This window comes from Flavobacterium sp. UGB4466, assembly GCF_903469665.1.
GTDB classification, from domain to species: Bacteria; Bacteroidota; Bacteroidia; order Flavobacteriales; family Flavobacteriaceae; genus Flavobacterium; species Flavobacterium lipolyticum.
This window is the reverse complement of the sequence record NZ_CAGKLC010000031.1, coordinates 1-44,104: the sequence shown is the minus strand read 5'-3', so window position 1 is coordinate 44,104 and position 44,104 is coordinate 1. Positions and strand designations below refer to the sequence as shown.

The 44,104-nt window shown below is 37.0% G+C and carries 32 protein-coding genes; 13 read left to right on the top strand and 19 right to left on the bottom strand.

Annotation, left to right across the window (positions count from 1 at the left end):
* Positions 1-201: 201 nt before the first annotated feature.
* Positions 202-2,577, top strand: a complete 2,376-nt coding sequence (gene pbpC, locus JO950_RS10190) for a penicillin-binding protein 1C (RefSeq protein ID WP_202702540.1) — start codon at positions 202-204, stop codon at positions 2,575-2,577.
* 134 nt (positions 2,578-2,711) lie between these two features.
* Here the strand turns inward: pbpC and JO950_RS10185 are convergent, their stop codons facing one another.
* The 4 genes from JO950_RS10185 to JO950_RS10170 form a co-directional block, all read right to left on the bottom strand.
* Entirely contained in the window at positions 2,712-3,932 is a 1,221-nt protein-coding gene (locus JO950_RS10185) for a type II toxin-antitoxin system HipA family toxin (protein ID WP_202702539.1), read from the bottom strand.
* A gap of 2 nt (positions 3,933-3,934) precedes the next feature.
* Positions 3,935-4,213, bottom strand: coding sequence for a helix-turn-helix domain-containing protein (locus tag JO950_RS10180; protein WP_202702538.1), 279 nt, complete (start codon positions 4,211-4,213; stop codon positions 3,935-3,937).
* Positions 4,214-4,389: 176 nt separating this feature from the next.
* The gene (locus tag JO950_RS10175; protein ID WP_202702537.1) at positions 4,390-5,934 is read right to left on the bottom strand and encodes a ribonuclease E/G; all 1,545 of its coding nucleotides are present in this window, start codon (positions 5,932-5,934) and stop codon (positions 4,390-4,392) included.
* Positions 5,935-6,326: 392 nt separating this feature from the next.
* Positions 6,327-6,617, bottom strand: coding sequence for an HU family DNA-binding protein (locus tag JO950_RS10170; protein ID WP_007805026.1), 291 nt, complete (start codon positions 6,615-6,617; stop codon positions 6,327-6,329).
* A gap of 140 nt (positions 6,618-6,757) precedes the next feature.
* Between JO950_RS10170 and mutY the strand changes: the two genes are divergently transcribed.
* From mutY to gldD, 4 genes are read left to right on the top strand one after another with little or no spacing between them, the layout of a single operon-like run.
* Positions 6,758-7,804, top strand: a complete 1,047-nt coding sequence (mutY, locus tag JO950_RS10165) for an A/G-specific adenine glycosylase (protein WP_202702536.1) — start codon at positions 6,758-6,760, stop codon at positions 7,802-7,804.
* 37 nt (positions 7,805-7,841) lie between these two features.
* A complete protein-coding gene (locus JO950_RS10160) occupies positions 7,842-8,282 on the top strand; it encodes a single-stranded DNA-binding protein (RefSeq protein ID WP_017497251.1) in 441 nt (146 codons plus the stop codon).
* Positions 8,283-8,305: 23 nt separating this feature from the next.
* Entirely contained in the window at positions 8,306-9,601 is a 1,296-nt protein-coding gene (locus JO950_RS10155) for a gliding motility-associated protein GldE (RefSeq protein WP_202702535.1), read from the top strand.
* Positions 9,602-9,603: 2 nt separating this feature from the next.
* Positions 9,604-10,164 carry a gliding motility lipoprotein GldD gene (gene gldD, locus JO950_RS10150; RefSeq protein ID WP_202702534.1) on the top strand — a complete coding sequence of 187 codons (561 nt, stop codon included), beginning with the start codon at positions 9,604-9,606 and terminating at the stop codon, positions 10,162-10,164.
* A 289-nt stretch (positions 10,165-10,453) separates the two neighbouring features.
* Here gldD and JO950_RS10145 read toward each other — a convergent pair whose 3' ends face one another.
* Both JO950_RS10145 and JO950_RS10140 read right to left on the bottom strand, forming a co-directional pair.
* Positions 10,454-10,915 carry a VOC family protein gene (locus tag JO950_RS10145; RefSeq protein WP_202702533.1) on the bottom strand — a complete coding sequence of 154 codons (462 nt, stop codon included), beginning with the start codon at positions 10,913-10,915 and terminating at the stop codon, positions 10,454-10,456.
* Positions 10,916-11,030: 115 nt separating this feature from the next.
* Positions 11,031-11,408 carry a heavy-metal-associated domain-containing protein gene (locus JO950_RS10140; protein ID WP_017497247.1) on the bottom strand — a complete coding sequence of 126 codons (378 nt, stop codon included), beginning with the start codon at positions 11,406-11,408 and terminating at the stop codon, positions 11,031-11,033.
* 103 nt (positions 11,409-11,511) lie between these two features.
* On the opposite strand from JO950_RS10140, the gene JO950_RS10135 reads away from it, so the two are divergent.
* Positions 11,512-12,378 (top strand): DMT family transporter, encoded by an 867-nt coding sequence (locus tag JO950_RS10135; RefSeq protein ID WP_202702532.1) that lies wholly within the window; start codon positions 11,512-11,514, stop codon positions 12,376-12,378.
* Between the two features lie 560 nt (positions 12,379-12,938).
* Positions 12,939-13,172, top strand: coding sequence for a hypothetical protein (locus tag JO950_RS10130; RefSeq protein WP_202702531.1), 234 nt, complete (start codon positions 12,939-12,941; stop codon positions 13,170-13,172).
* A gap of 375 nt (positions 13,173-13,547) precedes the next feature.
* On the opposite strand, the gene JO950_RS10125 is transcribed toward JO950_RS10130, so the two are convergent.
* Positions 13,548-15,596: a pitrilysin family protein gene (locus tag JO950_RS10125; protein WP_202702530.1), complete on the bottom strand. Its 2,049-nt coding sequence runs from the start codon at positions 15,594-15,596 to the stop codon at positions 13,548-13,550.
* Positions 15,597-15,607: 11 nt separating this feature from the next.
* Complete coding sequence (locus JO950_RS10120; protein ID WP_017497243.1) at positions 15,608-16,930, bottom strand: pitrilysin family protein; 1,323 nt, start codon at positions 16,928-16,930, stop codon at positions 15,608-15,610.
* A 273-nt stretch (positions 16,931-17,203) separates the two neighbouring features.
* On the opposite strand from JO950_RS10120, the gene rplU reads away from it, so the two are divergent.
* From rplU to JO950_RS10105, 3 genes are all read left to right on the top strand, one after another.
* Entirely contained in the window at positions 17,204-17,638 is a 435-nt protein-coding gene (rplU, locus tag JO950_RS10115; RefSeq protein ID WP_070905843.1) for a 50S ribosomal protein L21, read from the top strand.
* A gap of 24 nt (positions 17,639-17,662) precedes the next feature.
* Complete coding sequence (rpmA, locus tag JO950_RS10110) at positions 17,663-17,923, top strand: 50S ribosomal protein L27 (RefSeq protein ID WP_017497241.1); 261 nt, start codon at positions 17,663-17,665, stop codon at positions 17,921-17,923.
* Between the two features lie 109 nt (positions 17,924-18,032).
* Positions 18,033-19,322 carry a hypothetical protein gene (locus JO950_RS10105; protein WP_237732331.1) on the top strand — a complete coding sequence of 430 codons (1,290 nt, stop codon included), beginning with the start codon at positions 18,033-18,035 and terminating at the stop codon, positions 19,320-19,322.
* A 162-nt stretch (positions 19,323-19,484) separates the two neighbouring features.
* Here JO950_RS10105 and JO950_RS10100 read toward each other — a convergent pair whose 3' ends face one another.
* The 4 genes from JO950_RS10100 to JO950_RS10085 form a co-directional block, all read right to left on the bottom strand.
* The gene (locus JO950_RS10100; protein ID WP_202702529.1) at positions 19,485-21,149 is read right to left on the bottom strand and encodes a serine hydrolase; all 1,665 of its coding nucleotides are present in this window, start codon (positions 21,147-21,149) and stop codon (positions 19,485-19,487) included.
* A gap of 75 nt (positions 21,150-21,224) precedes the next feature.
* Positions 21,225-22,037: an AraC family transcriptional regulator gene (locus tag JO950_RS10095; RefSeq protein ID WP_202702528.1), complete on the bottom strand. Its 813-nt coding sequence runs from the start codon at positions 22,035-22,037 to the stop codon at positions 21,225-21,227.
* 250 nt (positions 22,038-22,287) lie between these two features.
* A complete protein-coding gene (locus JO950_RS10090) occupies positions 22,288-25,044 on the bottom strand; it encodes an AsmA-like C-terminal region-containing protein (protein ID WP_202702527.1) in 2,757 nt (918 codons plus the stop codon).
* Positions 25,045-25,095: 51 nt separating this feature from the next.
* The gene (locus JO950_RS10085) at positions 25,096-25,677 is read right to left on the bottom strand and encodes a tRNA-(ms[2]io[6]A)-hydroxylase (RefSeq protein ID WP_017497237.1); all 582 of its coding nucleotides are present in this window, start codon (positions 25,675-25,677) and stop codon (positions 25,096-25,098) included.
* A gap of 115 nt (positions 25,678-25,792) precedes the next feature.
* Here JO950_RS10085 and JO950_RS10080 point away from each other — a divergent pair, with 115 nt between their 5' ends.
* Positions 25,793-27,034 carry a glycosyltransferase gene (locus JO950_RS10080; RefSeq protein WP_202702526.1) on the top strand — a complete coding sequence of 414 codons (1,242 nt, stop codon included), beginning with the start codon at positions 25,793-25,795 and terminating at the stop codon, positions 27,032-27,034.
* 134 nt (positions 27,035-27,168) lie between these two features.
* Here the strand turns inward: JO950_RS10080 and JO950_RS10075 are convergent, their stop codons facing one another.
* The 6 genes from JO950_RS10075 to porU form a co-directional block, all read right to left on the bottom strand.
* Complete coding sequence (locus JO950_RS10075) at positions 27,169-29,016, bottom strand: hydrolase/aminopeptidase (RefSeq protein ID WP_202702525.1); 1,848 nt, start codon at positions 29,014-29,016, stop codon at positions 27,169-27,171.
* A gap of 249 nt (positions 29,017-29,265) precedes the next feature.
* Positions 29,266-30,915 (bottom strand): pyruvate dehydrogenase complex dihydrolipoamide acetyltransferase, encoded by a 1,650-nt coding sequence (locus JO950_RS10070; protein ID WP_202702524.1) that lies wholly within the window; start codon positions 30,913-30,915, stop codon positions 29,266-29,268.
* Between the two features lie 4 nt (positions 30,916-30,919).
* The gene (pdhA, locus tag JO950_RS10065; protein WP_056190513.1) at positions 30,920-31,918 is read right to left on the bottom strand and encodes a pyruvate dehydrogenase (acetyl-transferring) E1 component subunit alpha; all 999 of its coding nucleotides are present in this window, start codon (positions 31,916-31,918) and stop codon (positions 30,920-30,922) included.
* A gap of 158 nt (positions 31,919-32,076) precedes the next feature.
* The gene (gene cdd, locus JO950_RS10060) at positions 32,077-32,559 is read right to left on the bottom strand and encodes a cytidine deaminase (protein WP_202702523.1); all 483 of its coding nucleotides are present in this window, start codon (positions 32,557-32,559) and stop codon (positions 32,077-32,079) included.
* 78 nt (positions 32,560-32,637) lie between these two features.
* Positions 32,638-33,846: a type IX secretion system outer membrane channel protein PorV gene (gene porV / locus JO950_RS10055; protein ID WP_202702522.1), complete on the bottom strand. Its 1,209-nt coding sequence runs from the start codon at positions 33,844-33,846 to the stop codon at positions 32,638-32,640.
* Positions 33,847-33,887: 41 nt separating this feature from the next.
* A complete protein-coding gene (gene porU, locus JO950_RS10050; RefSeq protein WP_202702521.1) occupies positions 33,888-37,727 on the bottom strand; it encodes a type IX secretion system sortase PorU in 3,840 nt (1,279 codons plus the stop codon).
* A 213-nt stretch (positions 37,728-37,940) separates the two neighbouring features.
* On the opposite strand from porU, the gene gldJ reads away from it, so the two are divergent.
* Positions 37,941-39,629 (top strand): gliding motility lipoprotein GldJ, encoded by a 1,689-nt coding sequence (gldJ, locus tag JO950_RS10045; protein ID WP_202702520.1) that lies wholly within the window; start codon positions 37,941-37,943, stop codon positions 39,627-39,629.
* Between the two features lie 107 nt (positions 39,630-39,736).
* Positions 39,737-41,023 (top strand): UDP-N-acetylmuramoyl-tripeptide--D-alanyl-D-alanine ligase, encoded by a 1,287-nt coding sequence (murF, locus tag JO950_RS10040; protein WP_202702519.1) that lies wholly within the window; start codon positions 39,737-39,739, stop codon positions 41,021-41,023.
* A gap of 35 nt (positions 41,024-41,058) precedes the next feature.
* Here murF and JO950_RS10035 read toward each other — a convergent pair whose 3' ends face one another.
* The gene (locus tag JO950_RS10035; RefSeq protein ID WP_202702518.1) at positions 41,059-43,941 is read right to left on the bottom strand and encodes a triple tyrosine motif-containing protein; all 2,883 of its coding nucleotides are present in this window, start codon (positions 43,939-43,941) and stop codon (positions 41,059-41,061) included.
* Between the last annotated feature and the right edge of the window lie 163 nt (positions 43,942-44,104).

Below are 44,104 nucleotides of genomic sequence, written 5' to 3'. Positions count from 1 at the left end.
GTTCGCTATCGTTTGAGTCGTAGCGAAAGAAAATAATCGTGGTAATCTGTATAATCTGTGGCTAAAAAACTTTGTGAACTTTGTAGTAAAATATAGTTTCACGCAGATTTTGCAGATTTAAAAGAGAAAAGAAAATCTGCCAAATCTGCGAGCAAAAAAACTTTGCGGACTTTGCGCCTTCGCGGTTAAATAAATATTACGTTGAAAAATAAACTCATAGCGTTTTCACAACGCATTATAAATTGGATTAAAAAGAATAAAATAAAATCAGCAATTGCATTTGTGCTCTTGCTGATTTATTATTTCTCCATTCCCCGAACCTTGTTTAAAGAGCCGTACTCAACGGTTATCGAAAGTAAAGAAGGAGAACTGCTGGGGGCTAAAATCGCTCCTGACGGGCAATGGCGTTTTCCGGCGCAGGATAGTGTACCGGATAAATTCAAAAAATGTATTGTTTATTTTGAAGATGAATATTTCTATAAACACCCCGGTTTTAATCCGGTTGCGATGGTAAATGCCATCAAACAAAACCAAAAAGCAGGAAAAGTAGTTCGCGGAGGAAGCACACTGACGCAACAAGTCATCCGATTGTCCCGAAAAGGAAAAGGAAGAACCTATTTTGAAAAATTGATTGAAATGATTCTCGCCACGCGATTGGAGTTAGGCTATTCTAAAGATGAAATTCTCGAGTTGTATGCGGCCCATGCTCCGTTTGGAGGCAATGTTGTCGGGCTCGAAATGGCCTCGTGGCGTTATTTTGGCGTTCAGTCCAATCAATTATCATGGGCAGAGAACGCTACTTTGGCAGTTTTACCTAATGCACCGAGTCTAATCTATCCGGGAAAAAATCAGATCAAATTATTGAACAAGCGAAACCGACTTCTTCTTAAACTGCATAAAGAAGGTGTAATCGATCAGCAAACGTATGAACTTGCTATTGAAGAACCTTTGCCTCAAAAACCGTATGATTTGCCTCAGATAGCGCCTCATTTATTGCAAAGAGCCGCTAAAGATCAGGAAGGAACAAGGGTAAAGACTACGATTGATTATGCGCTGCAAAACAGAGTCAATCAAATTGCGAGATATTATTACAATCAATACAAACAGAATGAAGTACACAATCTGGCGATTTTGGTCATTGATGTTTCCAATCGAAATGTAATCAGTTACGTGGGGAATGCGCCAACCGATAAAGACCATCAAAAAGATGTTGATATTATTGACGCACCCAGAAGTACAGGGAGTATCTTGAAACCTCTTTTATATGCGGGAATGCTGGACGATGGTGAATTACTGCCGAACACATTAGTTGCGGATATTCCAACACAGATTGCAGGGTATACTCCGCAAAATTTCAATCTGACCTTTGACGGAGCAGTGCCGGCACATCGGGCTTTGTCGCGCTCTCTCAATATCCCGTCGGTTTTGATGCTGCAGGAGTTTGGCGTGAATAAATTTTATGAGGAATTGCAGAAATTTAAATTGAAGGATATCAATAAAACACCCGATCATTATGGATTATCCCTTATTTTAGGAGGGGCCGAAAGCAATTTGTGGGATTTATGCCGAACGTATGCAAATCTGTCTTCTACACTAAATTATTATGTTAAGAATCAGGCTCAATACCGAACGAATGAATTTACGGAATTAAATTATAAGAGCAATTTTGAGCCCGATTTTGGCTCCGAAAGTGATCAGAAGAATATCTTGGGTGCCGGATCAATTTGGGCGGCTTACAACGCCATGGAAGAGGTCAACAGGCCGGAAGGAGATGAAGCCTGGAAGTTTTACGACAGCTCGCTTAAAATTGCCTGGAAAACCGGAACCAGTTTTGGTAATCGCGATGCCTGGGCAATTGGTACAAATTCAAGATATGTGGTGGGAATCTGGGTTGGGAATGCAACAGGTGAGGGGAGGCCTACTTTAACAGGAGTTACAAGTGCCGCACCGATTTTATTTGATGTTTTTAATTTACTGCCAAGACAAAGATGGTTTCAAACGCCTTATAAAGATTTAGCAGAAGTTGAGGTTTGTCGTTTAAGCGGTTATTTGGCCAAAGACGGCTGTCCGAAAATAAAGCAATGGGTTCCCAAAAAAGGGAAATCGACCAGCGTTTGTCCGTATCACAAAACGGTTCATCTCGATATAACCGGACAATTTCAGGTAAACAGCAGTTGTGAGAGTATTGATAATATGGTGACAAAAAACTGGTTTGTTCTGCCTCCGGTTATGGCATGGTATTACAAAAGCCAGCATATTGAGTACTTGCCTTTGCCTCCGTTTAAAGAAGGCTGCCAGGGTACACAAACCACAACAATGGATTTTATTTATCCCAAAACCAATGGTAAAATTTATTTAACCAAAGATTTTAATAGCAAAGTTCAGCCCGTGATTTTAAAAGTAGCCTATTCCGAAAGAGAAAAAGAGCTTTTTTGGTACGTGGATGACGTTTATAAAGCCACCACAAAAACTTTTCACGAATTGCCGGTTACGCCTACTTCAGGAACGCATTATATCACAGTAGTAGATGCTTCTGGCAATGAAATCAGACGAAAAATTGAAATTGTGAGGGAGTAAAAGGAGGGGCAAAGTTTAAATTCTAAAAACCAATTAGAGATCAGGATGTTTTCTGTCTGAGCGGGATAGAAGTTTTTCCTGGCGTATCTTTGACTTTGCGCAGACGGACATTTGATTTTTTTTGAAAAATGGGATTAAACTAATAAATTGCTTTTTATTAGTTTGACAGAGCTTTTGCTGATATCTAAGGAAGATGCTATTTTTTCGAACAGACTCAAGGATTGACTTACTTCTTCAAAAATTTGATTCGCATTTTTAACACCAAAATGTCTCGCTAATTCATGTAGTTGCTTTAGTCCGGGGTTTTTGCTTTCTCCGGCTACAGTTGTACTATGAAGCCCGTATGAGGAATTAGAAAAAGTCAGATCATAAGCAGGTGAAAATTTCCAATCTCCATTTTTATTCATCAGAAAAGAGAAATTTTTACTATGGTCGTCTCTGTTATGTGCCAAAACATTAAAAGTAGCCAATCGTAATACTTTGGCATAGGCATTAAAGTCTTTTTCTAATATAAATGCACAATCCATTAAATGTCCGTAATCTAAAGTGCTCATTCTGTAGTTGTCATGTAATAATCCTGACACAGAGTGAAGGTGGATTTTTTCATTCTTTATTCTGTCAAAACGTTTACAACCAAAAAAATAATTGCCTTTTTTACTTTTGAATAAGCGAAATTCGTTGACTTCAATTCCTGCATTTTGCGCCATTTTATTGTAAGCGTATTCAATTAATGCGATGTCTGGCAAATCATTAGAAGAAGGGAATTTAATGATCCAATGTTCGAAATCATCCGGTAAATCAGATTTTCCATAAAATAGTTGTTCTGTTTTGGAATTAAAGCCTACTAAGATTTTGGGTCTTGCTCCACCGGATGAGCCTCCAAGTTGAAACAGTTCTTCTATTATTTCTTCAGAAGTTCCGTTTAGAATAGTTGTTATTTCATCTGAAATATGATCTAAATCAATGTTACTTGAAAGGTTGTTTGTGTTTTCATGTTCTGGCTCATATGAAATGGCTCCAATGCTATTATTATCAATAAAAGTTAATCGGTCTAATGCTGTTATACTATTTAAGCTGATTCCTTCAGAGAGTAATTTTCTGTCAAGCAGTAATTTCCCCCATCCATCAGGAATAGAATCAGAGAAAACACCAAAAAGTCCGTCAAAATGAAGTTCGTTCGGAGTGAGGATTTCTCTGGATAATTTCATTTTAAAGGGTGAAATTTCTAAGCTGCCTTCTATAAAATCGGGATGGTATTTGAAATAGATTTTGTTTTTATTTTGCACTAAATCACCTATTTCTGTCTTATGGCTTCCAAGATTTAAAAAGGTTTTTACTTTTGAAGTATTTTGCATAATTAAGGTTTAAATAATTTTTCAATTTCTTTTAAATTGGTGTCAATTTTAAATATAGAATTGAAATCCTCTAATCGATCAAAGAGGTGGGCGAGTTTTAATAGAGATTCTAGTGAGATTTGCCCAGTTTGCTCAAAACGCTTGATACTTCCCAGGGAAACGCCAGATTTATTGGCTAATTCAGATTGTGCTATTTTTTTGCTTTTTCTGAACTTTCTGAATTGCTCGGCTAATTCACTTTGAACCTGACTAGGTGTTTTGTTGATGGAGTAGTTTTTCATTTTGGCTAAAATATTAGCTAAATATACAAAATTTATACTATATTGGATAATATATTATCTATTATTTTTCAGGGATCTATTTAGGATGTTATACTTGTTTAATAAGGTTTACAGTTTAGGTTCGCGAAAAGGCATAAAAAAACCGTCTCGTTAAAAAAAACGAGACGGTTTTGTTTTTATTCTGAAATAACATTTCCTTTTTTATCATAGAAATGGTATTCTAAGTACGTGTAAGCGTCACGAGGTATGATTTTCACCCATTTCTTATGTTCAAAAAACCATTTTGAACGTAATGATGGAAAACCTTTACTGAGGTATGCAGCCACAAACGGATGTACGTTAAGCACAACACTTTTGTGGGTTTTTAGAATTCTATCTAAATCAGATGAGATTTTATCAATGATTAAAATTGGCGCTTCAATTTCGCCATGTTCATTGTTTGGATCTTCTTCTCTGGTTTTAATATTAACTTCTGGTCTTACGCGTTGTCTGGTAATTTGAACTAAACCAAATTTACTAGGCGGTAAGATTTTATGCTTTGCTTTATCGTCGCTCATTTCTTCTCGCAAGAAGTCGAACAAAACCTTCCTGTTTTCTGGATTAGACATATCGATAAAATCAACTACGATTATTCCGCCCATATCACGCAAACGAAGTTGTCTGGCAATTTCGGCGGCGGCAATCATATTCACTTCCATGGCAGTGTCTTCCTGGTTGGTTGCTTTATTCGAACGATTTCCGCTATTTACGTCTATAACGTGAAGAGCTTCAGTATGTTCGATAATAAGATAAGCACCTTTACTCATGGAGACGGTTCTTCCAAAAGAAGTTTTGATTTGTCTCTCTATATTGTATTTCTCAAAAATTGGAGTGTCATTTGATTGATAAAACTTAACAATCGATTGTTTTGAAGGTGCAATTTCTTGCAGATATTCCTTCGTTTGATGGTACAACTCTTCATCATCTATTTGAATACCACTAAAGGTATCGTTGAAAACGTCTCTTAATATGGAAGAAGCTCTGTTGAGTTCTCCTAATACTTTTGAGGGATGATGAGCAGTTGGTAATTTTTTACACATTGCAGTCCATCTGCCAAGCAGGTTCTGCAAATCTTTTTCTAATTCGGCTACGTTTTTGCCTTCGGCTACTGTGCGAACAATAACACCAAATCCTTTAGGTTTGATCGATAGAACAAGTTTTTTTAGACGATCCTTTTCTTTTTTGTCTTCTATTTTTTGAGAAATAGAAACACGGTCAGAAAACGGAACGAGAACAATAAATCTTCCTGCCAGTGAAAGCTCAGCGCTTATCCTTGGCCCTTTGGTCGAGATAGGTTCTTTTACAACTTGAACTAAAACAGATTGATTGGCACTTAAAATATCAGTAATGATGCCATCTTTGTCAATCTCTTTTTCAAACTGAAAGGTTTTTAGGGAGAAATCTTTTATTTTACCTGCGCTTACAAGTTTTATGAATTTCAGTTGAGAAGCTAAGTTTGGACCTAAGTCGTGATAATGTAAAAAAGCGTCTTTTTCGAAGCCTACATTTACAAAAGCAGCATTAAGTCCGGCAACTGGTTTTCGGATTTTAGCAATAAAAATATCACCAACCTGAAAGTTGCTTTTCTCTTCTTCTTTGTGTAATTCAATTAGTTTTCCATCTTTTAATAAGGCAAAATCTACGGCTTCAGAACTAGATCTAATGATTAATTCTTTATTCACACTGTAAATTTTTATCCGAACTTTCTAGCAATAGGCAGTAGGCAGTAGGCAATAGGCAAAATAAATTTGCTTAAAGCTTAAAGCTTATAGCTTAAGGCCTAATTGTAAGGATGGATTAAACAATATTTTTAACAGGTATTGAACCCGGGGGAATTTTTGTAAGCAGTTAGCAGTAGCAGTTAACAGTTTTAGGCTGCAAACTGTGACTGTTTACTGAGACTCAATTCCAATTTCAATGAACGTTTAAAAAGAAAAAAGTAGTTTAAAACTACTTTTTCTTCTTGTGACGGTTAGCTCTCGCTCTTTTTTTACGTTTGTGAGTAGCTACCTTATGTCTCTTTCTTTTTTTACCACTTGGCATATCGTGTCGATTTTATAATTAATTAATAGTATTACTTTGCTTCGTTATTTGTTTTTACTCCTTCTACAAAAACTTTTGCAGGTTTAAACGCAGGAATATTGTGTGCTGGAATTTTGATAGTAGTGTTTTTAGAAATGTTTCTACCAGTTTTTTCAGCTCTTGTTTTTACAATAAAACTTCCAAAACCTCTTAGGTAAACATTGTCTCCAGTTTCTAGTGAAGTTTTAACTTCTTCCATAAAAGTTTCAACTGTTGCTTGAACATCTCCTTTTTCAAGACCTAGTTTCTCCGAAATTTTCGCTACGATATCTGCTTTCGTCATTTTCTTTCCTATTTTATTTTATAAATGGTGTACTATTTTTTTGAGTTTGCAAATATAAGAATTAAAAAAATAATTAATCAAGCTAAATCGTTAAATTTTAATTACATAAACATTTACTTTTGTATTCTAAGTATTTTGCAATGAATTTTTCTAACGTGTTGATAAAATGGTATTTACAAAACAAACGTGATTTGCCATGGCGTAAAACGACCAATCCATACCATATTTGGCTCTCAGAAATTATGTTGCAACAGACTCGAGTTGCGCAAGGAACACCCTATTTTTTTGCTTTTACGAAGGAATTTCCTACCGTATATGATTTAGCAAATGCTTCAGAAGAGCAGGTTTTGAAACTTTGGCAGGGATTAGGGTATTATTCCCGTGCCCGAAATTTGCATAAAACGGCTCAATATGTCGCCAATGAGCTCAACGGTGTTTTTCCTCCTAGCTATAAAGAACTTTTAAAATTAAAAGGTGTTGGAGAATACACGGCTGCAGCAATTGCCTCCTTTTCTTATAATGAGACTGTTCCTGTAGTGGATGGAAATGTATTCAGAGTGCTTTCTCGTTATTTTGATATTGAATCTGATATCGCTTCGCCTGCAACGAAAAAAGAGTTTACCGAACTGGCTTATGAATTAATGCCAAAGGATAACCCTGCTATTTTTAATCAGGCGATAATGGAGTTTGGAGCTTTACAATGCGTGCCTAAAAGTCCTGATTGTACGGTTTGTGACTTTAATGATAGCTGTGCAGCATTACAAAAGAAAAAGGTAGCCGTTTTGCCTGTTAAATCTAAGAAAGTAAAAGTAACCAATCGTTTCTTTAATTATCTCATTGTAGAAGATGCTTTAGGAAATACTATACTTCAAAAAAGAACGGCAAAAGGAATCTGGCACAATCTGTATGAGTTTCCGCTTTTGGAAACGGATAAAATCGTAGACTTTGATGTAGTTTCGAAAGCAGTTACAGACACTGTTTTTTCGTCGTATACAATTATAGGTATAGAAGATTATGCCGAAAGTACTGTTATTCATAAACTTTCGCACCAACATCTGCACATACAGTTCTGGAGGGTTAGAATTGAGGGTTTAATAGAAAATGGCTTGAAAGCTAGTGAGTTAAATGTTTTTCCTTTTCCAATTGTGATTCACAATTTTCTGGAAAAGCAGGAAATAATTTGCTAAAAAAATGTATCTTTGGTATAAATACCACTAAAAAACTATGAACGGAACATTAAATAAAGTGATGTTAATCGGCCATTTAGGCGATGATGTAAAAATGCATTATTTTGAGGGAGGAAACTGCATCGGACGTTTTCAATTGGCTACAAACGAAGTGTATATCAATAAAACGACCAATGAAAAAATAACTTCAACCGAATGGCACAATTTAGTTGTACGTAATAAAGCGGCCGAAATTTGCGAGAAATATTTGTCGAAAGGAGACAAGATATTTATTGAAGGACGTATAAAATCACGTCAATGGCAAGCTGAAGACGGTACTACAAAATATACCACAGAAATTCAGGTGACTGAGTTTACTTTCTTGAATACCAAAAAAGAAACCGGAAATCATAAGCCTAACCAGGACAGTGAGTCACCAAAAAACACTAACTTTGACGCAGCAAATGAAGGCTTACCTATAAATGATCTGCCTTTTTGAATGTATAACTAATTCTTTTTAATTTGGACCCGGAGCCCAGTTTGTTTCTTAATACGACAGTAGACATCAATTTGATAATTGGCTTTGTCGGAATATTTATTTTGCTGTTTTTATCAGCGATAGTTTCAGGTGCCGAAGTGGCACTTTTCTCTTTGTCTCAAAAAGATATCGACGACACCTTGCAGGAGAATCATTCAAAAGGAAAAATTATTTCCGACCTTTTGGACAGGCCTAAGAAACTTCTCGCGACCTTATTAGTGGCTAATAATCTTTTTAATATCGCAACCGTTATTCTGTTTTCCTTTACAGGCCGGAATATTTTTGGAGACATAGAGTCGCCGGCCCTTAAGTTTATTCTTGAGATTGTTCTGGTTACTTCGCTAATTTTGTTGTTCGGGGAAGTACTTCCTAAAGTTTATGCCAGCCGTAACAATGTAAAATTTGCAAAACGAACTGCCTATCCATTGGCTGTATTAGATAAATTACTCACTCCAATCAGTTTGCCGATGCGAAGTGTTACGCTATATTTGCATCATAAATTGGGGAAACAGAAGAATAATTTCTCTGTAAATCAACTTTCACAAGCCTTAGAATTGACAGATTCACAAGGTACGTCAACAGAAGAGCAAAAAATACTGGAAGGGATCGTATCTTTTGGTAATACTGATACAAAGCAGGTCATGAGCCCAAGAATTGATATTTTTGCTTTAGAAATGTCAGAACCTTTTTCCGGGATTTGTCCTAAAATAATAGAAAAAGGCTTTTCGAGAATTCCGGTATATCGCGACAATATAGACCAGATAGAAGGCGTTTTGTTTGTCAAGGATTTGTTGCCGCATATTGATAAGGAAGAATTTGACTGGACCTCTTTAATCAGAAAAGCATTTTTTGTTCCGGAGAACAAGAAGCTGGATAATTTATTGAAGGATTTTCAGAGCCTTAAAAGCCATTTGGCGATAGTGGTGGATGAATATGGCGGAACGTCAGGATTAGTCTCTCTGGAAGACGTTATTGAGGAGATTGTAGGGGATATTAGTGATGAGTTTGACGACGAGAATTTGAATTTCTCTCAGATAGATGAAAAGAATTTTCTTTTTGAAGGAAAAATTAATCTCAAGGATTTTTACAGAATCGTAGCGGTTAATGAAGAAATCTTTGAATCTCATAAAGGTGAAGCCGAGACATTGGCCGGATTCATTTTAGAGATTTTGGGTAATTTCCCTAAAAAAGATCAGAAAATAGCGTTCGAAAACTGTGTTTTTACTATAGAAACAGTGGATAAGAAACGTGTAAAACAAATAAAAGTAACAATAGATTAAGAATGCTAAAAAAGACCATTTCACTAGCAACAATTTTACTGGCATTGACTGTTTTAAGTTGTAAAGATGATGTAGTGCCAAAACCTGCCGGTTTCCTTCGTTTGGACTATCCTGAAGCCAAATATGTAGGTTTTGAAAACAATTGCCCTTTTACTTTTGAAATGAATGAAGCGGCCGTAATCAAAGGAGAGAAAAATTGCGGATTTGCGATTACCTATCCAAAGATGAAAGCTACAATTTACCTCACTTATAAGCCGGTACATGGAGATATTGTGAAATTGCTCAAAGATGCTCAGAAGTTAACCTACGAGCATGTTATTAAAGCAGATGATATTTTAGAACAGCCTTATTTAAACCCTCAAAAAAAGGTTTACGGAATGTTTTACCGCGTAGACGGAAATGCCGCTACAAACTCACAATTTTACGTTACAGACAGTACAAAACACTTTATCACAGGATCGGTTTATTTTTATGCGAAGCCTAATTTCGATTCGGTTATGCCGGCTGCGAGTTATATTCGAAATGATATGCAAAGACTAATGGAAACATTAAAGTGGAAATAAACGATAGACTTGATTTTATACTGCCCTCAAAAAGTTAAATACTATTTGGGGGCATTTTATTTGAAAGCCTTTTTGGGTTTGTAAAGGCTGAATTTTGGATCAATCCGTAAACCTGTGAACTGAGAAAATTTACGATCAGGTATAAAAATTGCGGATGAAGCGGGCTGAAAGCCCAAAAGAAAAACGAGCATAGTGCAACGCACTATGAACTAAATAAATGGGGAGTATTGCCCTGAAGGGGCAAAAGCAGATTTACACGATATGGCCCCCGAGTTTTATTTTCCACAACTTAGGAAGCAGAAAAAGCTTCATTCATAAATTGTTGAAGTCCTGATTCTTCAAGGATTTCAATCGAGAATTCTCCAAAACGTTTCGGAAGCCAGATGATTCTAACACCACTTGGAGTGTTAAGACTTTCTCGTGACAGCGGATTTCCGTTCTCGTCCTCTGGCTGTACGCCTGAATTGATCAATTCATCAAAAGCCACTTCGATGTCGGGAGTGGAATAGCAGTGGCGATAAATTGTTCCTTCGCCTTTTGTTTCCAATAAATTCCTTAGATTTCCGGAAAAAGGCTGAACCAGCATAAATCGTTCCTGACCAATTTTTACAACGGCATATACAACGTGTAATTCATCTCTCTCCCAGGTGAATTTTTTTGAGATCTCTGCTCCGAGGATTTTCGCATAATAGTCGCATGCCGATTGCAGGTCGTTAACTAAAATGTCTATGTGGCTAAATTTAAGTTCCATTGTTTTTTAGGGCTGTATTGAAATGATTCATAAAAAAAACAGTAGCAAGCCTGAGTTTACTACTGTTTAAAGATTTATTTTTTGTCAGTCTTTTTAGAACTGAACCATCGTCAAATTACGATTTGATATCTAAAACTTTATACGTTTTGCCGTCTCCGGTTGCCTGAACTGTCTTGGTTAAATTTTCCTGGTTTTGAACCGTTTTGTCAAATACAACAGTTGCTGTTTTTTTCTCAAAATCAACGGTTGCTTTTTCTACACCGTCCAGATTCGATAATTCTTTCTCGATCGTTTTGGCACATCCCATTGCGCAAGTCATTCCTTCGATTTTAAAACTTGAAGTCTGTACATTTTCAGCGGCAATTGCTTTGTGTTCTTTTGGAGCTGATTCTATATTTTTGATGTTAGCCAGGTTTTTATCTTCTTCTTTTTTGCAGCTTACCAGTACTAAACCTGCAATAGCAATCGAAGCTATGATTCTTGTAAATTTCATATTTTTAAGATTTTAATTTGCGAAAAAATGTTCTTTGCAAAATTAGTAAAAAGGAAGAGGTCAATTCGTAAAATTATTACAAATTTGCACTAAAATACGTTTTATGGATGCAAAACAATTAAAGTGGGCCTATTTATTGGTGCTTTCACTAATCTGGGGAAGTTCTTTTATTCTTATCAAAAGAGGTTTGGTTGGACTCACAGCAGTTCAGGTAGGTTCGTTCCGGATTATTTTTGCAGCTTTATTTTTATTGATTGTCGGGTTCAGAAGTTTGAAGAAGATCTCCCGCCGTCAGTGGAAATTTGTCGCCATAACGTCTTTCTTCGGAACTTTTATACCGGCTTTTCTTTTTGCCATTGCCGAAACCGAAGTCGACAGTTCAATTGTAGCCATTATGAACTCGCTTACCCCTCTAAATACATTGATTTTAGGGATACTTATTTTTGGAGTCCAATTTCAAAAAAGACAGGTTTTAGGCGTTTTTATTGGTTTGGTGGGGTGTTTATTGTTGGTTTTAAGCGGAGCGTCTTCGCATCCGGGACAAAATTATTATTATGTGATTCTGGTGGTTATCGCAACGCTTAGTTATGCCATAAATGTCAATCTGATTAAAAAATACTTATCCGATTTAAATTCGCTCAGCATCACAACCGGAAATTTTGCGGTATTGCTTATTCCGGCTTTGCTTATTCTGAGTACGACCGATTTTCCGCAAAGAATAAGCCTTGAAGCGACACAGCATTCTATTTGGTTTGTCATGATTTTAGGGGTTCTTGGAACCGGAATTGCGAATGTTTTGTTTTTTAAATTAATCCAAATTTCATCGCCTGTATTTGCAACTTCGGTAACGTATTTAATTCCGATTGTGGCATTTTTCTGGGGGCTTTTGGATAACGAAATGCTTACGCCAATTCAGTTTTTTGGTGCTTTTATAATTTTGATTGGAGTATATTTATCGGCTAAGAAGTAAGTTTAGCTGTGAAATGATATTTGTAAAAGGTTAGATGTGATTTTGATTTTGTGCGAATGTTACCCTCAGCGAAGTCGAAGGGTGCCAATTGGGATGGGGGCTTCGACTTCGCTCAGCCTGACATTGATTTATCGTGAAGTTGTCATTTCGACCGAAGGGAGAAATCACACTCGTAATTCGACAAAGATTGACGACAATTGGGATGGGGGCTTCGACTTCGCTCAGCCTGACATTGATTTATCGTGAAGTTGTCATTTCGACCGAAGGGAGAAATCACACTCGTAATTCGACAAAGATTGACGATAATTGGGATGGGATTCTGGTGTGATTTCTCGTTCGTCGAAATGACATGCGATGTTTTGTGTTTAATTTTGACTGAAAAATCTTACTCATTTAAAATTTTTAGGTATCTTTATGGTCCTAATAGTTAAGATTATGAATTTAGAAAAAAAAATTGCCCGTGTAGTATGGTGGCGGGATTGGAAACGACCGTAACGCTTTCTTAACAGCGTAGGACACCTTAGCTATGCGGGTTTTATATTTCCCTAAAAGTTAAGATTATGAGTACAAACACCCTTTCGAAAGAAACAGAATTGAAGTTGATTGATTTCTTCAACAAATCGGTAGATCCTGAATTTATGGCAAAGACCATTCGAAAAGTAAATTATCTGCTTGCTTTAAGTATGATGAGAGAATGTGAAACATTTGAGACAGACAAAACAAGCCTTGAAAACGGCTTCTACTGGCTGAATGAATTAGCAGAAATTTTAAGTCCTTATTTAGAGGTTGAATGATTAAAATAAGAAAGGCTGTCGTAATTGACAGCCTTCTTTTTGTTTTGTTTTGTTTTGTTTTGTTTTGTCGCCCTGAGCGGAGTCGAAGGAAGCGGAGTCGAAGGGCGTACCAATTGGAACGGGGGGGCTTCGACTTCGCTCAGCCGGACAAAACTTCGACTTCGCTCAGTCGGACAAAACTTCGACTTCGCTCAGCCGGACAAAGCTTTGATTTCGTTTGGTCTGACAAAGCTTTGTTTTGCCTCAGTTTGACAAAGCTTCGACTTCGCTCTGTTTGGCAAAAAAAGAAAAGGCTTAGTCAAAGTTTTAAACTCTGACTAAGCCTAAAAAAAATCTTAGCGCCTCAGCACCTTAGTATCTTAGCATCTCAGTATCTTACAAGAAATCTGCTTCAGAAACTCCTTCGTTGATTTTGATATCAGACATTTTGATGTCTAACTCAAAACCTACGTTCTGAACGATATTGAAAGGAATTTTAACTCCTTTTACGTCTTTATAATCGTTGAAGTTGGTAATTTGCGTTGCTGATTTTCCGCCTTGTTCACGAACTTTTGATTCGGCAAGTTTTAATCCTGATGCAACGTCATAGAAATAAGTTGTTTTACCGTCTTTGATTGCGTAGGCATCTTTACCGTTTATTGGTTCAATACTTTCTACTTTTAAGTCGGCTCTTTTTACAAGTTGAAGTTCCTCAAACGGAGCAGCGCTGGCTTTCATTTCGGCAAGATCATTTCCTTCAAGGTTTTTGCGTTGTCCTTGTTGCTCGATATAAGCACCTTTATCATTTACAACCTGTTTCATTAAATTCATTGGTCCCATCGCAAGAGATACCATCATTTTTCCTTTTGAATCTAATTTAGAAGTAAAAGTCAAAGGAGAAGGAGCTTGAGGAATAGTAGTAGATCCTGTCATCGAAAGTGTTTTTACAGTAGCAACTACTTTTTCTCCGCCAATTGCTTTAAGGTAGTTTTCGAAAACAGTTTTAGCAGTAATTCCGGCTGGAACTTCTTTTTTAGTTACTGGTTTTTCAACAGGATTTCCGTATTTATCGAAATAGAAAATCGGAATTTGAAGTTTTTCTAAACCTGTTAGTACATCAGATCCTTTTCCGGCAATTACGATTCTCATATTGTCCAGCATGAAATATTTGTTGGCAACACGATAAACATCATCGGCAGTAACGCTATTGATGGTTTGAATGTATTTTTCGTAGAAATCGGCAGGAAGTTTTTCTGTTTCAATGTTTAAAGCATATCGTGCAACAGTTTGTGGTTTTTCAACCTGCATTACAAAACGTCCAATATATCCCGCTTTTACATTTTTCAAAATATCTTCAGAAACTTTTTCAGTTCTGATTCTTTTGATTTCTTTTACAAATTCTACCACTGCACTATCCGTAACCGTATTTCTAACGGCAGAAGAAGCTTTGAATTTAGTTACATATTTTCCTCCGTCGATACTTGATCTTGCGCCATACGTCCAACCATGTTTTTCACGTAAATTCATGTTCAGGTAACTGTTGAAATCACCCCCTAAAATTTGATTTGCAATCACAGCAGGGAAGAAATCAGGATCGCTCATTCTCAAATTCACCGTATTCACCAATGAAATTTCAGATTGAACTGCATTTGGAACGTCAACAAAATCAATTTGAAGTTTAGCAGCATTTTCAGGAGCCGGATAGGTGTTTTTTGGCGTAGCCTGTTTTTTCCATCCGCTAAAAAGTTTTTCTACAGCAGCTTTCGTTTCTTTAAATTTAACATCACCTATGATTACCAAATAAGCATTTTCAGGAACAAAATAGGTCGCGTAATTAGACTGAACATCAGCAAGAGTCACATTTTTCACTGTTGCTTCTGAAAGATATTCTCCGGATGGATGGTTTTTTCCAAACGCTAAAACGTCAACAACTCTGCTGGCAATTGCCGGAACACTTTTTTCGTCGGCTTTAAGTCCTTCGATTAATTTTGCTTTTTCTTTATCAAATTCTGATTGCGTGAAGTTTGGCTGTAAAGCTCCTTCAGCTAAAAGCTCCAGAACGCGTCCTGAATATTTGGAAAGTGAACTTCCGGAAGCTCCTGATGAAGAAAAATTAATATTTGCTCCGTAAAAGTCGATCTCTTCGTTAAAAGTTTCTTTTGTTGTTTTTTTAGTTCCGTTACCAATTAAGGCGCTTGTTAATTCGTCGACCCCTTTTTTGTTTCCTTCTGCAAAAGGAGCGTTATCAAGGGTTAGAGTAAAGCTTACTCTTGGTAATTTATGATTTTCAACCACCAAAACTTTCATCCCGTTCGCCAAAACAAAAGTTTGTGGCTTTTTGATGTTGACTACAGGAGAATTGCCTGGTTTTGGTTGTGGACGGTCTTGTGCTTGCATAATTCCAGTTAGGAATAAAAGGATTAAAAATGTATGTATTTTTTTCATGATTCGATGACTTAGTTTTGAGCTTTAGTTGAAGGGATATAGTCTAAAATTAAACGCTGGTTAGGGTTTAGGTATTTTTTTGCTACTTCTCTGATCTCTTCTCTGGTGATAGAGTGATAAAGGTCGATCTCGGTATTTATCAAATTAACATCTCCGTAAAGCAGATAGAAAGAAGCCAGATTTTCTGCTATTCCTTCTACTGTTGAATTGGCATTCACAAAATTATTATCGAATTTGTTTTGTAATTTTTGATAATCTTTTTCAGAAATTAAGTCCGTTTGAATTTTTACAATTTCTTCGTCCATTTCTTTTAAGATGTCGGCTGTTGTATTAGGAGCCATTGGCAAGCCGTATAAAATGTACATTCCGTAATCTTCCTGACTAAATCCTACTGCTCCAATCTGAAGCGCCATTTTCTTGTCGTCTACAATTTTTTTGTACAGTTTAGAGCTTTTTCCATCACTTAAGTAAGAAGAAATCAAATCCAGAACTCTCGCATCTCTGGTTTTCATCGATGGTGTTCTGTACGAAGCAACTACCATTGGAATCTGAATGTTCGGATCTTCGTAAGTGGCTTTTATGGTCTGATTGATTGGTTCTTCTACGTAAGTTTGTTTTTTTAATTCTTCTCCTTTTGGAATTGGAGCGAAATATTTCTGAATCCATTCTTTTGTTTTGGCTTTGTCAAAATCACCTGCCACCACTAAAACAGCATTGTTTGGGGTGTAGAATTTTTTATTGAATGCCTGAAATTCTTCAAGAGTTGCGGCATCCAGATCTTTCATGGAACCAATAGTGGTCCAGCGGTACGGATGTTTTTTGAACATATTTTCTTTTACAACCGGCAAGATGTTTCCGTAAGGCTGATTGTCATAACGCAGTCTTTTTTCTTCCTTAACCACTTCGTTTTGAGTGTCAACTCCAATTTTATTGATAATCGGATGCATTAATCTTTCCGATTCCATCCATAAGCCAAGTTCTAGGTTGTTCGAAGGTAAAACTTCGTAGTAATAGGTTCTGTCGTCAGTAGTGTTGGCGTTGTTTACACCTCCATTAGCAGTAACAATCTTCATCCATTCGCCGCGTTTGATATTTTTAGTTCCTTCAAATAATAAATGTTCAAAGAAATGTGCAAAACCCGTTCGGTCCGGACGTTCGTCTTTTGATCCTACATGGTACATAACCGAGGTAATCACAACCGGAGCAGAAGGATCATTGTGTAAAATGACGTGCATACCGTTGTCTAAATTGTATTCTTCAAAAGCTACCTTTTGAGCATGAGCCACTCCGCCGAGCATTAGTGCCGCACTTAACATAATGATTGAATTTTTCATAAAGATTAATAAATTTATATTTACCTAATAAATAGGTAGTCAAGAGTTGATTATCGTTACATCAAAAATAGGTTTTTTTAATTAGCATTTAGGAAAACAGGGATGAAATGATTAAATTTTAACAGTATTTTACTTCTAAATAGCTTTTTTGGAGTGCAGAAACGCCTTGAAAAACAGACATAAAGCAGAAATAAATATTTTTAGAATAAGGGATTGCACAGTAAATTATTAGTTGTATATTTGCAACCTTAAAAATCAATAAATCAATTTGGTATGTATGCAATCGTAGAGATAGCAGGGCAACAATTTAAAGTAAGCAAAGACTTAAAGGTTTATGTTCACCGTTTGGCTAACGAAGAAGGTTCAAAAGTTTCTTTTGACAAAGTTCTTTTATTAGACGATAACGGAAATGTAACTTTAGGCGCCCCAGCTATAGAAGGTGCTTCAGTAGAAGCTAAAGTGTTACAACACTTAAAAGGAGACAAAGTTATCGTTTTCAAAAAGAAAAGAAGAAAAGGATACAAAAAGAGAAATGGTCACAGACAATATCTTACTCAAATTGTAATTGAAGGTATTACTGCAGCTGGTGGAACTAAAAAAGCAGCGGCTAAAAAAGCGGTTGTAGCTGAAGAAGTATCTGCTGAAGCAGAAGCTCCAAAAGCAAAAAAAGCAGCTCCAAAAGCAAAAAAAGAAGCTACTAAAGAATAATAACAATATTTAAACTCATACGTCATGGCTCACAAGAAAGGTGTCGGTAGTTCGAAGAATGGTAGAGAATCAGAATCAAAACGTCTAGGCGTTAAGATTTTTGGTGGTCAAGCTGCTATTGCTGGGAACATCATCGTTAGACAAAGAGGTTCAAAACACAATCCAGGTGAAAATGTTTACATCAGTAAAGATCACACACTACACGCAAGAGTAGCAGGAGTTGTTAAGTTCCAAAAGAAAAAAGATAACAAATCTTATGTATCTATCCTTCCATTCGAAGCATAATCATTAGATTACTTATTACAAAACCCGTTCATCTTTGGTGAACGGGTTTTTTGCTTTATATCGAATACTTAATTATTTGTATTTTTGGAAGGATTAATCTATCCAAATTTTGAAAAAAATAGTTTTCCTCCTGTTTCTTTTCTGTACAAGCCTGTTTGCAAAAGAAATTCACTCTCCCGAGCAAGTTGCATCATTGACCGATGCTCAAAAAAAGATTTTATACGAGTTTGCTGTTTTGCAAAAAAGCGGTTCTGATGCTACTGTTTATTGGCAAAAGCACAAAAAACAATTTTCTGGACTAAAGGATACGATAAGAAATCAATTAGCGAACGAAATTTACGCCAACTCTCATATAGTCTATACTCCCGTAAAAAATTCTGCAGTTCAATTATGGATGCAAACACAATCGCTGACCAATTGGATGTTGTATCTCTCGGCATTTTTTGCAATATGTTCGATAATAGGTTTGTTGCGCAATTATTGGAATTCACTGATCGGTATCCTGATCAATCAGTTTGCTCCCTTATTCAGACTTTTATTTTCGGCAATTTTATTAACGTACGAATTGTTGTTAGTAGGGGCTGCTTGCGTTGTTTGGGGGTGTTTTATAGAAGAAATGACATTGCGGTCGATAGTAATTCATACAGGTTTGTTTTTGCTATGGAGTCAGTCCACAGCAATTTTTACCCGTAAATATTTGGTACAGAAATATATTTTTGAAATAAAGAATAATTTCTGGGGAGATGATAAGTGGGAAACTGTAAAAACAATTTGCCTGCCTGCTATTATCGTTACTGTGGCGCTGTTTTATCTTTTGTATAAAGTTCCGGCGGACACGGTGTATAATTATGAAATTGTGATTGCTGTAATGGCGGCTATTTGTGCTTTGCCTTTTTGGCGAATTTTAGAGAAATATATGTACCCAATTCTGATACCCTATAAAGAGAAAGATGCTTATATTGAAAGAAGTGTTTACTCGCTCGCAGCTTGTGTGGTTTTGGCGCTAATCATAGACGGGTTCCTTATTTGGCAGTATAATGCAATTTTTTCATATGTAATAACCGCTTTGACGAGTTTGCTAATTGTATCGTTTTTGCTGTTGTCGCTTAAGGATAATTACAAACGCAATTATAAGAATTACTATTATTTACAATTTGTGACAACGCTCTTTTTTGCCTCGGTTTTATTTTATAGTTTTTACATTCATTCTGCCGAGATGATTTGGGTTTCATTAATTGGAGTAAGCACTTTTATCGTGATTAAATATTGGGAAATCCCGACATTTTTCTTCAGTTGGAAAAGAAGCAGCAACTGGACTTGGGGACTTTTAGGCATGGCGGCCTTGTTGTGGTTGTTGGCAAAAGGTATTTTATATGTTTCCGAAACATTGTCTGTTTAGTAAAGGACTAATATAATTCTCAAAAAATCCTGTACGTTAAATCTTTAATGACAGGTAATTTTAGAAAATGCAAAGCCATTAGAGATCGCAAAAGAACAGCAATCGCCATCTCTAACGCGCTTTACAGTAAAGTGAATGCCTTTTTGAGCCTGATCCTGACTTTTATTTTAATATTGATGGAAGTATATAATCCTGTACAATGGTATCAGCTTGTGCGTGCCCATAAGGTTTGTTGTAGGCTTTTGAAGTAATGATTACTACAAGCGGAATATTTTTGAAAATCATAAACTCATTTCCGCCATTTCCGGCGCAGTAATAGGTTTCGTAAGGAGTATTTTTAAAAGTAAAAGTTTTGTTCCAAAACAGATAACCGTAGTATTGGTTTTCTCTTTCGGGAATCTGAAACTGGTGGGTTAGGGTTTTTTGAACCCAATCAGTCGTTAGAATTTGTTTACCATTCCAAAGGCCATTATTTTGGTATAATTGCGCATATTTGGCATAATCCAGTGCTGTCATTTGAAGGCTTCCTGCGGTATTCGCTACTTTTTGAGGAGTATATTGCCATTGGTAATGAGTAATGTTTAAAGGCTTAAAAAGCTTTTCATCGGCATATTTTTCTAATCCTCCAGGAACAGATTTATGGATGATATCGCCCAATAAAACCACACCGGCTGTAAAATAATCCCATTGACCGCCATTGGTTTTGGATTTGTCCATAGGTAAGTCTAAAGTGAATTTCACCCAATTGTCTGTAGGGTACATGTTTTCTTCGTTCCCGGGAGAATCGCTATTTTGGTCAGATCCTTCAAAAGCGGAGCTCATGGAGAGTAAGTCCTTTATTTTTACGCTGTCTTTTTTAGACTCATAATTGGCATAGTTCTTTAAATCGTAGAACTGGTTCAGTGTTTGATTTTCATTTTTAAGATAGCCGTCGTTTATGGCAATTCCGGCTAAGGTTGATGCAAAAGATTTTCCTGCCGATCGGGTATCGTGCAAAGTGTTTCGGTTAGTATCATTAAAATATTCTTCAAGCAGTAGTTTTTTATCGTAGACTACAACGATACTTGTAATTTCCTTCAAATTGTAGCTGGCAATAGCAGCATTAAGTTTTTCAATTTTCTTCTTATCAAAAGCAAAATTCGAAACTTCCCAGCCGCTGTTAGGTTGGATAGGCTGAACTTCGATTTGTTTGGCAGTTAGTTTCGGAGCTTTTAAGATGAGCTGAACTTCTCCTTTTGCAATTAAATCTCCTGTTTTAATCTCATTGTTTTTATCGGATTTAAGATAAGGGCGAATTTCGATTTTTAGTTTGTGCTTGCCGTTGGTTAGGGCTTTTTCTCCGCCGTTAAGTTTGAATCTTTCCCATAGATAAATAGACCACCAGTCTTCTTTTTTTGTACTGGTTAAAGGGACTCTAAAGGTTGTTGAAGTGTTTTTGCTGCCTGCTGATCCAAAGCTGCATCCGTAGTTAAGGTTTTCAGTGTAGAGCAGTTTATTGTCGATGAAAAAGGCAAACTGAAGGTTTCCGGTTGTTAAAAGTTGATCTGCAGATAATTCAGGATTCAATTGGTGCAAGTAATTGATGACAGAGTTGTTCATGAAAACTCTGATATTCAAATCAGATTTGTAGGTTAGCTCAAAAGATTTCAGAATATCAGATTCTTTATACTGGTCCAAAGGAATGTTGCCTTTCATAAAAGTAACTTTACCAATGTTGTTTTTATGCAGTTCGGTTGTAATCGCATCGGGTTTGAACAGATTATTGTTTTGTGCCGAAATGATGCCATTGCAAAATAGTAAGGCGAGTAAAAGAAAGTGTTTTGTCATTTGATTGATTATTAGATTGAAAGGCAAAGTTAGTCTGCAATAAATTCTAAAAATTGTACAGGATTAACATCTGGTTTATTTTTGGAACAGTATTTTTTTGTGTTCGGAAGGATTCAGTCCGTTTATTTCTCTAAAGGATCGGGTCAGGTGGCTCTGATCAGAGAAACCGCATTCGTACGCAATTTCGGTTAAGGATTTGCTTTGAAGAGCAATGAGTGAAAGTGCTTTTTCTACTTTTAATTTTCGCATGTACTCTCCGAGATTGCAATGAAAATACTTTGAAAAATCTCTTGACAGGTGAATAGGGTGGATGCCTAATGTTTTAGATAAATAATCAAGCGTAATGGTTTCGGTAAGCTGATCGTGAAGGATTTCATCAATCATTGTAACCCATTTAGGATTTTTATGTTTTATGGCTTCAAAGTCGCCATTTAGTTTGGATAAGATTTCAATTAACAGGGTTTGTGTAGAAAGGTCAAAATGAAAATCGTCAATTTTGGTCGCTCTGAAAATTTTATACATCAAAAGTTTGATGTCGGGGTTTAGGACAGTTGTACTTCCTTGCAGGTTGTTGCTGTTTAAGGTGAGGTCGTCAAACCATTTTTTTTCAATTTCAAGATGAAAACCTCTGGTAAAGCCTTCCGGTTTGATGTTGTAGTGTGGTTCTTGCCAGTTATGAAACAAGAGACTTCCGGGAGCGCAATTGTAAACCTCTTTTTTGTTCCCTTCAATTACATTGCCCTGCAGGATAAAAGTGAAGTAAGCATGCTCATGATAGTGCCAGTCTACTGTAGGGTGTGTATATACGGTATCAGTCAACGTTATTCCTTCAAGAGAAATCGTTTTGTTGGTCTGGCCGTAAAACTCTCCTTTTTTAGATTGTTTCATGAGTACACTGCATTGCTATTCAAAACTATAAATATAATTTGATTTAGAGTCTGTTTAGAATTTATTTTTGAGGTTTAATTATTAAAGGATTTTCGAGCGAAACAAGGCAAATTTTTATAGAATAGCAGCGCTATTGTATGAAAAATTTAACGAAGTTTTAGCTGAAAATCATCATAAGAAAACCAACAAATAAAATTTAAAGAGGCTCTTGAATAAAAAAACCTGCTCATTATGAACAGGTTTTCTGATTTTATTCTTCAGTATCTTTTGTTTCTTCTAGATTTTGGGATTTTCTTCCCACTTTTATTTTTGGATTATCCTGAGTTCCGGTAATGGTTAATGGGATTCCAAAAATTCCTAACGGAGGAAGACCCAGACGCATTTTCAGGTTTAGTTTTCCGTCCAGACTTGTGGTACCTTCGATTCTTGGTCGGAAGCCTGCAAACTTAAACTTAAAACGTTCTACCGTCATAATGTTGTTTTTGATGGTGGTTTTAATGTCCACCTTCGAAAGATCCGGATTTTTGATCGACTCTGTATTGGTTTGTTTGCTAACTGCACTAAACATTTTCAGTCCGCGAACTTTTACATCTTTTATCGAAAGCGTTCCTCCGCCTGCAAGCGATGGATAAACCGGAGACATATTGCTGTCTAAGCGGCCTTTTAATTGGTAATCTAAAGAAACAATTCCTTGTGCTTTTTCTGCGGCACTGGCCATTTTTCTAAAGACTTCAATTTCGTTGTAGGCCTTTTTGATATCAAAATCAGAGGCTTTAATCGCGTAATCAAAATTGGCCTTTTTAGGAGTTATTGCCTGATAATTGGCATTCATGCTAACATCACAGCCAATTAGATTGAAACCGGTATTCTGCATGTTCAGTTTACCCTTGTTCATGCTTAGATTTCCAACAGCATTTAAAAGATTCAATTTGTCAAAATTTACTTTTTGAGCGTTGGCCGTAAACTGCAGATTCAAATTGGCAGGAATTATAATTACACCGGTTTGTACAGGTTGCTTTTGAGGCTGGGCTTCCGTTTTGGTTTCTGTAACCGAAGTATTTGTCGGGGTAGCCGACATAAATTCGTCCACATTGATATAGCGTGAAGTCGATTTAAAAGAGCCTTTTAAAACACCAGTATTGGTAGTAGCATAATTGAAAACGTTCTGCAGGTAACCATTTAGCCTGAAATCAGATTGACCGTAGGCAGCCAAAAAGTTATTGAAGGACATTTTATCCTGATTGATTTTGAAAATGCCTTCTTTGATGATGAATTTCTTCGGAAGATATTCAGAAGTTATTCCAATATTTCTAAGTTCAAGTGTTCCTTTGTTGTACAGCTTGCGGTAATTCCCTTTTTCGGCATCACTTTGCTTTCCTTTTAAAACCAAATCGGCTTTTACGGAACCGTCCAAATCAAGTCCTTGCTGAGAGAAAACTTTGTAGATTTTGTTCACGTCCAGTTCTCCTTTGGCTTTGATGTCGTAAGCCAAATCATTAAAATTACTCAAATCGGCTTCTACGAAAACAGGTTTTCCTTCAAAAGTAAACTGAGCGGGTTTTAGGTTTATTTTTAAATCGCCAAAAGTTCCTTTAGGGTTCTCAATCTTAGATTTGATGGTGATGTCTGTGATCGGATTTGGGTAATAAGGTGTTTTTAGGTAACCGTTTACCAAGTCAATAGTTCCGTTGGTAACGGGAAGAAGTTTGTTTTTTAAGTCAAATTTCCCATTAGCTTTTACGTCTCCTGCCAGATTTCCTTTTAAAACGATATTCGGAATTCCAAGTGCCTGCATTAATTTTCCAAGATCAATTTTGGCTTTAAAATCGGCGTTAATATCCGGGGTTTTTATGCCTTTTACATAAAATTTCGATTTTAAATAATCTTTGTTCATGTTCAACGAAAGATTTTTAGCATCAACAATTAGCAGGTCCGGATTTAAAGACGGAACTTTTGTTTTGATCTCTAAATTTAAATTGGAAACCGGAAAAGCGCTTTTGTTATAATTGACAAATCCGCTGTCTATTTTTACATCCAGATTAAGATCCGGTGCAATGTTCTGTGCGGCAATATAGTCTCCTTTTAAAGTTAAAAGCAGGTTGGTATTTCCTTTTAATTCTGTTTTCGACAGCCAGGTAATGTATTTTGGAGGGAAGGCGGTAAAAACATCGTGTAAATCACTGTTGTCTGATTTGATCACAAAATCCATATTATAACCGTCTTTCAGGAAGTCGAATTTCCCTATAAAGTCGACCACAAGATCATTTATTTTAAGGTTATTCTGTTGGAAATAAAAGGACAGGGAGTTGACGTTGACTTTTGTAATCAAATCAGCGTTCACTTTTTTATTCATTAAATAAGGTTCATTTTCATAAACAATATTCAATTTTTCAATTTTTGCTTTCGAATACAAATCAAAAACGGCTTTGTTTAAATCTCCTTTTCCTAAATAATCAAACCCGAACGCATCAAAATGGATTTTGGTTGATTTGTCATCGTAAACAATTTTACTGTTTAAAATTTCAATTCGTTCCAGTTTTAAAGCGGTTTCGGTACTGTCTTTAGGGGCTTCGGCCTGAGAATTTGATTTGTAGATATTGTAATTGGCTTCTCCTTCTTCGTTTACTTTTACATTGATAAAGGAATCTGATAGATAAATCTGATCGATTTTTACTTCTTTGCTGAAAACCAGACTGGCTACATTGATACCAAACGAAACTTCTTTCGCAGTGATGAATTTTTCTTTTGTATAAGGAGCCGATCCGTTTAGGTGTAAATCGCTTAAGGTTAAAGTAAGCGAAGGGAAATGTTGAAAAAACGAAACCGAAACATCAGAGTAATTCAATTCTGCACTTAGCTTTTCGTTAGCGGTTTTTTTAATTTGTTCCTTGATTTGATCTTCAAAAATAATGGGAGTAAGGAATAGTAGTCCTATAATGACAACAAAGGTAATCCCAAGGTATTTGGCCGTTTTTAGTAAAATGGTCTTTATTTTATTTGTAGACATAACAAGTTGTGGTATTTATAGGTAAAAAATGAAAATCGAGTTAAAAGAATATTATCCATGTACGGTTTCGCTTTTTCCGTAGTTGGTAATAATTGAACCTTCAAATTCAATCCATTCTTTCCAGCGTTTATCAATATCTATATTGTCTGTGTATTTTCGTGCAAAACCTAAAAATGTAGTATAATGTCCGGCTTCAGAAATCATTAAATCGCGATAGAATTTAGCCAGTTCTTCGTCTTTTATGTTTTCAGAAAGTACTTTAAAGCGCTCACAGCTTCTGGCTTCAATCATAGCCGAAAACAACAGACGGTCGCAAAGAGCATCTCTGCGGCTTCCGTCTTTTTTCATAAATTTAAAAAGTTCATTTACATAGTGATCTTTTCGTTCACGCCCTAAGGTCAAACCTCTTTTTTTGATAATATCGTGCACCATTTGTAGGTGCTCGAGCTCTTCTCTGGCGATTACAAGCATTTCGGTAACCAATTCTTCCAGTTCAGAATTGTAAGTCACTAAGCTGATGGCATTTGAAGCTGCTTTTTGCTCGCACCACGCATGATCCGTCAAAATCTCTTCGATATTTGATTCTACTATATTTACCCAGCGCGGGTCTGTGGCTAATTTTAATCCTAACATAATTGATTCCGAAATTTGTATGCTGCAAAATTACTCATTTTTATGACCAAAAAACAGGAAATTCCATGTGAATACGCTCAAAAAAGCATTATTTTGTAGCTTGAATGCAATGTAAATGAATCCAATGAAAAAACTTTTAATTATCGGTTCTGTCTGGCCCGAGCCAAATTCGTCTGCTGCCGGAGGAAGAATGATGCAGTTAATTTCTATTTTTAAACAGAATGAATTTGACATCACATTTGTCAGTGCGGCATTAGACAGCGATTTTATGGTGGATTTGTCTGAGTTCGGAGTAGCGAAAAAAAGCATTGAGCTCAATTCGGCCAGTTTTGATGATTTTGTAAAGGAACTAAACCCGCAAGTTGTTCTTTTTGATCGTTTTATGATCGAAGAACAATTTGGATGGCGAGTGACGGAAAACTGTCCTGATGCGATTCGGATTCTCGATACTGAAGATTTGCATTGTTTACGTGCTGCCAGGCAAAAGGCTTTTAAAGAAAATCGAAAGTTTGAAGTGACAGATCTTTTTTCTGAAGAAGTAGCAAAACGAGAAATTGCCAGTATTTTAAGATGTGATTTGTCTTTGATTATTTCGACGTTTGAAATGGATGTTCTAAAAGACAAGTTCAGAATCAATGCCGATTTACTTTTGTATCTTCCTTTTTTGACAGATTCTATGTCTGAAGATGATCTTTTGAAATTACCATCATTTGAAGAAAGGAACACGTTTGTTTTTATTGGGAATTTCTTTCATGAGCCCAATTGGAATACGGTTCAGTACTTAAGAGAAGTAATTTGGCCTTTGATCAAAAAAGATTTCCCTACAGCTGTTTTGGAAATTTACGGCGCTTATCCGTCACAGAAAGTACTGCAGATCCATCAGCCTAAGAATGGATTTTATATCATGGGAAGGGCAGTAGATGCTGTCGAAATCGTGAAAAATGCAAGAGTTGTACTGGCGCCAATTCGTTTTGGAGCAGGTTTAAAAGGGAAATTGTTAGAAGCTATGCAATGCGGAACGCCAAGTGTGACCACTGCAATTGGTTCTGAAGCGATGCATGCTAATTTACCCTGGAATGGTTTTATAGAAGATGATGAGGCTGAATTTGCTAAGAAAGCAATTCGACTTTATCAGGATGAGAATCTTTGGAACGAGGCTCAAAAGAAGGGAATTGCAATTATCAACGAGTGTTATTTGAAAGATAAATACTCAGATGGATTCATGTCTGTGGTAAATTCATTGTTAATGGATGCTAAAAGCCATCGTTTGCATAATTTTATGGGGAGTTTATTGCAGCATCATGCTTATAAAAGCACCATGTACATGTCAAAGTGGATTGAAGCGAGGAATAAGTAAGTATTCAGTTGGCAGTTTTCAGTCCCAGTTACTGTAAACTGAGACTGAGACTGAGACTGAGACTGAGACTGAGACTGAGAGCTGAGACTGAGAGCTGCGACTGAGAGCTGCGACTGCAAACTGAATACTGAATACTATTTCAAAATGCCTTCAACAGCCTGAATAGTTGTAGCATGGTAACCTGATTTTGCTTTTTCGAAAATCTGTTTAGCCCATGCTTTTCCTTCAGGAGTTTTAACCATTTCTTTGTACAACATCATTACCGATCCGGTTCGGCTTATTCCAATTAGAAATTGCTCAATAGCAGGATTGGCTGCTTTGTATTGGTGTTCAATGGCTTGCGCAAACCACTGACGTTTGATGATGAAGTTACCGCCTTTTGTAAAGTTAAATTCTTTGTCAATAGCTTCCATCTCTTTTGCTGTAATGTCAGTTGGAAGATGATCGATAAAATGCTGTTTTTCGGCAGTTGTTGTAATTTTTTTACTTAGACCTGTTACGCCTGTTTCTCTCCATGTTTTTTGGATTTTATCAATCGCATCAAAATCAGGAGAACTTACCGGAAGGATGTTTGACGGAATTCCCGGTTTGTAAATCCATTCGTCCAGTTTTATTTTATCTGCCAGAGCTTTGTCGCCTTTAATAAGGTTTTCGTTAATATATTTTACGAAGTCTTCTGTTGTGATCGATTGGAAAGCATGTGAATCGAAATAATTTTTAATAAACGGATCGAATTTTTCACGGCCAACAGCATTCTCAATAACTCTTAAAAATGCATATCCTTTTACATACGGTATTTGGCTAATTCCATCGTCCGGATTTCTTCCGGTAAGGCTAACTTTTAATCTCGTGTCCGGATTTTCTTTTCCATATTCAGCTACATTATCGACTAATTCTTTGTTTGTGATAACGTTTTGCATTTCAAATTCTTTCTTTCCAAAGATGGCTTCTCCAATTCTGTGTTCTACATAAGTCGTAAATCCTTCGTTTAACCAAATATCATCCCAGGTGGCATTAGTTACTAAATTTCCGCTCCAGCTGTGTCCTAGCTCATGTGCTAAAAGGCTTGTTAGAGAGCGATCTCCTGCAATAACGCCAGGAGTAAGGAAAGTTAGGTTTGGATTTTCCATTCCGCCATAAGGAAAGCTTGGTGGTAAAACCAGTACGTCGTAACGTCCCCAACGGTAGGGTCCGTATAGTTTTTCGGCAGCGCCTACCATGTTGCCTAATTCGGCAAATTCCCATGCTGCTTTTTTCAGTAAAGAAGGTTCTGCGTAAACTCCGGTTCTTTTGTCGATAGATTGAAATTCAAGATCTCCAACAGCGATAGCCATTAGATAAGAAGGAATTGCTTTGTCTTGTTTGAAGGTGTAAACTCCGGTGTCGTTTTTCTTTTGCGGATTAACAGCGCTCATTAAGGCTATTAAATCTTTAGGAACCGTAACTTTTGCATTGTACGTAAAACGGATGCCCGGTGAGTCCTGACATGGAATCCAGGTACGGGACCAAACACTTTCGCCCTGAGAGAATAAGAATGGTTTCTTTTTGTCTGCCGTTTGTTCCGGAGTTAGCCATTGTAGTGCCACTGCGTCTTTAGTAGTGCTGTAGTAAATGTTAACTTTAGTAGTGTTGGGTTCGATAGTAATGTGAAGTGGTTTTCCGTGAAATTCTACGTCGGTGCCAAGTTTGAATTTCGTTTCTTTTTCTTCGTCTCCTAAGGTTACTTTGGTAATGTTAAGCGTGTTTTCGTCGAAGATGATTTCGTTTCCTTTGCTAACATTGTCAATTTGCCACGATGCTTTTCCGGTAATGGTTTGTGTGTCAAAATCTACTTTGATATCGAGATCAAGGTGTTTAACGACAGCGAGTTCAGGCTTAGAATAGCTGTGTTCGTCAATGACGGCTGTATTTTTTTCGGTTTGTTCTTTTTTCTGGCAGGCAAGAGCTGCTAAGAATAAAGCTACAAGAGTTATTTTCTTCATTTTTATGTGTTTTGGATTTGAGGATGAAAATTAAACAAAAAATCCCGTCCCGAAAAACTTCAGGACGGGATTTTATTATGAGGGGGGTCTTCGACTTCGCTCAGACTGACATTCGACTTCGCTCAGACTGACGTTCGACTTCGCTTAGTCATTTTGACTTCGCTCAGACTGACGTTCGGCTTCGCTCAGACTGACGTTCGACTTCGCTTAGTCATTTTGACTTTGCTCAGACGGACATGGGCATAAAAATTATGCTAACATGGTCACCGGGCTTTCGATGTATTGTTTTAATGTTTGTAAAAACTGAGCTCCGGTTGCACCGTCGATTGTTCTGTGGTCACATGCTAATGAAAGCATCATGGTGTTTCCAACTACAATCTGACCATTTTTTACTACCGGTTTTTCTACAATTGCTCCTACAGAAAGGATTGCAGAGTTTGGCTGGTTGATGATTGAATTGAATTCAGTGATACCAAACATTCCAAGGTTAGAAACGGTAAAGGTGCTTCCTTCCATTTCCTGTGGTCCCAGTTTTTTGTTTTTCGCTCTTCCGGCAAGATCTCTTACGCTTGCGCCAATTTGTGATAAACTCATAGCGTCTGTAAATTTCAATACAGGAACTACTAATCCGTCTTCAACTGCTACGGCAACACCAATGTTTACATGGTGGTTGATGATGATTGCATCTTCTTTCCACTGAGAGTTGATTTTTGGGTGTTTTTTCAAGGCTAAAGCACAAGCTTTAATTACCATATCGTTAAAAGATACTTTTGTATCCGGAACCGTATTGATTGTTGCTCTTGCTCCCATAGCTTCGTCCATGCTTACTTCGATCACTAAGTTGTAGTGAGGTGCTGTAAATAAAGATTCTGCCAAACGTTTTGCGATAATTTTACGCATTTGAGAGTTTTTGATCTCTTCTGTGAAAACTTCTCCGGCAGGAACAAATACTTTTGGTGCAGCAGGTGCGACTTCTTGTGGTTTAGCAGCAGAAGTTGTAGTTGCGGCAGCCGCAGCAGGTGTTTGTGCGGCAGGAGTAAAGTTCTCGATATCGCTTTTCACGATACGTCCGTTTTCTCCTGAACCTTTAACCTGATTTAATGAAATTCCTTTGTCAGAAGCGATTTTCTTCGCTAATGGCGAAGCTAGAATTCTTCCTCCGTTTGAAGTTTCGGCTACCGTTTCTGTTGCTTTTTCAGCAGCAGGAGCAGTTTTAGTTTCTTCAGTTGCAGGAGCGCTTACAGCACCTCCGGCAGTATAGTTTGCAGAAATTCCCGAAACATCAGTTCCGGCAGGTCCGATGATAGCTAACAAGCTGTCAACAGGAGCTGTATTTCCTTCCTGAATTCCGATATATAATAAAGTACCAGCATTGAAAGACTCAAACTCCATAGTAGCTTTGTCTGTTTCAATTTCTGCTAAGATATCTCCTTCAGCAACAGCGTCACCTACTTTTTTCAACCAGGTAGCTACTGTTCCTTCAGTCATCGTGTCGCTCAAGCGTGGCATAGTAACTACTACAACACCTTTTGGTAATTCAGTTGCTGCTTTTGCAGGAGCAGCAGTTTCTGTTTTTGTTTCTGCAGCAGGGGCAGCTTCCGCTTTTGGTGCTTCTGCAGCAGGGGCAGCACCACCGGCTAAAAGAGCAGAAATATCTTCTCCTTCGTTTCCAATGATTGCTAATAAAGAGTCAACAGGAGCAGTTTCTCCCGCTGGTATTCCGATATGTAAAAGAGTTCCTTCGTTGAAAGACTCAAATTCCATTGTTGCTTTGTCTGTTTCAATCTCAGCTAAGATATCTCCTTCGCTAATTTTGTCGCCTACTTTTTTAAGCCAAGTCGCTACCGTTCCTTCTGTCATAGTATCGCTCAAACGAGGCATTGTAATAATTGTTGCCATTGATTTATAGTTTATGAGGTGTGAATGGATAGTCTTCTTGTGCGTATACTACATCATACAATTGTTGTAATTCAGGATATGGAGATTCTTCAGCGAATTTCACACATTCTTCAACCAGGTCTTTTACTCTTTGGTCGATTACTTCAATTTCTTCTTCTGTAGCGTATTTTTGATCCATAATTACGTCTAAAACCTGAGTAATAGGGTCAATTTTTTTGTATTCTTCTACCTCTTCTTTAGAACGGTACAATTGTGCGTCAGACATAGAGTGTCCTCTGTAACGGTACGTTTTCATTTCAAGGAAAGTTGGTCCGTCACCACGACGTGCTCTGTCGATTGCTTCTGTCATTGCTTCGGCAACTTTTACCGGGTTCATTCCGTCAACAGGTCCGCAAGGCATTTCATATCCTAAACCAAGTTTCCAGATGTCGGTGTGGTTTGCAGTTCTTTCCACAGAAGTTCCCATCGCATAACCGTTGTTTTCAACGATAAATACAACCGGTAATTTCCATAACATTGCCATGTTGAAAGCTTCGTGTAAAGAACCTTGTCTCGCAGCTCCATCACCAAAATAGGTCATAGTAACTCCTCCTGTTTCAAAATATTTATCTGCAAAAGCTAAACCAGCTCCTACCGGAATTTGTCCACCTACGATTCCGTGTCCTCCGTAAAAACGGTGTTCTTTAGAGAAAATGTGCATAGATCCTCCCATACCTTTAGAGGTACCGGTTGCTTTTCCTAAAAGTTCAGCCATTACACGTCTCGGATCAACTCCCATACCGATTGGCTGTACGTGGTTTCTGTAAGCAGTAATCATTTTGTCTTTGGTCAGGTCCATAGCGTGTAAAGCTCCTGCTAATACAGCTTCCTGACCATTATATAGGTGTAGAAAACCTCTAACTTTTTGTTGAATGTATAATGCTGCAAGTTTATCTTCAAACTTCCTCCAAAGTAGCATGTCTTCGTACCACTTTAAATATACCTCTTTTGTAACTTCTTTCATCTGAATTCTTTCTTTTGCTAAAGTTTGTTTGTGTTATCAATTGTTGCCTGTAACGCAAAATAGTTTCCTCCCACAAATTTGCGCCCGAAAGGTCGGGATGCAAAAATAAGACATTCCTAGTAAGAAGTAAAATTTAAAAGCTACTTTTTGGCTTTTTTTTACAAGAACTTTTTATCAAACATAAACGGGAGTAAATTTTTTAGGGATGCCGATTTGTAAACTTCTCCGATTTCTCCCATAAAAAAGATTTCAATAGGGGTGTCCTGTCTGATCTCGTATTCTGCAATAGATTGACGACAAGATCCACAAGGCGGAATCGGTGCTGTGGTCTGATTAGTGTCTGAAGCTGCTGTAATGGCTATTTTTAGAATTTTAGCTTCCGGATATACACTTCCGGCATGATAAATGGCAACACGTTCGGCGCATAATCCCGAAGGATATGCTGCATTTTCCTGATTAGATCCTATCACTATTTTTCCATTGTCTAAAAGTAAAGCAGCTCCAACCCGAAATTGAGAGTAGGGCGCATATGCTTTTTTGCGAACTTCGACCGCCTGACTCATTAACTCCTGAATGTCTTTTGGGAGTTCTTCAAGGTTATTGTAAATGTTGAAGGATGATGTAATGCTTATTTCTTTCATTTCTGTTTAAGGGAAAAAAAATCCAAATTCCTAAAGAAACAGGAATTTGGATTGTTATTAATTTTTTATTTTCTGGTTTTAATAAACTTCGTATTTGTCGCCAAAGTTAAAGGTTAAAGAAAAACGAAGTGTATTTTCTAACGGATTTTTAACTTTTGATGTTGAAAATAAATACGAAACGTCAACTTTTACTACATTGTATTTGAATCCTGCTCCTAAAGAGAAGAATTGTCTGGCTCCTTTTACAGGACTTTCATGAAAATATCCTGCTCTTACAGCAAAGGCATCCTGATACATATATTCTGCACCTACACTATAAGTGATTTCTTTTAATTCTTCACTGAAACCACCCGGAGCATCTCCGAAAGATTTAAAAATTCCGGATACCCAGCCAATGTCTTTGTAGGTTTTGTATTTTGCTGCATCAGCTTGTGCCTGAGAAATGTCTCCCGGATCTGTAAAATCACCATCACCGTTTGCATCTACAGGAGTTCCTGCTCCCGGAGGCGTTGGAACTAAAAGTTTGGTAAATTCAACACTAAGACCTACTTTGTTATAGTCGTCTAAGATGAAATCAAAACCTCCTCCTAATCTAAGGTTTGCCGGTAAAAAATTAGAACTGATATCGTCGTTATCGTAGCTTATTTTTTGTCCAAGGTTTTGCAGGTTGAAACCACCTCTCCATCTTCCGTTAAAATCAGCATAAGCGATTTCTTCTGATTGGTAGAATCCGGCAACGTCTATCGCAAAAGTGCTTGAAGCTGACGCGTCAACTTCTTCAGAAGCAATTTTCAGATTAGAACGAATGTATCTTGCGGCTACCGCCATTGAGAATTTCTCGCTTAATTTTAAAGAGTAAGAACCGTCTAAGGCAAACTCATTTGGAGAAACGATTCTTGCGGCTTCATTTGGGTCTCCGGTTGTTCTTAGTTCAATATCCCCAAAGCCAAAATAACGAAAGCTTCCTGCAAAGGCACTTCGGTCGTTAATTTTGTTGTAATAGGTTGCCTGACCTAATGAAATATCATTGGCTAAGTCTGTCAAATAAGGGGTGTAGCTGATAGAAAATCCTTGCTTGTCTACGGAGAAAGCATATTTCGCAGGGTTCCATTGTTGCGAATAAGCGTCGGCTGATGTAGCGACACCCTGATCGGCTAAACCTGCAGCTCTTGCGTCAGCTGCGACTAATAAAAAAGGTACTCCTGTAGTAATAGGGCGTTCAATGTTTTGAGCTTTTGCGTACGGAATAATTAAAAGGCAAATTAATAGAAGCGATATTTTTTTCATTTATGTTAGGTATGGTGTTGGTGATACAAATATATAGAATATTATAAAATGACAAGCTTTTCGTATTTTTCTGCTTTTTTATTTGTTAAATTAGATTTGACAGTGAGTTTGTAAATGTATACGCCTTTCCCGATTCGATCGCCAAAATCATCTTTTCCATCCCAGGTGATTTCTCTCGATAAAAAACCTTCTGTGGTGACGATTTGGTTTTTTGTCCAAACGACTTTTCCGGTTATAGTCATTACCTGAACTTGCACATCCAGAGGTTCGTAAGGCCTGTTGTGTGAAAACCAAAATTGCGTATAGGTTGAAAATGGGTTAGGATAATTAAGAACGTGTGTTAAGGTCAGCGATTCATTTCCAACAACTATAAATTGTATTTCACTCGTTACGGGATTGTTGTAAACGTCCCATGCTGTAAATGTTATCGTGTGCATTCCGGCAGCAAGATTTCGCAATGGAAAACGTAAATTTCCATTGGTGTAATCGTCAAGTTTTGTCTGATAATAATCATTTAGAACAAAAGGATTGCTTACATCGCCGTCCAGCACTGCTGTAATGTCATGCCCGATTCCGCTTGCTGTATTGATTCCGTTTTCATCTTCAAGAAACGCCAGTAAAAAGGGCGATTCGTTTGTAATTCCTCCCGATACAAAAGTTTCATCGTTCATATATAACTTCACTTTTGGACTTATATTGTCCTGTGGAGCATTTTCATTTATTCCTCCAATTTTTATAGTGGTGTTGTAACCTGATTGATTTTCAAGTGTTTGGTTTTTCTTTGCGTAAAAACTGATTCGACCGTAATCAACAGGAACACGGATGTCTCGGGGTACAACAAAGCTGAATTCAAACTGACCGTTGGTTACCGAAGCATTTCCTCTGAAGATAGTTTCTCCCAGTATTTTGAATGACATTGCAGGGCTATATCCATCATTATTTAGGGTGCTGGTGGTGATTAATTTGTCGAAGATGGCAGTTGCCAGTTCGCCATTGTAATTGCTTAACAGCGTGTTGTTTTCGTCTGTGATTTCTCCTGTGATTTTAATTTTTGACAAGGATTTAAAGTCGGGAATAGGCTGAGAAATCGCAATGTCATTGATTTTTGTTAAACTGATTTTTGGTTTCGGAATGGCAAGCATCAAAGCAGGATCGCCAATGTAAAAAATAACATTACTGGATGAGCTTGGGTTTTCATTTTTAGAAATTCGAAGTGCTTCGGCGATGCTTGTGTATTGGTTGGATCCGTATGAGAACAGGTTTTTGTTCAGGCTGTCATTAAAATTTTCTGCATTGTATTGTCCTATGGCGCGAATGGTGGTTAACATGGAGATGGCGCCTCCTTTTGGATTCCAAAAAGTATATTCTCCTGCGGTTGGTCTTGTTGGGTCGTCAAATCTCGAAAACTCGCAGGTTATTGTAATGAATAAGGGGTATTTGTATTGATTGTTCAGGTTTTGACCGTCTGATTTTTCCCAGATTCTTTCGGCTGCGAGACCGTCTTCGCCGCCATGTCCAAGGTAATTAAAGACTAAAGCACCTTTTTCAAAAGCATTAAATATATCGGTTCTTGCCTTCGGGTACCTCGATCCTCCTGCGGAAGCTTCCTGGGCGTAGGCATCAAGGAAAATCTTTTCTACGTTTAAAAATGGTTTTTGGGTTGAGATTGCATCGGCCAGGGTGTTCTGGCGTGATTGTAAGGTTGTGTCTGAGGTTCGGTCAGAGTCGTCACTTACCATAACAACATTGTTGCGCCAGTTTCCAAATGATTTCTGGTCGTGGTATTCTAAAACTTTGTTGACCATTTCTGCTGCCTGAGTATTGTCTGAAATTAACATTCTGCCTACAGCGATATCAATTCCTCCAAAAGGGAAAACGACAACCCCTTCATTGGCATCCATAAGCCCGTAAAAATCATCTGAGGCAAATGAGGCTTCTCCGGTAGAGTTGCTGACCACGGACTGATATACCGGTACAATGTTGGTATTGTTTGTAATTCGGTCTTTGTAGTCAAATGAGGCGTCTCCGAACAGATTTACGTATTTAAGTCTTTTTTCGGAAGCAGAAGCGTTGCTGTATAAGTATCGAATGCAGTTTCTAATGGCTGCCACGTCTTGTTTTCCGGAAGAGAATTCCTGGTAGATGTTCTCCAGTAGAATTACTTTTACATTCAAATTAGAATTTATCCGGTGGAAAGTAGCTAGTTTTTCAGCTTGAGAAACAAGGATTTTTGGCGTCACGATTATATAGTCGATGTCTTGAAAACTGTTTTGCGCATTCCTGAAAAGTGTTCCTTTTAAATTTTGGTTCGCAACTTTAGATTGACTTTCTTTTAAAGGAGCGTAATAATCGGCAGGGTCAAGGGCGATGTATGTTCTGATTTCACCTAACGATGCCTTAAAGCTTAAGTTGGCTTGGTTGTTGTTTTCTACTTTTAAGGTGTTAGTAGGATCAGTAACGTCCCAAATTTGAGAAATGGCGGCGGCATTTCCGATGGTGTAATTGGCTATTCCGGGAGTTGAACCTGCTAAATTGTATTGAAATCTGAATTGTTTACCGATGCCTAGAAGTTTTCTTTTGGCAGTCAGATTTATGAAATCAAGATAGCCTTTTGATCCGGGAACACCATTGTTGTTGTAGGTGAGTTTTATTTTTACATTTTCGGCTCCGGTAAAGGCTGCGTTGGAGGGTAATTCCTGATTGTAATATTTGATATCAGCATTTAGTGCCAAGGCTTGAAAATTAAGGCTTCCGATGTTTTGTCCGTTGGCCGAAATGGTAAACGAAGTAGGAGTGTAGGCTGCAGAGGCTGCTTTGAGTTCTATTTTTACAGGGACTGAAGTGTCGATGTTGGGAAAGTTAAAGCTGAATTCCTGCTCCTGAGTAATGTCAAAAGATTCTCCGCACCACTGGCGTCCCAAATGAGCGATGTTTATTTTGTCGATCTCATGAAATTGATAATCGTCGAAAGTATTGAGCTCTAAAGTGCTGTTGCCGGTGGGTTGATTTAGAGGAGCGATTCGTTTTCCATCACTGCCTGTAGTGGTAATATAATAATAGGATTTGGTGTCGTACAAGTTCAGGTTAGTCTGGCTTTCTGTGTTCCAGTTTTCAACGCCTTCACCATAAAAAAGAATATAATCTTCGTTGTTGAATACACCGTCTGTTTCACCAACGATCTGAATCGCATTTTCTGCCAGATCTTCCGGATAATAAGCGTTGTTGGCAAGAGGAAGCATTTTTCCTCCATTTCCATAAATTTTAATTCTTCTTGGATCTGTTTTTCCGGGGTCAAATCCCAGGCTTTGAAGAAAAGATCTCGAGATTTTGTAGATGCCCGATTTTTCAATGTAAAAACGATACCAGTCTCCCGTAGCTAATACAGAATTGTAAACTGTATTTGCTTTTTGAAAAGAAGAAGAAGTATTGTTTTTTGCAGTGCTATCGGAGGTTTTTTTGTAAGAAAAAGATCGGATTCGTTTGAAGCTGTTTCCTTCTTTTATAATAGGCGATAATGATAAGAATACCTGCTTTAGGTCTCTTGAGGTAGTTGTTTTAAGAGACTCATTTGGTTTTTCAGGGATATTCTCGAGCGAAAGGTCGCCCAGGTCGGCAGTTGAAACGGATTCGTAAACGACATTGAAAATTTGAATCGAATTGTAGTTTGAATAACCGGATTCGGTCAGATTGAGCAGTAATATTATGCTTTTTTTAGTAGTATCATACCGAAAACTGTTTCCGGAAAAATACGGTATTTTTAATTTTGAGTCGCCAAAACTCATCTCTTTTTTGTTTTGCCAATCTAACGTAAAGTCGCCATTTATCTGAGAAAATGAGATAAATGGAAGGAGAAAAAGATATAAGATCAGGACTTGTTTCATTAGCGGATAAAACGGTTTTTAATTAAAAATATTTTAGTAGGTAAAAATATAGTATTTCATGTTATAGTAAATAATAAAAAGTATATTTTTGCGTTCGTAACAATAGGTTATTTTCTGGTAAAAAACAGCGAAATAAAATTATTAGAACAGATGTTGCCAATTAAATGTTAATTATTATATTGCAGCACCTAAATTTATCACCTAAGAATGAGTATGAAAGTAAACAAAATTGTAGTCTTGCAATTAATGATGTCAATGGTATTGATGTTAGGCACGGCTAGTTGTAGCAAAAAATCGAGTTCCAGTCATGCTTCCAGGGCAACTGGTTGGGACGTAGACAGTCAAAATGGAACTGCTGCCAGAAATGCAGGAAAAAAACAACAGGCAGGTCCTGGTTTAGTTTTTGTTGAGGGAGGTACATTTACGATGGGTAAAGTACAAGATGATGTTATGCACGATTGGAATAACACACCAACTCAACAACACGTTCAGTCATTCTATATGGATGAAACGGAAGTTACAAACGGTATGTACTTAGAGTACCTGGAATGGTTAAAGAAAGTTTTCCCACCAACAGAAGAAAATTACAAGAATATTTACGAAGGAGCATCTCCTGATACTTTAGTATGGAGAAATCGTTTAGGATACAACGAAACGATGACAAACAACTACTTAAGACATCCATCTTACGCAAACTACCCGGTAGTAGGTGTAAATTGGATTCAGGCTGTTGAATTTGCTAAATGGAGAACTGATCGTGTGAACGAAGCAGTTTTAGAGAAAAACGGTTACCTTAAAAGAGGAGCAAAAACTCAGGATGTTAGCGCTGAAAGTTTATTTAATACAGAAGGTTATGTTGCTTCTCCAAGTACAACTTACGGAGGTAACGAAGAGCTTGTGTTAAAGAAAAACCCTAGCGGAAGAAAAAAACCTAAAGCAGGTAAAGACGGTGTTGTTCAGGAAGAGAAAAATGTATATGCACAACGTTCTTCAGGACTTATTTTGCCGGAATACAGACTTCCTACCGAAGCGGAGTGGGAATATGCTGCTGCTGCTGATGTTGGACAAAGAGAATACAATATCTATAAAGGACAAAAGAAATATCCTTGGTCTGGAGATTATACACGTTCTGCAAAACGTAAAAACAAAGGAGATCAATTGGCTAACTTCAAACAAGGAAACGGTGATTACGGTGGAATTGCAGGTTGGTCTGATGATGGTGCAGATATTACAAACTCTGTAAAAAGTTACGCTCCTAACGATTTTGGATTGTATGATATGGCAGGAAACGTTGCCGAATGGGTTGCTGACGTTTACAGACCTATTATCGATAACGAAGCAAATGATTTCAACTACTTTAGAGGAAATCAGTATGCTAAAAACAAAATCGGGAAAGATGGTAAAATTGAAATTATTACTAAAGATAATATTCAATACAAAACATTAAGTAATGGTAAAAAAGTAGCAACAAATTTACCTGGAGAAATTGCTCAGGTTCCTGTTGATGAAAATGAAACTTACTTAAGAACTAACTTCGATACAAGTAACAACATTAACTACAGAGACGGAGACAAGCAATCTTCTAAATATTTTGATTTCGGAGATTCTGAATCAGGATCAAAAGCAGATCAGGCGATGTACAACTCACCTAAACACAATATCACAACAGATAGTTTAGGTCAGATGGTTAAGAAATATGACAACTCAAGTAAACGTACAACATTAATCGATGATAATGTAAGAGTTTACAAAGGAGGTTCATGGAGAGACAGAGCTTATTGGCTGGATCCGGGTCAAAGAAGATATTTCCCTCAGGATATGGCAACTGATTACATCGGATTTAGATGTGCAATGTCCAGAGTAGGTGCTAAATCTGAGAAAAGAAAATCACCTAGAAACTAAAATCAAGAAAATTCAATAAAAAAATTCCAAATTCCAACTGATTTACGCAGCTTTTGGAATTTGGAATTTTTTTATTGCTTATTTTTAATATGTAAAATTTTTTATAAATGAATATTAAGGACCTTCATAATTTGTTTTTAAAATGTAAATCAGTTTCAATTGATACGAGAAAAATTGAAAAGGATTCTATGTTTTTTGCTATAAAAGGAGAAAACTTTGATGCCAATACTTTTGCTTCGCAGGCGCTAGAATTGGGAGCCTTGTTTGTTGTTATTGACAATGCCGCTTATGCTATTGACGACAGGACAATTTTGGTAGAAGACAGCTTAGAAACATTGCAGGAACTGGCAAAGTATCACAGAGCATATTTGAAACTTCCCATTATTGCTTTAACAGGAAGTAACGGAAAAACAACTACCAAGGAATTGATCAATGTAGTTTTATCTCAGAAGTTTAAAACCAAAGCAACTGTTGGGAACTTAAACAATCATATTGGGGTTCCGCTGACTTTGTTGTCTTTTACAAAAGAGACAGAAATCGGAATTGTTGAAATGGGAGCAAATCACAAGAAAGAAATAGCGTTCTTGTGTGAGATTGCACAGCCTGATTTTGGCTATATTACCAATTTCGGAAAAGCACATTTAGAAGGTTTTGGCGGTGTTGAAGGAGTAATTATTGGTAAAAGCGAGATGTACCAATATCTGGCGAAAAACCACAAGATTGCTTTTGTAAACCTCGAAGATCCAATCCAGATTGAAAAATCAGCCGGAATTGAATCTTTTACTTTTGGAGTGAATAATGCTCAGGCAAACCTGAAAATCAATAGTATTCAGGCCAATCCATTTGTGGTGATCGGGTACGATAATTTTAGCGTAGAATCGCATTTAATAGGACTTTATAACGCAAATAATATCAATGCGGCCGTAGCAATGGGAGCTTATTTTAAGGTAGAAGAAAAGGCGGTGAAACAGGCTATCGAAAATTACATACCGGAGAACAACAGATCTCAGTTATTAAAGAAGGGATTGAATGAGATTATTCTGGATGCCTACAATGCAAACCCGAGCAGTATGGCTGTGGCTATTACTAATTTCCTGCAATTGGAAAATTCGAACAAGGTCATGATCTTAGGTGATATGTTTGAACTTGGCGACGAAAGCCAACAGGAACATAAACAAATTGTAGATTCACTATCCGATCAAAATCAATCCGTTTGTTATTTGATTGGGAAGTACTTTTACGAAACAAAAGTGGTCAGCGACAAACTTCAGTTTTTTGAAACTTTTGATGTTTTTGCTGAGTTTTTGAAGACGATACATTTTAAAGAAAATACAATTCTGATAAAAGGATCCAGAGGCATGGCTTTGGAACGAACATTAGAATTTATAAACTAATAAAAAGGCATTCTCTACAGAATGCCTTTTTGTTTTTAGATACTCATCAGAAATCCAATCAGGTTTTCTTTTTTGTTTAAACCTAGTTTTTTCCGGAGTCGATAACGTGCTAATTCAACTCCACCTGTCGAAATATTCATAATTTCGGCTATTTCTTTGGTAGACATATTCATCAGTAAATAAGTGGATAAATCCAGTTCGCGTGGAGAAATTGTAGGATATTTTTCTTTTAAGCGTTTTAAGAATTCAAAATGTACATTTTTGATGTGCTTCTCCAGATCTTTCCAACTTTTGTCTGTGTTGACCTCTTTTACAATGCTTTTGTTTAGCTTGCTCACCTGAAATTTTGTCGATTCGTCGAGAGCATCGTTGTCGATTTCTTTTAGTTTGTGAATGATGCCATTTAAGACTTTGTTTTTCTTTACAACCTGAAGGGAATTGCTCACCAGTTCTTTGTCTTTGGCGAGGATTTTTATCTGAAGTTTGTCGCTTTTTAGGCGTTCAATTTCTTTCTCCAGTTCGTGTTGCTCGTGTCTGATCTTAGATTCCTTTTCGAGATACAGTCTTCTTTGCTCTATCGTTTCATAGTATTTGTTCTTTCTGATTTTGAGTTTAACTCTGTTTGAGACAATATAGATTGCTGCCAGAAGTAATAAAAAGTAGGTCAGATAGGCCAGGAAATGTCTGTACCAGGGAGGTGAGATGGTAAAAATGATTTCAGACACACCGGATTCCCTGCCGTAGCTGTTTTTTGCTTTAATTTTCATGGTGTACTTGCCTTCTCTCAGGTTGGTGTATTCTTTTATGGAAGTGCCCGACCAATTGCGCCAGTTTTCTTCAAATGGTTCCAGTTTGTAGGAGTACGTTACATTCTCCTGATTTTCGAAGGTAGGAGAGGAGAACGTAAATTTGACGTGATTGGACTGATAAGGAATTAAAAGGTCTGTTAACGGTTTTTCAAGATTACCTGTGATAATCGTATCGCTGGTAGAGGAGAAACTTTCAAAAAAGACCTTAGGTTTTGTGATGAATTTATTTGAAATTTGAGAATCATAATGGGCGAGTCCATCCGTTAGCCCTATAAAAATGTTCTTCGGATCGATTGTATTGACCGAAATATATTTGTTTACCAGATTACCTGTTAAATTAGAAAATGGTGCTTCTGTGCGGATGTATTTTCCATTGGGGCCTTTAATTAAAACACCAAGTGATTCATTGTAGGAATACCATAAATTGTTGTATTTGTCTTCTATTATAGTGTTTACAGTCGGAATTTTTTCGAATAAAGCGGTTACTTTTTTGTCCTCAAAAAAGTCTTCCTGTTCGTCACTGTATCTGTAAAAGTGATTTTTGGTTTGAAAGTAAACTTTGTTGTTGATCAATTGAAGACTTCCTATTCCTTTTTTCGATGTTGAAATGTGAGCGTGTTTTTTTACAAGGTCAAATCGTTTTAAATCCTCAGACAATCTCATCTGATACAGATAAGGATCTTTTTTCAGCCACAAATAATTGTTGTCAAGCTCGATTTCAAATGTATTTGTAGTCTCGTCAAATCCCGCCACCTGATTAACGTAAGTGATTTTGTTTGCAGAGTTTTTAAAGATAGAAAAACCATTGTAGCTCTCGCCAATAATGTAACCGGGGTGGTTTGGAATGGTTTTGAAGCCGAAATAACCTCTATTGTCCAGTGTTTTTGAAACTCTGTTTTGTTCAATTACCAAGGCGCCGCTATTGCTTGCACACAAAAGAGTATTATTGATGACCTGAATGTTCCAGGCTTGTGCAATGGTACCCTCGACGCGGTTGAAGGGTTCATCTTTAAAAGGAGCGTTCCAGGAATGATAAAATAAACCCTGATTGGTGGCAACATATAGGTTTTTGTTGAAAATCACAGATGCATAAACAGTACCTATATTATAACTATAATCAAAAAAGGTAAAAGGAGAGTTTTGGTTTATAAAGGCGATTCCGTTATCCAGTCCTAGCCATAGATTGTTTTTATTGTCAACAAAAGAGGTCAGTACCGTATTGTTTTGGAGTCCTTTTTGTCGGTTGAGATGCTGAAGGATTTTTCCATTCAGGTCGCAAATGACGGCACCATTGAGAACCGAATTGAGTACGATGAATTTGTTTCCGATAATTGCTCCGCCCAAAGAGGTGTTCTTTTTGATGAAACTATTTGCTTCGGTTTCCCAAGTTGTAATGCTATTATAGTCATAAGTAAAAAGTCCTTTTTCTAAGGTTGCAAAAAGTAATTTGTTGTTGGGTAGCGGAAACATCGCCCAGATCTCTTTGTCGTTTAAAGCAGTGGTTCCTTTTAAAGGAGTTAGTTTCTGGTTCTTGTATTCTAAAATACCCAGAACTTTATCCTGAAAATAAAGATGTTGCCTTATTAGAAAAGAGAATTGAAATCTTCTTGGGGCATTGATAAGACGCAGTTTGTTGTTTTTGTAAAAGAACACCTTGGTGAAAGATTGAAATACGACTTCTCCCTTATAAAGATGTATTCTCCAGATCAGGTTAATGTTTCTGCTATCTTTTTTACTGATTAAGGCAGAAAGGGAATGGTATTGTAATCTGCCTTTTGCATCACTCTTAAAATAACCAAATTCATTATTCCCACCAACATATATTCTGCCAGACTGGTCGTCTATTTTTAAGCTTCTGATGGCAGTATTGTTGGGAAGCGGATATTTGTTCCAGGTTGATCCGTCAAACTGGATTAAGCCGTTATTGTTTGCGAAATAAATATTGCCATTTTTATCCTGATCAATATTCCAATTTTGAGTGCCTCCTTTATAATCGGATCGTTTATAGTTTTTGATTGCGGGTAATCCGATGTTTTTTACTTGGGAAAAAATAGTAAAAGGCAGTATAAAAAGGATAAAAATCGAAATAGATGCATTTGCGAATTTCATAATTTTAGATCAGGGTTTCTATTAGTAATGTTTTGTAATCCTCTCTATTTGGATTATTGCAATCGGAATATTGTGTTTTTCTATGGAAATTCTTCATAAAATCGAAAATAATTCATTTTTAGTAAATGTAGTGTTTATTTTATTTAGTTAACAATTCTATAAC

Bases quoted from the DNA above. Each gene is read 5' to 3' on its own strand.
- JO950_RS10185 (WP_202702539.1), bottom strand. From the start codon at position 3,932: ATGCAAAATACTTCAAAAGTAAAAACCTTTTTAAATCTTGGAAGCCAT.
- JO950_RS10180 (WP_202702538.1), bottom strand. From the start codon at position 4,213: ATGAAAAACTACTCCATCAACAAAACACCTAGTCAGGTTCAAAGTGAA.
- JO950_RS10170 (WP_007805026.1), bottom strand. From the start codon at position 6,617: ATGACGAAAGCAGATATCGTAGCGAAAATTTCGGAGAAACTAGGTCTT.
- mutY (WP_202702536.1), top strand. From the start codon at position 6,758: ATGAATTTTTCTAACGTGTTGATAAAATGGTATTTACAAAACAAACGT.
- JO950_RS10160 (WP_017497251.1), top strand. From the start codon at position 7,842: ATGAACGGAACATTAAATAAAGTGATGTTAATCGGCCATTTAGGCGAT.
- gldD (WP_202702534.1), top strand. From the start codon at position 9,604: ATGCTAAAAAAGACCATTTCACTAGCAACAATTTTACTGGCATTGACT.
- JO950_RS10145 (WP_202702533.1), bottom strand. From the start codon at position 10,915: ATGGAACTTAAATTTAGCCACATAGACATTTTAGTTAACGACCTGCAA.
- JO950_RS10140 (WP_017497247.1), bottom strand. From the start codon at position 11,408: ATGAAATTTACAAGAATCATAGCTTCGATTGCTATTGCAGGTTTAGTA.
- JO950_RS10135 (WP_202702532.1), top strand. From the start codon at position 11,512: ATGGATGCAAAACAATTAAAGTGGGCCTATTTATTGGTGCTTTCACTA.
- JO950_RS10130 (WP_202702531.1), top strand. From the start codon at position 12,939: ATGAGTACAAACACCCTTTCGAAAGAAACAGAATTGAAGTTGATTGAT.
- JO950_RS10125 (WP_202702530.1), bottom strand. From the start codon at position 15,596: ATGAAAAAAATACATACATTTTTAATCCTTTTATTCCTAACTGGAATT.
- JO950_RS10120 (WP_017497243.1), bottom strand. From the start codon at position 16,930: ATGAAAAATTCAATCATTATGTTAAGTGCGGCACTAATGCTCGGCGGA.
- rplU (WP_070905843.1), top strand. From the start codon at position 17,204: ATGTATGCAATCGTAGAGATAGCAGGGCAACAATTTAAAGTAAGCAAA.
- rpmA (WP_017497241.1), top strand. From the start codon at position 17,663: ATGGCTCACAAGAAAGGTGTCGGTAGTTCGAAGAATGGTAGAGAATCA.
- JO950_RS10100 (WP_202702529.1), bottom strand. From the start codon at position 21,149: ATGACAAAACACTTTCTTTTACTCGCCTTACTATTTTGCAATGGCATC.
- JO950_RS10095 (WP_202702528.1), bottom strand. From the start codon at position 22,037: ATGAAACAATCTAAAAAAGGAGAGTTTTACGGCCAGACCAACAAAACG.
- JO950_RS10090 (WP_202702527.1), bottom strand. From the start codon at position 25,044: ATGTCTACAAATAAAATAAAGACCATTTTACTAAAAACGGCCAAATAC.
- JO950_RS10085 (WP_017497237.1), bottom strand. From the start codon at position 25,677: ATGTTAGGATTAAAATTAGCCACAGACCCGCGCTGGGTAAATATAGTA.
- JO950_RS10080 (WP_202702526.1), top strand. From the start codon at position 25,793: ATGAATCCAATGAAAAAACTTTTAATTATCGGTTCTGTCTGGCCCGAG.
- JO950_RS10075 (WP_202702525.1), bottom strand. From the start codon at position 29,016: ATGAAGAAAATAACTCTTGTAGCTTTATTCTTAGCAGCTCTTGCCTGC.
- JO950_RS10070 (WP_202702524.1), bottom strand. From the start codon at position 30,915: ATGGCAACAATTATTACAATGCCTCGTTTGAGCGATACTATGACAGAA.
- pdhA (WP_056190513.1), bottom strand. From the start codon at position 31,918: ATGAAAGAAGTTACAAAAGAGGTATATTTAAAGTGGTACGAAGACATG.
- cdd (WP_202702523.1), bottom strand. From the start codon at position 32,559: ATGAAAGAAATAAGCATTACATCATCCTTCAACATTTACAATAACCTT.
- porV (WP_202702522.1), bottom strand. From the start codon at position 33,846: ATGAAAAAAATATCGCTTCTATTAATTTGCCTTTTAATTATTCCGTAC.
- porU (WP_202702521.1), bottom strand. From the start codon at position 37,727: ATGAAACAAGTCCTGATCTTATATCTTTTTCTCCTTCCATTTATCTCA.
- gldJ (WP_202702520.1), top strand. From the start codon at position 37,941: ATGAAAGTAAACAAAATTGTAGTCTTGCAATTAATGATGTCAATGGTA.
- murF (WP_202702519.1), top strand. From the start codon at position 39,737: ATGAATATTAAGGACCTTCATAATTTGTTTTTAAAATGTAAATCAGTT.
- JO950_RS10035 (WP_202702518.1), bottom strand. From the start codon at position 43,941: ATGAAATTCGCAAATGCATCTATTTCGATTTTTATCCTTTTTATACTG.